Source organism: Cyanobium gracile UHCC 0281, from assembly GCF_034931305.1.
GTDB classification, from domain to species: domain Bacteria; phylum Cyanobacteriota; class Cyanobacteriia; order PCC-6307; family Cyanobiaceae; genus Cyanobium; species Cyanobium gracile_A.
On sequence record NZ_JAYGHY010000022.1, the window covers coordinates 1 to 45,882 of the forward strand.

Genomic DNA, 45,882 nt, shown 5'->3' on the forward strand with positions numbered 1-45,882 from the left:
GCCACAACCCGCGCCCGCCGCCGCTCCACCCCGGCGGCCGCCAACGCCCGGGGCAAGGCCGCCATCAGCACAGTGCTGTCCACCTGGGCGAAGGGGGGGCGCAGCAGGGAGCTGCCCCAACCGCCGCCGTGGAAACGCAGACCGCAGTCCCGCCAGCCGAGGGGTCCATGGCGGCTCTGCAGCTGTCGCCAGCGCTCAGGGGCCTGACGCAGCAACCGGCCAAGGGGACCCGGTGCCCCGGCCCACCAGGCCACCCCGCCATAGCTGAGGGCCGTGGCCGTGGCCTCCCCCGCATCGACCAGGGTCACGTCCAGGCCCCGCTCCACCAGCGCCAGGGCCAGCAGGCTTCCCGCCAGGCCGCCCCCCACGATGGCCAGCTGGCCAGGGCCAGTCATCCCTAGATCTGCAGGGTGAAGGAGCCGATCACGACGGCGAACAGATCCTTGACCTTGTTCCAGCGGGCTTCGTTGGTGCTGGCGGCGAAGGTGTAGAGACGGCCGCGATCCACCACCACGGTGGCCAGCTCGTGGCGGTCGCGGTCGGCAAGATGGACCGTGTACTCCAGGTCGTAGTAGGTGCGGCCACCCTGTTCGCGCTCGTGGGCTTCCACCAGTTCGGCGTCCCGGCCGCTGCCTTCCGGTGAGATGACGCTGCGGCGCAGAGTCTCGCCCACCTCGACGGCACTGCCCAGCTGGCTGAGATCCCGGTCGGGGGTGACCTCGGACACCACCAGGCTGAGGGTTTCGTCGCTGTTGATCAGGTCGTGGAAGACCACCTGGGGGCCATTGCTGACCTGCACCCGGGTCCAGCCGGTGGGGTAGAGGAAGGCATAGCGGCCATCCGGGCTCTGGAAGGAATTCAGGCCCGCGGCGGCGGCGCTGCAGCCCACCACCATCAGGCTCAGCAGCAGGGCCGCGACCAGGGACCCACCCCAGCGTGAGCGCCCGGTGACGGCGGGGGGAACGGGCGGGTGGGTGGCAGGGAAACCCATGGCACAAGGCGGGGCAGGGGAGCTGGCAAGAGCCGCTGCCATCCTCACCCGGCGCCCCGCCCCATGCGAGCGGGCCGCCTAGATTCGCCCCACCTGCAGCTGGTTCGCTGAGCGGTTTCACCCGACCCCTGGCCCGGCTGATCGATCAGTTCGAACGCCTGCCAGGCATCGGGCCCCGCACGGCCCAGCGGCTGGCCCTGCACCTGCTGCGCCAGCCGGAAGAGCAGATCCGCAGCTTCGCTGATGCCCTGCTGGCGGCCCGCAGCCAGGTGGGGCAATGCCGGCGCTGTTTCCATCTTTCGGCCGAGGAGTTCTGCGAGATCTGTCGCAACGAGGAACGGCGCAATGGCCAGATCTGTGTGGTGGCCGACTCCCGCGACCTGCTGGCGATGGAACGCAGCCGCGAATTCCGCGGGCACTACCACGTGCTTGGTGGGCTGATCTCGCCCATGGATGGGGTCGGTCCGGAACTGCTGCAGATCCAGCCGCTGGTGGAGCGCGTCGACCGGGAGGGAGTCATGGAGGTGATCCTGGCCCTCACCCCCAGCGTCGAGGGCGACACCACCAGCCTCTACCTGGCCCGCCTGCTCAAACCCTTCACCAGCGTCACGCGCATCGCCTACGGACTGCCGGTGGGGGGTGAGCTGGAGTATGCCGATGAGGTGACCCTCGCCCGGGCGTTCGAAGGACGACGCCGCATGGAATGACGCGCTCTCAGGACGGCCACCAGAGCCAGGCCTTCGATCTTTTGGCCAGCTTTCTTGAGACCACGACGGGCGCAACGGAGCGCCTGTCATGGCTGCCGACCGCAGGCACCCTGCCGCACTTCAGTCAGCGATGGGGAGGGCACAGCTACTTCACGGCCCTGACCAGCGCCCTGCGCAGCCTGGGCCAGGTCATCTTCATCAACAACCCGATCAGTGGTCTGCTGCTGTTGCTGGCGTTGCTGGGGCAATCACCCGCCATGGGACTGTTCTCGGCCCTGGGCGTCGCCACGGCAAACCTCACCGCCAAGACAATCGGCTGTGATCGGAGCGCACGGTGCAACGGCATCTATGGCTTCAATGGCGCCGTGGTGGGCAGTGCCGCCGCCGCCTTCCGGGCTCCCGGGCCCCTGGGGGCCTGGCTGGTGGTGGTGGCCATCGGGGCCGCCCTCACCACGCTGCTGCTCCACCACCTGGGCCGATGGCTGGTCCAGCGGCTCGGGGTGCCGCCCCTGACCCTGCCGTTCTGCCTGGTCACCTGGCTGATGCTCACCGTGGTGATGGCGCTCCACAATCCCGCCTTGGATGTGCTGCGGGGCGCCATCCCAGCGGCCCAGGGTCCCGGTCTCGCCGTCCTGCTGCTGGGGGTCGTGCGGGGCTTCGGCCAGGTGTTCCTCTGCCCGTCCCTGCTCAGCGGCTTGCTGGTGCTTGGGGCCGTTGCCGCCGGCAGCCCCCTGGCCGCCCTGATCGGCCTGGCCGGAGGGCTGGTCTCCAGCCTCAGCGCACTGGCCCTCGGTATGGCCCCAGGGGCCATCGCCCTTGGCCTGGGCAGCTATAACGGCGTCCTCACCGCCATCGCCATCGGCGGCACCTTCTATGCCAGCACCCGCGGAAGCGTTCTGATCGCCCTGATCGCCGGCGCGGGATCCAGCCTGGTGACCCCGGCCCTGGGCCCGGCGTTCGCCAGCGAAGGGCTTCCCCTGCTCACCCTGCCGTTCATCGTGGCCACCCTGGCCACCATCTTGACGGTGCGCCGGGCCCTTCCTTCCCTCCTGCCGGTCGCCCTGCATTCGGTGCTCACCCCCGAGGAGCACCGCCAACGGTTTGTTGTCGCGACATCGCTGCTCTCGGATTTTCGCCGCCAATTGCATCAGGCCCTGTCCGGGGAGCGCCAGGTGGCGCTGCTCCCCATGGCTGAGGTCTCCCAGCGCCAGCGGCTGCAGACCCTGTTCGCAGAACTCGACCGGGACGGCAGTGGCACTCTCAGCGTGGCGGAGCTGGCCGAAGGTCTCAGGCGGCACCAGCCCGAAACCAGGCGGGACGCCACCCCCAGGCCCCCGGAGAGGCTGCTGGAGGAAGTTTTGAAGGGAATGGATCTCGATGGCGATGGCCAGGTGGATCCCGAGGAATTCGCTGAACTGATGCTGCGGCTGCACCGCCTGCACGGCGGCTGCGAGCGGCTGCTCACCTACCTGCAGCCCGTGGATGCCGACGGCAATGACCGGTTGGAACCCGCCGAGCTCGACCGGCTGCTGAGCAGCGTCGGCCAACCCCGCCTGACGGCCCGGGAACGCCAGCACCTGTCGGCCCCGAAGGCCGTGGCCTGAGCTGGGGAAGCTTCATCGACCGACTGCTGCTGACCTGAGGACGCTCCCTCATCAGGCCGGATCGATGGCCGAGGCGATGACCCTATTGTCTGGATCCCCCGTCCTGGCGTGCCCTCCGGTGCACGGAGGGGTCGGTTGTCTTCTCAGCGATGCCAGCCACCAGCCGCTACAGCGCCATCCCCCCCACGGAGCGGCTGCCGGAGTGGATCCGTCGCCCCCTCGGTGCGGCCTCAGCCACCGAACGGGTCCAGGGTGTGGTCCGGGAGCAGCGACTGCACACCATCTGCGAGGAGGGGCGCTGTCCCAACCGGGGCGAGTGCTACGCCGCCGGCACGGCCACCTTCCTGCTGGGCGGGCCCATCTGCACCCGCAGCTGCGCCTTCTGCCAGGTGGACAAGGGCCGGGCACCGGTGCCCCTTGACGGCGGTGAAGCGGCGCGGGTGGCGGAGGCGGTGCAGGCGCTCAACCTGCGCTACGTGGTGCTCACCGCCGTGGCCCGCGACGACCTTGCCGACCACGGCGCCAGCCTGTTCACCGCCACCATCGCCGCGATCCGCCGCGGCGATCCAACGGTGATGATCGAGGTGCTCACCCCCGATTTCTGGGGGGGCCATGCCGACCCCGAAGCGGGCCGCCGGGCCCAGCGGCAACGGCTCGCCGCGGTGCTGGCCGCTACACCGGTGTGTTTCAACCACAACCTGGAGACGGTGGAGCGCCTCCAGGGCGAGGTGCGACGCGGGGCCACCTACCGCCGTTCCCTGGAGCTGCTGGCCGCAGCCCGGGAACTGGCGCCGCAGATTCCCACCAAATCAGGGCTGATGCTGGGGCTCGGTGAGACGGCCGCGGAAGTGGTGGCCACCCTGGAGCACCTGCGGGCCGCCGGCTGCCAGCGGCTCACCCTGGGTCAGTACCTCCGCCCCTCCCTGGCCCACATCCCCGTGGCCCGCTACTGGCGGCCGGAGGAGTTCGAGGAGCTGGGCGCCATCGCCCGGGGGATGGGATTTGATCAGGTGCGCAGCGGCCCGCTGGTGCGCAGCAGCTACCACGCCGCTGGGTCACCCACCCCGCCCCAGGACCGTCAGCGGCCGTAGGTGGCCGTGAAGGTGGCGGCTCCAAGGCTGTTGGCGTTCACCAGGAAACCTGCCAGAGCGGCGGTGGCACCCGCCGGCAGCGGGAGTTTCTCCACCTTGAGGGCATGCAGGCTGAAGATGTAGCGATGGGGCGGATCTCCCGCCGGCGGGCAGGGGCCTCCCCAGCCAGGAAGACCGTAATCCGTACCCACCTGACGAGCCCCGGGCGGCAGGGCCGAACCATCCGAGAGGCCGGCACCGGCCGGCAGGGAGAGCAGGCTGGCGGGCAGGTCGATCACCACCCAGTGCCACCAGCCACTGCCTCCGGTGGGGGCGTCGGGATCATGCACCAGCAGGGCGAAGCTGCGGGTCCCCGCCGGCGGGTGGCTCCAGCTCAGGGCCGGCGAAACATTGTCGCCGCTGCAACCGAAGCCGTTGAACACGTGGCGCAGGGGGATCGCGGCGCCGGCCGGAAGGTCGGAGCTGCGCAGGGTGAAATCGGCCGCTGAGGCACCCGGCACCGCCAGAAGCAGAGACAGGGCGACAAGGAAGGGGCGCATGGCCGTTCAAAGCCCAAAGCGGATCCAACCTATCGATCAGCGCCTTCGCTGAGGTGCGGTGCGCCTTCCTGACGGTCTCAGAGCCGCAGCAGAAAAGCGTCTCGACGGTGGAAATCGGGCTCCGTACCCGGATGGGTCAGGGCCCAGTAACTGAGCTGGCCGCTTCGATCCTCGATCACGCTGGTGATCCCCACCTGCAGGGGAACCTCCTCAGCGAGCTCCTGCGGCAGCGGCAGATCCAGGTCCAGCGTCAGCTCGCCTGCGTCGCGGATGACGCGATGCGGCGGCAGGTCGTAGCCGGGCTCGGGCCGCAGACCATCGCGGTAGTCCTCCAGCCGGTAGAGGTTCCAGTGGCCGGCCGGGGACAGGTTGAGCTCCCAGTAGGGCCGCTCCCCCTCAACACCCCAGAAGCACTCGAAGCAGGTGGTAGCCCAGAGGCCGTCCCGGCGCGCGGGTGCCGCCACCGCCGCCGGAAGATGGACCGATGCCATCGCCCCTGCCAGCCGAAAGCGAAGCAGGAGGCGCCGGCCCTCGCGGTTGATCTCACCCCCCAGCTGGAGGTCCGGCGACGCACGGCCACCATCAAAAGGGCACAACGTGAAGCGCTGGGGCACGAACGCGGCCATCAGCTGGCGCCGGCAAGGTCGGCCCTGAGCTCAGCGATCAGGTCCCGGATCTGCGTCTCCTGGGCCTCGATGCTTTCGGTGAGCCGGAATTGCACCAGAGCGCGCTGCAGGTTGTGGCCCGGTCGGTCCGTTCTGAAATAGACATTGCCCGCCAGATGATCGGTGAAGAAACGCAGGCCGAGCTCAAAACTGATCAGGCGCATCGCCACATAGAGGTGGTCGTAGTCGGCAGTGGTGAGAAACCCTGAGGCGGCGGCCAGATAGCCGCTGAGAACCTCCCGGCAGAGGTTGACATCAAACACGACGGCCTCCAGCTCCGCCGTTTCCTCCCCCAGGGGATTGCAGCAGGAGCGCAGACAATCACCGATGTCGTAGTGGATCAGTCCAGGCTTCACCGTATCGAGATCCACCAGGGCGCAGGCCCGGCCGGAGCAGACCTCCATCATCACGTTGTTGACCTTGGGGTCCCCGTGGATGGGGCGAAGGCGCAGCTGGCCGCTTGCCCTGGCCGTCTCCAGCACCGAAGCGACGTCCCGGCGCTCCTCCACGAAAGCCAGGCAGTGCAGCACCCCATGCCCCACAACGGACGGCGCCCTGGCCAGCACCGCGTCGTAGTGCTGCAGATAGCGGGGCGTGACGTGAAAACCCTCCAGGGTGTCGGCCAGTCCGGCCGTGGGCAGATCACTGATCAGGTGGTGGAAAACGCCCAGCCCGAAGCCCACCTCCCTGGCCTGCTCGGCACTGGCCACCACATCGAAGCTCCGGGAGGATTCGATGAAGCTGATCAGCCGCCAGAAGCCACCGTCCCGCTCCACCCAGGGGCGCCGCTCGGCGCCGCTCAGCAGCACCCGGGGATGCTCCCAACGGCGCTCACCCAGCAGATCACAGCCCTGGGTCAATCGCGCTTCGACATGCTCGGCGACGGCCATCATGTTGGCCATCACCAGTTCGGGCTGCGCAAACACCGCCCGGTTCAGGCGCTGGAGCACAAAGCGCTGCAACGGGGCCCCGTCGCAGACGACCAGGTAGCTGTCGTTGACATTGCCATTGCCCAGGGGCTCAAGGGCAAGGATCGGGCCCGGAAGTTCAAACGCCGCGGCGATGGCGGCCAGCTCGCCATTGGTGTCCCCCAGTGTCATGGCTGGCTGCGGCGGTGGCGTCGGGATGCTCGCATGCCGTCGTGGTGTCACCAATGCAGGCAGCTCGGTGCTGTCCGGACGGAGCAGAACCACAACGCCTTTCCAAGGAGATGGCAGGCTCACCTGCGAGGTGGCCCGTCTGATTCAGAGTCAGCCTTTGAAAAGGCCTGTGGTCATGGGACCACCTCGAGAGAGACCACCAAGGCCATGATGGGACCGATGGTTCTGATCAGTGAAGCGATCTCATCGGAACGGGCCTGTTCCATGGTTCGGCGGTCCAGACAGCCGTCCTCAGGCTCTCCCGATCATCGCGATTTGATCGACAGGACGTCACAACCACCACCCAGGTTCTCGAGGCGGCGCTGTCTTCAGGCTGGGCCAGCGGAGCAGCATCGTGATAGAAAGTTGAAGCTTGCCGCTGAGGCGGGCCTCATCTCAGGGATTCTGAGGTTCACCATGAATTATGACGTCGCCGTCCTCATCGGACGCTTCCAGCCCTTTCATGCAGGGCATTGTTCGTTGATCGCTTCAGCCCTCGACAGGGCCGACCGCCTGCTGCTGCTTCTGGGCAGCCATCGCTGCGCCCCCGACACCCGCAACCCCTGGAGCAGTGAGGAACGGGAGCGCATGATCCGCGCTGCCCTGCCAGCCGACTGGCAGCGCCGGCTGGAGGTGATCCCGATCCGCGATCACCTCTACTCCGACAATCTCTGGCTGGCGGAAGTGCAGCAGAAGGTGCTCGCCGCCACCGATGAAGAGGATCGGGTGCTGCTGGTCGGTCACCGAAAGGACCGCAGCAGTTACTACCTCGATCTCTTCCCCCAGTGGGACTTTCAGGACGTGCCCCTCAACAGCGACGTCCACTCCACGGCCATTCGCCAGGCCTACTTCTCCGGCGCCGATGACTCCCAGTGGGCCTCCCATGTGCCGGAGGCGGTGCGTGCTTTCCTGACGGACTACCGGGAGACAGGTCGCTATCGCTGGCTGCGCCAGGAAGCCGATTACATCGCCGGCTACCGCCAGCTCTGGTCGGTGGCGCCCTACCCCCCCACCTTCGTCACCACCGATGCCGTGGTGGTTCAGTCGGGCCACGTGCTCGTGGTGCGCCGCCGGGTGCGGCCCGGCCAGGGGCTGATCGCTCTCCCCGGGGGCTACCTCAACCAGCAGGAGATGGTGGTGGAGGGGATGCTGCGGGAGCTGCGCGAGGAGACGGGTCTGAAGGTGCCCAAACCAGTGCTGGAGGGGTCGATCGCCGACCGCCACGTCTTTGATGCTCCGGGTCGCTCCCAGCGCGGCCGGGTGATCACCCATGCCTTCCTGATCCAGCTCAAGGGGGGGGTCCTCCCCAGTGTGCGCGGCGGCGACGACGCCGAGAAAGCCTTCTGGATGCCCCTGGCCGACATCTATGCCCACGAAGACAGTTTCTTCGAGGACCACGTCCAGATCATTCAGCACTTCATCTCCCGGATCTGACCACACCGCCGCTGGCAAGGCGGCAGGCCCATCAACGCTTCAGGCCTGGGGAGACCGGGCCGGAGCCCTCCATCCACCCCGTGCGGAGCGCACACCATGGACGTCAATCTTCTGCTCGACACCGATAGCTACAAAGGCAGCCACTGGCTCCAGTACCCCCCCGATCTCACCGCGATGGGGGCCTACATGGAGAGCCGGGGCGGCGAGAACCCCGACACCCTGTTCTTCGGGTTGCAGATGCTGCTGCAGTCCACCCTGGCGCGGCCCGTCACCCAGGGGGATATCGAAGAGGCCGCCGACCTCTGGGCCGCCCACGGCCTGCCGTTCAACCGTGGGGGCTGGCAGCGTCTGGTCAGCGTTCATGGCGGTCGGCTGCCCCTGCGCATCCGGGCCGTTGCCGAGGGCAGCCGCGTGCCCACCGGCCATGTGCTGATGACGGTGGACTCCACCGATCCGGTCCTCGCCTGGCTGGTCACCTGGGTGGAGACCCTGCTGCTGCGCCTCTGGTACCCCACCACCGTGGCCACCCGCAGCTGGCACTTCCGCGAGCTCCTGCGGGTAGCCCTGGAGCGCTCCGCCGACGACCCGGCTGCCGAACTTCCCTTCCGCCTGCATGACTTCGGTTCCCGTGGCGTCTCCAGCCACGAGAGCGCCGCCATCGGCGGCCTGGCCCACCTGGTGGCCTTCCGCGGCACCGACACCGTCGCGGCTCTGGTGGCGGGCCGGCGGCACTACGACTGCCCGATGGCCGGCTTCTCGATACCCGCCGCCGAGCACTCCACGATCCTGGCCTGGGGGCAGGAGCACGAGCTGGAGGCCTACCGGACCATGCTCGACCGCTTCGCCAGGCCCGGTGCCGTACTGGCGGTGGTCTCCGATTCCTACGACCTCTGGAACGCCGTGGATCATCTCTGGGGCGAGCAGCTGCGGGAGCAGGTGATCGCCTCTGGCGCCACCGTGGTGATCCGGCCCGATTCGGGCGATCCGGTGGCGATCGTGCCGGAACTGCTGCGGCGCCTGGAGGCCCGCTTCGGCAGCCGGCTGAATGGCAAGGGCTACCGGGTGCTGGAGCATGTTCGGGTGATCCAGGGGGATGGCATCACCGCCACCAGCCTGCCCCTGGTGCTCGAAGCGATTCTGGCGGCCGGCTTCAGCGCCGAGAACGTGGCCTTCGGTATGGGTGGTGGCCTCCTGCAGCAGGTCAACCGGGACAGCCAGCGCTTCGCCTACAAGGTGTCCTGGGTGGAGCGGGCCGGCCGGATCCGGCCGGTGCACAAATGCCCGATCACCGATCCCGCCAAAACCAGCAAGGCCGGCGTGCTCGATCTGATCCAGGTCGATGGGCAGTACCGCACGGTGCAGCGGCAAGGCCTGGAGCCCCATCCGGCCAGCTGCCTCCAGACCGTGTTCGAGAACGGAACACTGGGGCGTCGCTGCAGCCTCGAGGAGGTGCGGGCCAGGGCGATGCAAGGCTGAGCGGCAGCCCCCCTGGGATCCCCACGCGTCCATGCCTGGTCTCCGGCTGCCATCCCTGCTGACCGTGCTCGGCCTGGGGCTTGGCCTGGCCGGGCCCTCCTGGGCCGCGCCGGCGTTCCAGGCCACGGTGCTCTCCATCGGCGACGGCGACACCCTGCAGGTGCGCAGCGGCCAGCAGCGGATCACGATCCGGCTGGCCTGCATCGACGCTCCCGAGATGGCACAGAGCCCCCACGGCCAGCAGGCGCGGCAGGCCCTGCAGCTGCGCCTGGCCATGGGGCGTCCGGTGACGATCCAGCCCCAGAGCATCGACCGGTATGGGCGAACGGTGGCTGAAGTGATCAGCGACACCAACATCAACCTGGCCCTGGTGGAGGACGGTCTGGCCTTCGCCTACCGCCGTTACTTGGGCACCTGCGACGCGGCGGCCTACCTGGAGGCCGAGCTGCGGGCCCGTCGCCATCGGCTCGGCGTCTGGCGGGTGCCAGGTGGCCTCACCCGGCCCTGGGACTTCCGGCGAGGTCGCCGTTCCGCCCGGATCCCCGATGGCACCACCTAGGGTCTAGAGGCCACTGGGTGGCTGGCCATGCTCCCTCCCAAGGCCACGGCCTGGCAGGCCCTTCCGGGGTCGGAATGCCTGCGTCAGCTCGGTGTCGGCGAAGCGGGCCTGAGCGAGGCCGCTGCCGCCGATCGCCTGGCCAGCGCGGGACCCAACCGGCTCGCCCTGCCGCCGGGCCCGGGCCGCTGGCGGATCCTGCTGGATCAATTCAGCAACGTGATGCTGGTCCTGCTGCTGGCGGTGGCGGCCGTGTCCGCCGCTCTGGCGCTGCTGGATCACGCCGTCCCCAAGGACGCGATCGCCATCCTGCTGATCGTGGCCCTCACGGCCCTGCTGGGCTACCTGCAGGAAAGTCAGGCGCTGCTGGCCCTGCGCAGCCTGCTGAACCTGGCCCAGCCCCTGGCCCGCGTCCGCCGGGATGGACTTTGGCAGCGCCTCCCCAGTGACCAGCTGGTACCGGGGGACCTGATCCGCCTGGAAAGCGGCGATCGGGTGCCCGCCGATGCCCGGCTGCTGGAGAGCAACGAACTGGGGCTGCAGGAGGCGGCCCTCACCGGCGAGGCCGAACTGGTGAGCAAGCGCCCCGAGCCGCCGCTGGCGGCGGGAACACCCTTGCTGGAGCGGAGCAACTGTCTGTTTTTGGGCAGCGAGGTGGGGCGGGGGCGGGGGCTGGCTGTGGTGACCGCCACAGGGATGGCCACCGTGCTGGGGGGCATCGCCACCCTGATCCAGACCGTCCGCCCCGAGCCGACGCCCCTGCAGAAGCGGTTGGCGGACCTCTCAGGCCAGCTGGTGACCTGGGCCCTGGTGCTGGTGGCAGCGGTGGTGCTGGGGGGCTGGCTGCTGGGTGGATCCCCCCTGGCTCTGCTGGAGCTGGCCCTCTCCACCGCCGTGGCGATCGTGCCGGAGGGACTGCCGGCCGTGATCACGGTGAGCCTGGCGATCGGCACCCGGCGAATGGTGCAGCGGGCCGCCCTGATCCGCCATCTGCCGGCGGTGGAGGCCCTGGGCGCCATCACCGTCATCTGCACCGACAAGACCGGCACCCTCACCCAGAACCGGCAGGTGGTGGTGGAGCTCCGCTGCGGCACCCAGGCCCTGAACCTCACCGCGAGCGGCTTCAGGATCCGGGAGCTGGTGCCTCCAGAGGGGCCCGGGACCGGCATCGCCCAGGGTCCATTGGACCTGCTTCTGCAGGCCGGCGCGCTCTGCAACGATGCCGAACCGGGGCCGCGGGGATGGACAGGAGACCCCACCGAGGTTGCCCTGATGGAGGCCGCCGCCACGGGGGGCCTGGATGGATCCGACCTGCGTGCGAAGCACAGGCGTACGGCGGAGATCCCCTTCCGCGCCGAGCGCCAGAGGATGGCGGTCTGGGTGAGCGACCCCGAGGCCAGCCTGGCGGCGCCCCTGGGTCCGGCGTCCTTCCGCTCCCCCACGGCAGAGGATTCCCAGCTGCTGATCGTCAAGGGAGCTCCGGAGGTGATCCTGCACGACTGCGGTCGCTGGCTGGATGGGGCCGGGGCACGGAGCCTCACACCAGCCCAGCAGGACTGGTGGCTGGCGGAAGCGCGCGGGCTGGCTTCGGCCGGCCTGCGGGTGCTGGCCTTCGCCTACAGCCCAGACCACCCAGGGCCAGACGCCGGACTGGGGGATCTGGTGCTGCTCGGCCTGATGGCGCAGCGCGATCCGCCCCGGCCGGAGGTGCCCGCTGCCGTGGCCCGCTGCCATGGGGCCGGCATCCGGCCGGTGATGGTCACCGGCGACCATCCCCTCACAGCGCACGCCATCAGCGCGGCCATCGGCCTGGCGGAACCGGGCAGCCCGATGGTTCAGGGTCCGGAGCTGGAGGGCCTCGACGACGCGGCACTTGAAGCGGTGGTGCGGCGGACCAGCCTGTTCGCTCGGGTGCTGCCAGAGCAGAAGCTGCGCATCGTGCGGGCGCTGCAGGCCACGGGTGCGGTGGTGGCCATGACCGGCGACGGTGTCAACGATGCCCCGGCCCTGCGCCAGGCCCACATCGGTGTGGCCATGGGCATCAGCGGCTCGGACGTGAGCCGGGAGGCCGCCGACGTGGTGTTGCTCGATGACAACTTCGCCTCGATCGTCAATGCCGTGGAAGAGGGGCGGCAGGTGTACGCCAACATCCGCCGTTTCGTGCGCTTCATCCTGGGCTGCAACCTGGGCGAACTGATCACCATCGGCTCGGCGCCGCTGCTGGGTCTGGCCCTGACGCCCCTCCAGATCCTCTGGATCAACCTGGTGACCGACGGCCTGCCGGCCCTGGCCCTGGCCCTGGGTCCACCCGGGGAGGATCTGATGCAGCAGCCGCCGATCGACCCCGGCGAGTCGATCTTCGCTCGCGGGCTGGGCAGCGCCATCCTGCGCATCGGGCTGGTGTTCGGGGCCCTGGTGGTGGCGCTGATGCTGGTGGCTTCCCGCCTCGGCCGTCCCTGGCAGACCATGGCCTTCACCACCCTCTGCATGGCCCAGCTGGGCCATGCCCTCTCGGCCGGCAGCGACCGGCCCTTGTGGCGCACCCCTCCCCTTTCTAACCCTTGGCTGCTGGGCGCGGTGCTGGCCACCGCCGCCCTGCAGCTGACGCTCCTCTACGTGGCGCCGATGGCCCGGTTCCTCGGGGTCACCGCCCTCTCTGCCATCGATCTGGCGGCCTGCGCAGGGGTGAGCCTGGCCTTCGTGGGCTACCTGGAGCTGGAGAAGTGGCTCGCCCAGGTTCTGCGCCATGCTGGCCATTCACCCCACCCCTCCACCGGCGCATGAGCCTCGATCAGGCGCGCTCCTTCCTGGCCCGGATGCAGGACGACGAGGCCCTGCGCGACCAAGTGCTGGCCGCCGCCACGGCCGACGACGTGGCTCAGATCGCCGCCGGCAAGGGCTTCGACTTTTCGGGTGATGAGCTGCTGCGGCTGTCGGGGAAGAAGGTCGGTCGGGTTACGGTGACCAAGCAGGACATCCCCGGGGAATACAACTGATCGGGGCTGGCTAGGCCACCGCCAGACGCCGCCACTGGCTGCGCAGCTGGGGTGGCACCGGCAGGGGCCGGTAGTCGCGCGGATCACTGGGGCCATGGCGCAGCACGGCGTTGACCACCAGGGCAGGGATCCGGCCCCTGTTGATGGCGCCATGGGGCACCCCGGGGGGAATGCGGACCCAGAGGCCTTCGTCCTCTCGCAGCGTGATGCGGCGTAGCTGGCGGTTCTGCAGCACCACCAGATCGATCGATCCGCGCAGCACGAGCAGCTGGTCGGTCTGGAAGCGGTGGCAGAAGAGTTCAAAGGAGTCGCCGCTGGCGATCTCGGCGATCAGGGTTTCGTCGCTGGCGCGGGGGGCGGAGAAAACCGCCTCGCCGTGCAGCGAACGCTCCATCGGAAGCAGTTCGACGTTGCGGGAGAGAGTCATGGCAATCGCAGCTAGTTGATTAACTTTCGCGACTGCTTTTCGGGGCGAGCGTCGTATCGGCTACCGACAGGTGGCGCTGTCAGGATTCACTGGCGCCGCCTGCATCAAGCCCTTCAGCGAAACGCCGGTTCACCTCGTTCCAGTTCACCAGCGACCACCAGGCGGCGATGTACTCCGGTCGGCGGTTCTGGTAGTTGAGGTAGTAAGCGTGCTCCCACACATCCAGACCCAGCAGGGGCACGCCCCGCTCGATGCCCGGCAGATCCATCAGCGGGTTGTCCTGGTTGGCGGTGCTGGTGATCGCCAGGCTGCCGTCGGGTCGCCGGATCAGCCAGGCCCAGCCCGAACCGAAGCGGTCGGCCGCCGCCTGGGCGAAGCGTTGCTGCAGCGCTTCGGGGGACTCGAAGGCCGTCGTGATCGCCGCCTGCAGCTGCGGCGATGGGGTTCCCCCTTGGCCGGGCGGTGCCATCACCCGCCAGAAGAGGGAGTGGTTGTAATGGCCGCCCCCGTTGTTGCGAACGGCGGCCGGGTACCGGGAGATTCGGCCCTGCAGCTCCTCCAGCGACAACCGCTCGAGCTCGGGATGGTCGGCGATCCGGGCATTGAGGTTGGCCACGTAGGCGCCGTGGTGGCGGTCGTGGTGAATCGTCATCGTGGTGGCATCGATCGACGGGGCCAACGCATCGACCGGGTAGGGCAACGGCGGCAGCACGAAGGCCGCCAGCGCCGGGCGTGCTCCGGCGGCCAACACCGCCAGGCCCACCAGTCCAGCGAGGCAACACGCCCTAAGGAATCGGAGCAACGACAGCGGAGCCATGCGCAGGGCAGAAAGAAACTGGTTCGTTTCTAAACGGCTCGGCCGGGAAAGGCCGAACGCCAGTCGAGCCAGGGCAGGCCGGGCAGGATCGCCGGAGTCGTAGCGCGATAGGCGTCGTACTGGGGATGGAGGTGGCAGAGGCCCAACTCCTCCCGGCGTGCCTTGAACCCCAGCACGACGACCAGCCCCAGCCACAGGGCCAGATGCAGCAGGCTGCCCAGTGCCACGGTGACGCCCAGCGAGCAGAGGATCACCGACTGGTACAGCGGATGGCGGCAGCGGGCGTAGGCGCCGGTGGTCACCAGAGCGGCCTCGGGCATCGGTTCAGGCAGAGGGCTGAGGCTGGCGCCCAGGTTCAGGGCGCCCTGGGCGGCCAGCACCAGACCGATGGCGAGCAACGCCAGACCCCCGAGCCGCAGCGCCAGCGGCCAGTGCAGACCCAGGGAGGCTGGGGAGGGGGTGGCCGGCAGCAGATGGGCCACGATCAGGGCCATCTGGGCGATCAACCACCATTCGCCACGGCGGTTGTCGCGCAGGCCTGCCCAGGAGAAACCCCAGGCAGTGAGCCGTGCGGCCAGGGCGTTCGGCATGGTGACCTCACAGTTCGGCATCCACCTCCATGGTGGGCCGGAATCACCGTCAGGCGCGCAGCAAGTCCTCCACCACAGGATCGAGAGCAGCCGGGTGGCGCAGCAGCTGCTGGTGGCTCCAGACCGGCAGCATCCGCCGCGGCCCGATCGGCAGCACCCCATGCCAGCCCGGTACCACCATCAGATCGAAAGCGGTGCCATAGCTGCAGCAGTCGATGTCCCGCAGGGTGGAGAGGTCGGCGTTGAGCTGGCGCAGCAAGGCGCTGCCCAGCTTGAGATCGGCGATGCCGGCCAGGGGCAGGCGGGGCCAGGGCTGGGCCGTCAGGGTGCCCTGCTGGGGGCTGCCGAGGCTGAGGAAGCGGCGGGTGCGGGCATGGCCGCCCATCTGTTGAATCCAGGTGCGGGCGATGACCCCCCCCATGGAAAAACCCAGGATGTCGATCGGCTCGCTCACGCCGAACGCCGCCTCAATGTGACCGGCGAGCCGCTGGGCCGAGATCTCGATCGGCGCGATCCCGAAGCGCAGCGGCAGCGCGGGCAGCAGCAGCGGGTCGCGCCTGCCGGCCAGGCGGTGCTGGAGCCGCTCGAACACCTGCGGAGTGTCGAACAGTCCGTGAACGAGGACCAGCGGAGGCCCCGCTGACCGCACACGACCTGTGGACATGGGGACAGACAAACTCCTCCAATCCTGCGTTGCGCCGGTGGGTGGCAGAAGCGGCCGAATCGTGGATAAGACTTTGTGGTTCCAGGCTGCCGTCTGGACGCGGCCTGGGAAAGGGTGTCAGGGGGCCGCCCTCAGGGGCTCCAGGCTGACGCAATCAGAAGGGGACTATCGACAGTGCGGCGGGAAAGAATTACTTCGGCTGGAGGGTGAAGGCGTCCTGGGGAGCAATCGTGGTGGTGGTGGCCTGGGAGGGCAGGGTGATGCCGGGGGAGGAGTCCGCTTTTGATTCGGGGAAAGGAATCACCAGCATCGAAACCAGAAAGGCTGTGCCGCTGATCGCGGCCACCGCCAGCTGGGCAACCGGGCTTACAGGATCCATGGCCGTCGTTTCACTGCTCCTTAAGAGTACACCAAGTCATCGCTCATGGCTAAGGCCGCCGATGCAGTGCTGCTGCAGCCACGCCGCGAGCGGCCAGGACGGTCAGGATTCAAACGCTGACAGGGCTTTGGGGGGTTGACGATCCCCGACATCAGCCCCCGGCCCGCCCTCAAGTACCTCCCTGGCCACCGTTCTGACCGCAGATAAGCTGAAAGTGAGAGGAAAACTTGGATGAGCCGCCCCAGATGAACCGCTACGACGCGCTGGCGGAACGGTGGCGGCTCCAGAGCAGCAGGACCGACGAGCTCCAAGACTCCCTCCGCAGCCACTCCTATGTGTTGCTCACCGAGCTGGCGACGGAGTTGGGGGTGGAGGCAAAAACCTGGAAGGAGCAGAAGAACCCCTTCCACCGCCGCTATGTGGAGTACCGGCTCTCGCCCTTCCCCGGCTCCGAAGGTGAGACGCGGATCGACCGGTACACCCCCAGGGGCGAACTGGAATTCGCCATCGTCGTCACCTTCGACCACGGCGAGGACCAGTTCCCGAAAACCCGCTTCCTTCTGCCCCTTGCCACCCGCATGTACCGGCAGCATCCCCAGTTCTGCCTGTGGGACCCCCTTCAGGCCGCACCCCTGGAGGGCTTTCTCTGGGTGGCCACCCGAGCGGCCGTGATCCAGGACATCTTCAGCCTGCTCGATCGGGAACTGGCGATCGATCCCTTTGAGGGGCCGCCGACATCACCCAGGCTCGGTTGTCTCTGATCGGATCAGACAACCCCAGGCCGTTCAGGCCAGAACCGGAAAGCATCCCCGCAGGCCACTGACGAGCATCTGGACGGCAATGGCACTCAGCAGCAGACCCATCAGCCGGCTGATCACCTTCTCCTGCCATTCCCCGAGGGCCTGGCGCAGGGGCATCGAAGCGATCAACAACACGTAGATGACGATGGCCAGCAGGCCGATCACGGCGCTCAGGGCCGCCTTGCCCTGCCAGGCCGACGGGGCATCGGCCACCACCAGGGAAATGGCGCCGGGGCCCGCCAGCAGGGGCAGGCCGATCGGCACCACGCCGGCGCTGTCTTCGGTGCCGTCCAGCGAACCATGGCTCACTTCGCGCCCATCGATCAGGCGCAGGCCGATGGGCAGCAGGATCAGCCCGCCGGCCACCCGGAACGCCTCCAGGGTGATGCCGAACAGGTCGAGCAGGGCCTGACCCCACCAGCAGGCGGCGATCAGGGCACTCAGGAAAGTGAGCACCGCCAGTCGGCTGATCCGGCGGATCCGCACGGGATTGCCGCCGCCGGCCTCCACCACCACCGGCAGCAGACCGATCGGCGAACTGATCGCCAGCAGACCGACCGCCGTATTGATCAGAGACATGACAGCCCCGGGAACGCCGGGAGATCGGTGACCATCATCGGAGCAGTGGGCCCATGGCACACCCTTGCCCCGTGGCCGCTGGCCGCCTCAGGATCACCCCATCGCCGTAGCGCCGATCGCCGCCGACCACCCCAACCCCAGGCTGCCGAAGCTGCTGGGCCGGCTTTCGAGCCGGCCGCGGCTGCTGATCGGTGCTGGCGCCGGCCTGATGCTCATCGGCCTGGCGGCCTGGCTGTCGATGGGCCGCTCCAGCGCCGGAGCCCTGCGGCTGAGCGGCCGGATCGAGGGCTACGAAACGGATGTGGGCGCCAAGGTCGGCGGCCGGGTGGAGGAGGTGACCGTCCGCGAGGGGAACGCTGTTGTTCCGGGCCAGCTGCTGGTGCGGCTCGACGATGAGGAGGTCCAGGCCCAGCTGCGGGCGGCCCAGGCCCGGGTGGCCGTCGCCCGCCAGCGGGAGCTGGACGCCCGCTCCCAGATCCAGGTGGCCCAGAGCCGGATCGACGAATCCCGCCTCAACAGGTCCCAGGCCGAGCAGGACAACCGGGGCCGGCTGCTGCAGGCCCAGGCCAATCTGGCCACGGCCGAGGCGCGACTGGAGGAGGGGCAGGCCCGGCTGCGGCTGGCCCGGGTCACGGCCGGGCGCACCGAGCGGCTCACCCTGGAAGGGGCCACCTCGCGGCAGACCCTCGACCAGGACCGCACGGCCTACGAAAGCGCCGCGGCCACGGTCAAAGCCCTGGGCCGGGAGGTGGAAGCGGCCCGGGGCGCCCTGACCCTGGCCCGGACCAGCACCTTCAACCCCGCGATCCGGAGTGCCCAGCTCGAAGCCCTGCGGCGGCAGCTCGAGCAAGCCCGTGCCCAGCTCAAAGCCAGCGCCGCCGAGGTCCGCGCCGCCCAGGCGGACGCGCAGCAGATCCGCGTGCAGCGGGCCTACCTCACCGTGAAGGCGCCGATCCGCGGCGTGGTGATCAGCCGCAGCGTCGAGCCTGGGGCCGTGGTCAGCAACGGACGCACCCTGCTCACCCTGCTCGATCCGGCCACGGTGTATCTGCGGGGCTTCATCCCCGAGGGGGACATCGGCCGGGTGCGCACCGGGCAGGAGGCCCGGGTCTTCCTCGATTCCGCTCCCGATCGGCCCCTGGTCGCCAAGGTGGCCGAGATCGATGCCCAGGCCTCCTTCACCCCGGAGAACATCTACTTCCAGAAGGACCGGGTGCGGCAGGTGTTCGGCGTGAAGCTGGCCATCACCGCTCCGGGCGGCTACGCCAAACCCGGAATGCCCGCCGATGCCGAGATCATCACCCGCTGAACCCGGCCAAGAGCCGGCGGCCAGGGGCGGTGCCACCGCACTGCAGGACGTCGTGCTGCAGGTGCAGGGGCTGCGCAGGAGCTATGGGGCCCTGGAGGCTGTGCGGGGCCTCGACTTCCAGGTGGAAGCGGGCGAGATCTTCGGCCTGATCGGCGCCGACGGCGCCGGCAAGACCAGCACCTTCCACGTCCTGGCCGGACTGCTGAACCCCACGGCGGGCACGGTGCGGGTGCTTGGGCTGCCGCCCCGACAGGCCCGTTCCAGGGTGGGCTATCTCACCCAGACCTTCTCCCTCTACCCCGATCTGAGCGTGGTGGAAAACCTCTGCTACGTGGCGGGTCTGCGGCAGGTGGCCAGCGGCGACTTCCAGGAACGACGGCAGCGGCTTCTGCCGCTGATGGGGCTCGGCCCCTTCGGCGACCGGCTGGCCGGCCAGCTCTCCGGCGGCATGAAACAGAAGCTGGCCCTCTGCTGCGCCCTGATCGACCGCCCGGAGCTGCTGCTGCTGGACGAACCCACCACCGGGGTGGATCCGGTGTCCCGCCGCGAATTCTGGGACGTGCTGGCCCAGCTGGCCAGCGAGGGCGTCACCATCCTGGTGGCCACCCCCTATCTGGACGAGGCGGAGCGCTGCCATCGCATCGCCCTGATCCACGAGGGCCGGATCCGCCGGCGCGGCACGCCCCTGGAACTGAAACAGAGCCTGGGCCTCACGCGCCTGGAGCTGCGCTGCGGGGAGCGGATCCGGGCCGAGGCCCTGCTCGAGCAAGCCGCCGGCCGGGACACGGTCGTCGACGTGCAGACCTTCGGCGACCGGCTGGATGTGCTGGTGAGCGACGCCGAGCGCGGGGCGCAGGAGGTGCGGGAACTGTTCCAGCGCCAGGACCTGGCCCTGCAGGACCTGCAGGTCACCACCCCGACCCTCGAGAACGTCTTCGTCACCCTGCTGCGGCAGGAGGGGGGCCAACCCCTGCCCCTCTCCTTTCCCGGCGGCGGTGAGCGGCAGCGGCGGGACGGTCCCGCCATCGCCGCCCGGGCGCTCTCCCGCAACTTCGGCAGCTTCCAGGCCGTGCGCCAGGTGGATCTGGAGGTGCGCTACGGCGAGATCTTCGGCCTGCTGGGGGCCAACGGCGCCGGCAAGACCACCACCATCAAGATGCTCTGCGGCCTGCTGGAGCCGAGCACCGGCCAGGTGTCGCTGGCGGGGGAGACCAGCCGGCTGCGCAGCCGCGAGCTGCTGGGGCGGATCGGCTACATGAGCCAGAAGTTCACCCTCTACGACGATCTCTCGATCCGCCAGAACCTGGCCTTCTACGCCGGGGTCTACGAGATTCCCCGCGCCCTGCGCCGCCAGCGGATCGACTGGGTCCTGGCCAGCTGCGGCCTGGAGGGGCAGGGCGACATGGCCACCGGCCAGCTGCCGGGGGGCTGGAAGCAGCGGGTGGCCTTCGGCGCTGCGGTGCTGCACGATCCGGAGGTGCTGTTCCTCGATGAGCCCACCTCCGGCGTCGACCCGATGGCACGGCGGCAGTTCTGGCGCCTGATCAACGACTTCGCCCGTGCCGGCACCGCCATCCTGGTGACCACCCACTACCTGGAGGAGGCGGAGCAGTGCAACCGGCTCTGCTTCCTGGTGGCCGGCCAGAGCGTGATCGAGGGCACCCCCACCGCAGTGAAGGAGGCCCAGCCGGGCCGGTTGTACGAGCTGCTGGTGCCGCCCGGGAGCACCCAGCGGGCGGCTGATCTGCTGCGGGGCCGCTGGCCATCCTGGCGGGTGAGCATCTTCGCCGACCGGCTCCATCTGGTGATGGAGGATGGCGACCGGGAGCTGGGGGAGGTGCGGCAGCGGCTGGCCGCCGCCGGCATCCCGATCCAGGCCCTGCGGGCGACTCCCTTTTCGCTCGAGGATGCCTTCATCGGCACCGTGCAACGGGCCGCTGAGGCCGGGTCGGTGGCGGCGACCAGCCCATGAGGAGCCGTGTCCGGGCCCAGTGCATCAAGGAACTGCTGCAGTTCCGCCGTGACCGGCTCACCCTCGGCCTGGCCTTCCTGCTGCCGCTGCTGAGCCTGCTCATCCTCGGCTTCGCCATCCGCCTGGAAACCAAGCACATCCCGATCGTGGTGCAGGACCTGGACCGCAGCCACCTCAGCTACGCCTTCACGGACCGTCTCTTCGCCACCGACCAGTTCCACCCCAGCCGCTGGCGGGGCACCGATCCGGTGGCCGCGATCGATCGGGGCAGCGCCAGGGCGGCGGTGATCATCCCGCCGGATTTCAGCCGCCGCCTCAAGGCTGGCAAGCCGTCCACCGTCCAGGTGCTGGTGGACGGCACCGACGCCAACAACGCCCGGGTGATCCGCAACAGCCTCCAGGCCACCACGGAGTTCTTCCTGCGCGATCAGGACCTGATCGACGCCAGCCAGCCGGTGCGGGCCCGCACCCGGCTGTGGTTCAACCCCGGCCGCAAGGAATCCCTCTACATCGTCCCTGGCGTCTACGCGGTGGTGCTGTGGATCTTCCCGTCCCTGCTGGCGGCGATCGCCATGGTGCGGGAGAAGGAGAAGCAGACGATCCTGCAGGTCTATGCCTCCGGCATCGGCCCCGGCGAACTGCTGCTGGGCAAGGGGCTGGCCTACCTGCTGGTGGGGGGCGCCATGGCCCTGGTGGTGATGGGCCTGGGCAGCCTCATCTTCGGGGTCGGCTTCGCAGGCGATCCGACTCCCCTGCTGGTCGGCACCACGCTCTACCTGGCCTCGGCGGTCTCCTTCGGCCTGCTGCTGGGGGCGCGCAGCGCCACCCAGAACGCGGCGGTTCAGGGGGTCTCCCTGATCGGCTTCCTCACCGCCCTGCTGCTGTCGGGCTTCATCTACCCGGTCAGCAACATCCCCTTCCCCCTGTCGCTGGTGTCGGCCATCGTGCCGGCCCGCTACTTCATCGTGATCAGCCGCGATGCCTACGTGCGCGGCACCGGCTGGCCGGGCGTGGCCTTCGACGTGCTGGTGGTGCTGGTGAGCGCTGTGGTCCTGTTCGTCGCCGCCCTCCGTTCCCTCGGCGCCATGCAGCTGGATGCAGGAGCCGGCCGATGAAGCCCGTGAGACGGCTGAAGAGCTGGGTCCGCCGGCTGCTGGCCACCCGTTTCCTGGCCCTGTTGCGCAAGGAGATCCAGCAGATCCTGCGGGACCGGCAGCTGATCAAACTGCTGCTCATCCCCCCCACCATCCAACTGCTCGTCTATGGCTTCGCCCTCAATCCCGACGTGCGTTTCCTGCCCCTGGGGGTGGTGGATGAGGTGCATGGTGCGAGCAGCCGGGAGCTGATTTCCGCCCTCACCGAGAACCAGGTGTTCGTCGACGCCGCCCGCCCCCGTTCGGAGCGGGAGCTGGCCCGAAAGGTGGAACGGGGGGAACTGACGGCAGGGCTGGTGATCCCGCCCGACTTCCGACGTCGCATCGTCCAGGGACGAACCGCGGAGGTGCAGGTGTTCATTGACGGGGTGGATGCCAACAGCGCCGGCATCGCCAACGGCTACATCCAGCAGATCCTGCGGCGCTTCCGGCCCGATGGATCCCCCGCCACGCCGCGGTCACCGCCGCCGGTGACCGCGGCGGTGACGTTCCTCTACAACCCCGGCCTGCGCAGCAGCTGGTTCTTCGTGCCGGGGGTGATGGGACTGGTGCTCACCCTGATCGCCTCGCTGGTGTCGGCGGTGGCCCTGGTGCGGGAGAAGGACACCGGCACCCTCGAGCAACTGCTGATGACCCCGGCCAGCGCCTGGGAGATCCTGCTGGCCAAGATCGCGCCCCTGTTCGTGCTGCTGCAGGTGGACGTGGCCCTGGCCCTGGTGCTGGGCCGCACGGTGTTCGGCCTGCCCTTCCGGGGCCAGCTGCCGCTGTTTCTGCTGCTCTCGGGGCTTTACCTGTTCGTGGGCATCGGCATCGGCATCCTGCTGGCCACGGTGTGCCGTTCCCAGCAGCAGGTGCTGCTCACCGCCTTCTTCATCAACCTCCCCCTGGTGCAGACCTCCGGCGCCATCGCGCCGATCGAGAGCATGCCGGCGTTCTTTCGGGGCCTTTCCCTGCTCAATCCGCTGCGTCACTACATCACCATCGTGCGGGGCATGCAGCTGAAAGGCGTCGGTCTGGAGACGCTCTGGCCCCACGCTCTGACCCTGGCCATCATGGCGATGGCGCTGATGGCGTTCAGCATCTCGCGCTTCCGCAGCCAGCTGAGCTGACAGCCCTCGCCGGCACGCCGGACACATCCGGTCATCACCCCGTGGCCCCGGCCCCATTGCGCCGAGAGCGAGCGCCGATTGACTGGCGGGGCCCTCAACGCTCGACCCATGACCGTCACTCGAGCCCGGCTTCGGCGTCGAGCCGGCCAGGCCTCTCCGTTGCTCCTGGCCCTGCTGCTTCCCGCCCCGGCGGCGGCCACCACCTATCAGGCCCTCTGCGGCAACAACCCCTGCAGCATCAACCTCGACGCCAACGGCATCGGCGGCAGGAACAGCTTCATCCCCATCGGTCGGATCGCCCGCTGGTACGCCGGCGGACAGGAGACCTTCGACAGCACCAACGGCACCGTGGGAGCCGTGGGTGGCGGCACCGCGGGGGCCATCGCCGGTGGCCTGCTGCTGGGTCCGATCGGTCTGGTGGGGGGCATGGTGGGCGGCGCCCTGGCCGGATCCAAGGCCGGCAAGACCGCCGATCTGCATTTTTCGGTGGTGGGCTACGACAGCGCCGGCGACAAGACGACGCTCAACTTCCGCTTCGTCAATCCCAGGCCCGCCAACCAGCTGAAGCAGGAACTGGCGGTGCTGACAGGCCTGGCCATGGGTGAAACCCGTTCCCTCGCTGACCTGCAACGGCAGCGGGATGGCCTGCCGCAGCGCCTCGGCAGTGGACCATCACCCCAGGCGATTCCCTCCCAGTCCTACGGGGCACCCTCCCGTTACCGCTGAGCCTCGACCGCCAGCCGATCCAGAGCCTCCTGCATGGTGTGCGTCACCTGCCGGTAGCACTGCTGCACATAGGCCCGATCGCGGCTGGCGGCATGGCCGCTGCGCTCGAAGTGGATCGGCGGGCAGACCCGCGTGCGGATCCGAACCGGCAGGGGCAGGTTGAGCAGCGGTCCCAGGGCAAGGCCCCAGGGGAGGCCCAGGTAGAGAGGCATCACCTCCGGATCGATGCCGAGTAACCAGGGCATCCCCCGCTCGTGCAGGGCCCGGAACTGGGGGTAGAAATCCTCCAGCACCACCAGGGTGTCGTGGGCCCCCCAGGAGATCACCGGAACGATCGGCAGGCCCTGCCAGATCGCCAGGCGCAGGAAGCCGGTGCGGCCGGCGAAATGGATGCGGCCCCGGTCCCGGTGGGGGCGGAAGGTGTCCTGCCCGCCACCGGGGTACACCAGCAGGCTGTGGCCCTCCTCCAGGGCCGCCAGGGCCAGGCGCGGGTGGAAAGGGATGGCGCCGGTGCGGGAGGCCAGATCCGCCAGCGGCGGATAGCCCAGCCAGACCTTGGGATGCGCCAGGCCCAACACCCTGCGTTCCAGGCCAAAACGGCGAAACCAGTCGTACATGACCATGTGCATGTCGGGCGCCGCCAGGCCGCCGTTGTGGGTGCCCACGAACAGCACGGGGTCCGTGGCGGGGATGTGCTCCCAGCCATCAGAAACGACACGGAAGTAGTGGTGGTAAAGCCAGCCCCAGAAGGGCATCAGTCGCTGGATCAACTGCGGATCCCGGCGTTGCCAGCGGTGCAGCGCGGCCTGGCGGGACACGGGCATGGGCGAAAGGAGAGAGGGCTGGAGTCTGGCCACCCGTTGGGCCCGGCCCACGGGTTGTCCTTTCTAGGGTTGTTCGTGGCCTGCCGCACCTCGCTGCACCCGCTTCCTGCCTTCTGCCCCATGGCCGAACTCACCCTGCTGTTCGATGGCGGCTGCCCCCTGTGCCTGCGGGAGGTCAAGACCCTGCGCCGGCGCGATGCAGAGCGGGACCGCCTGGCCTTCGTGGACGTGGACGACCCCGCCTACGACCCGGCCCGCTACGGCGGCGTCACCTACGCCGACGCCATGGGCCGCATGCACGCCCTGCGTGCCGACGGTGAAGTGATCCGGGATGTGGAGGTGTTCCGCCAGGCCTATGGGCTGGTGGGGCTGGGCTGGCTTTACGCCCCCACCCGCTGGCCCCTGCTACGGCCACTGGTGGACGCTCTTTATGGACTCTGGGCCCGCTGGCGGCTGGCGATCACGGGGCGGCCCCCGCTGGAGGTGCTCTGCCACGACCGATGCTCCAGAACCCATGGGGCCACCGCCAAGCCCGTGGGTCCCTGAAGGCTCAGGGGCAGGCCGCCTCCCCCATCTCCCCGAGCACGGCATCGGCCTGCTCGGCCAGGGCCGCCCCATCGGCCGTGTAGAAGGTGAACCCCAGCCGGTTGCGGTAGTGCACCGCACGGGTGCGCTCGATCAGCTGTTCGGCCTGGCGGCGGCAGAGCAGCAGGGCCTCGTAATCGATGGGCACGAACACCTGATCATTGGCATTGGCCCCGTCGGCCTGGCGGCGCAGCAGGGGACAGAGACGCCCGCGCAGCTCCTGCACCAGCGCGATTTCCGCCGTCATCGCTTCGGCCGCCAGGGCATCCCGCCGCTCACGCAGCATGCGGCACTGCTCCAGGTTGGCGGCCAGGGCGTCGGTGGTGAGCAGCAGGCCCCCGAGACAAGCCAGACCCGAACAGACCCAATGGCCCCATCGGGCCGCCAGGGGAGACCTCATGGGAGGAAGCGCACCACCTGCAGGTCGGCCGGGAGCCGGTCGCGGCGCAGGGCAGGTCCCGAAACAGATAGCACCCGCACCGGCTTGAGGGGCAGGCGCAACTCCACGTCCAGATCCGTGGCGGACACCGCCAGCCCGGTGACCGCGAAGCGGTCGATCACGTACGGCAGCCCATTGGAGGCCAGGGGGGAGGGTCCATCCATGACATGGACGTGCACCACCGTGGCCTCGGCCACCGCCAGGGCCTCGCGACCGAACTGGGGATAGCTGAGGTTGCGGGTGGGATCGACCTGGGCCAACCGGTTGCCGGGCTCCAGCTGGATCCAGTCGATCGCAAACCGCTGGACCAGCCGCTGGGGCAGCTGGGCGCGGGAGCCGAAAGCGGTGTTGACCAGCAGCACGGCGCTCTGGCCGGGGCCGGAGAGGGTGAGCAGGGGACTGCCGCTCCGGGCCGGGGCCGTGGGTCCAATCGGGAGGCCCGTGGGGATCAGGGTTGGTTTGACCCACCCCAGTGACGACAGGGGGAACGACGGCATGGATGGGTGGGTGAATCAGACGATTCTCCTCCCCAAGGATCGTGTCACCAAAGGCAAGGAGCGGTAGCCGATGGATCCATGGCCAGGACACTGCGGACGACGAATCTGCGGCTTGCCGGCGACAAAGGTTATGGGTGAATTAAGCAGGATTTAAGACGTTCCATACACCCCGGCTGCCTTTGGGCTTCACCAACAGAAGGTATGGAACGACACGAATCGCCGTGACCTGGGGCACGGGAGAGAAAAGAGTGAAAGTTAAATTAATGGGGTGCCGCTGGACGCTCTGATTTCACCAAGAAAATCTGAACTTGTCTCCTCCAGATTCTGAATTCTATTTCGGCGGGTATCCCTGCAGAAACATATTCGCTGCGAAGCAACTCTCTGTGGACGTGTAGTCCGCCTTGGCAAGGTTATATCTACGATTGAACGAACAATCATTGCTCAGATTTCAATCACAGTGTTGCTTCCTTTTCATGCCAATTGATCTGACCGGCGATTACGTCCAGGATTTCGACAGCCTGCCGAACCTGCCGACAAGCCCTGCCCAGAACTGGCAAGACGACGTGACCCTCGTCGGATGGTTCTCAAGCCGCACAGGAACCGGCACAACCATTGTTCCCGGTACTGGTTCGTTAAACGCCGGTGGCCTTTACAGCTTCGGCGCCAGCGGATCGGCGGATCGCGCCCTGGGTTCGGTGGGCTCGGGCAACGCTGCAGGAGGAGATTTCACCTGGGGCGTCTCCTTCCGAAATGAATCAGGGAGCACGATCGAAACCCTGTACATCCAATACCAGGGTGAACAGTGGCGTTTCAGCGGTTCGGCTACCGCCCAGACCCTGGATTTCCAGTATCAAACCTCGATCCAGCCTGGGCTCTGGTCAGATGCCGACAGCCTGGATTTCACCAGCCCGATCATCAGTGGCAGTGCCGGTGCCCTTGATGGCAATGCCTCGACCAACCGCACCCTGATTTCGGGCACCCTCACCAATCTGGGACTGCATCCGGGTGAAAGCCTTCAGATCCGCTGGTCTGACCCAGACCATCCGGGCAGCGACCACGGACTGGCCATCGATGACTTCCAGGTCTCTGTCAACCCACTCACGGGGTCTCCCCCCGCCGGCCTCACCCTGCTCCAGAGCCATGGCAATACCGTCGTCGCCGAAGGCGGCGGCGGCGACAGCTTCGCTATCCAGCTCGATCGCCAGCCATCCGACGCGGTAACGCTGACGCTGGCCGAGGCGGCCGGAATCCCGCAACTGGTGCTGCAGCCCACCCAGCTGGTCTTCACATCCAGCAACTGGTCGGTTCCCCAGACCGTCACCCTGGCCGCCATCGATGACGACATCGTGGAAGGGAGCCAGGCGACCAGCCTGCAGTTCACGCTGGCCAGTGCGGACCCCTCCTACGACGGCCTGACGGTGCCCCCGCTGCCGGTGGACATCATCGACAACGATGGCGTCGTCACCCGGATCCACGCGATTCAGGGCAGCGGCGCCAGCTTCGATCCCGCCTTCGCAGGGGTTCAGACCATCGAAGGGGTGGTGGTCGCCAGCTTCCCGGGCTCGATCGGATTGAACGGTTTCTTCGTTCAGGAGGAGGACGCCGACGCCGATGCCGATCCGTTCACCTCCGAAGGCATCTTCGTCTTCGATCCGAGTGGCCGGTTCAGCGGTGGCGTGGGCAGCAAGGTGCGCGTCACCGGAGACGTGAGGGAATTCACCAGCAGCGGCAGCGGCATCGCCGGCCCCTACGCCAGCAGCCTCACCCAGATCTACGACCCGAGCACCATTCTCGATCTGGGCACGGTGGCCCTTCCTGCTCCGGTCAGCATCGTCCTGCCGGTGGCCGATGTGACGGTCCTTGAGCGTTACGAAGGCATGCTCGTGACGGTCAGCCCCTTCTCCGGTGACCTGATCGTCACCGACACCTTCAAGCTGGGCCGTTTCGGCCAGGTGGGTCTCTCCGCCGGTGAACGGCTCGATCAGTTCACCCAGGTGAACGCCCCGAGCGTCAGCGGCTACGCGACCTACCTCAATGAGCTGCTGACCAGGAGCATCATTCTCGACGATGGCAGCAGCCGGCAGAACCCCGATCCAGTCATCCACAGCCGCGGGGGTCAGCCGCTCAGCGCCGACAACACCCTGCGCGGCGGAGATGCCATCGGCTCCATCAGCGGGGTGCTTGATGAGCGCTTCGAAGGCTACCGGGTGCAGACCCTCAGTCCGGCCTCCTTCACACCCACCAACCCTCGTTCGTTGGCGCCTCCCCCAGTGGTTGGTGAAGTGAAGGTCGGCACCTTCAACGTGCTCAATTACTTCAGCGACCTGGACACCAATGCTGTGATCAGCATTCCCGGCGGCGTCAGCTTCGAACCCCGGGGTGCCAACACGGCCATCGAACTGTCCAGGCAGCAGGAGAAGCTGGTCAGCGCCATTCTTGGCCTGGATACCGATGTGCTCGGCCTGATTGAGATCGAGAACGACGGACCCGCCACCCTTGCCAATCTCGTCGATGCCCTGAACGCACAGGCCGGGGCAGGCACCTATGCCTTCATCGACGATACGGCCCTCCTTGATGACCCCAACCCTGCTCCGAACGCTGTCGGTACAGACGCCATCAAGGTGGCCATTCTGTACAAGCCAGGTGCCGTGCTGCCCATCGGCTCCGCGCGCAGCTTCGCGGAAGCCGATCCTGCCAATCCAATCTTCGATCGTCCCCCGGTCGCCCAGACCTTTGTCACACCAGCAGGGGGGAGATTCAGCGTGGTGGTGAATCACTTCAAGTCGAAGGGATCGTCTGCAGGGCTGAGCGGAGATGCGGATCAGGGCGACGGTCAGGGCTTCTCAAACGCCACCCGGGTAGCCCAGTCCCAGGCCCTGCTGGCCTTCGTTGAGACGTTGAAAACAAGTTCCGGTGACGACGATGTGCTGGTTCTGGGCGATCTCAATGCCTACGCCCGTGAGGATCCCATCACCACCCTCACGAACGGAGGTCTCGTCAATCTCTTTGACGAGGATTCCTACTCCTACCAGTTCAACGGTCAGTGGGGATCCCTGGATCACGCCCTGGCCACGGCCAGCCTGTCATCCCAGGTGAGCGGAGCGCACAAGTGGTCCATCAATGCCGATGAGCCGGTGGTGCTCGACTACAACACCGAGTTCAAATCCCCCAATCAGGTCAACAGCTATTTCACTACCGGTCCGTTTCGCACTTCGGATCACGATCCTCTCCTCATCGGACTCACCCTCACCAACACCGACACCAATCCCATGATCACCAGCGGCAGCGCCTTCAGCATCGACGAAGCCAACAGCAACGGCATCACCGGCCCCTCCAGTTCCGCGACGCCTTACATCACCTCCTCCAACCCGGAGGTGCAATTCACGTCGCTGTTCACGGTGGGCGATGACGTGAACGGCTACCGCATGGTGGGCATCCCCGACGGCATGGGGGCCTTCGACAACGGCGATGGCACCTTCACCCTGCTGATGAACCACGAACTGGCCAACACCAGGGGCATCGCCCGGGCCCATGGCCAGCCGGGGGCTTTCGTATCGCGCTGGGTGATCGACAAGAGCAGCCTCGAGGTGCTCAGCATCGAGGACTTCCTGCGCAATGGCACCAGCGTCTACCTGAGCGACAACGACCCTGCGGCGGGCCTGGCCCACAGCGCCTACCTGGCGGCCGCTACCACGATCCTTTCCCGTCTCTGCTCGGCGGATCTGGCAGCCGTCAGTGCCTACCAGTGGATCGATCCCGCCACGGGCACGAGCTATGGCACCGCCGCACGCCTGTTCCTGAGCGGGGAGGAATCCAGTGGCTCCGTCATCGGCGTGGGCCCGGAGGCCACCACCCTGTTCGGGCGCCTGTTCGCCTGGGCGGCCACCGACGACACAGGCACCCCCCTCGATGAGGCCGGCACTGCCTGGGAAGTGCCCCATGGCGGCCTGTTCGCCTGGGAGAACGCGGTGGCCAATCCCCTGGCCCAGCGAAAAACCCTGGTGATGGGTCTCGACGACAGCAATGGCGGCCAGATGTACCTCTGGGTCGGCGACAAGCAGACCAGTGGCACCGTGGTGGAGCGGGCTGGCCTCACCCGCCAGGGCCCTGACGACAGCCTCTATGTGGTGAAGGTGTCCGCGCTGTCCAGCCTCGATGGGGCCGGGGTGCCGACCGAAACCCTCGACGCCTCTGTGGAAGGGTCCTTCACCCTGGCGAATCTGGGCGACGTCTCGGCCCTCAGCCTCGACGGGCTGGAGGCCGCCAGCGATGCCGCCGGCGCCACCCAGTTCCTGCGGCCCGAGGACGGCCAGTGGGATCCGGCCAACCCCTCGGATTTCTATTTCGTCACCACCAGCCGCTACGACCAGACCAAGGACGGCATCGGCAGCCAGGTGGGCCGCTCCAGGCTCTATCGCCTGCGCTTCGACGACATCAGCCAACCGCAACTGGGCGGCAGCATCACGGCCCTGCTCGATGGCACCGAAGCGGGGAACATGTTCGACAACATGACCATCGCCGGCGGCAAGGTGATCCTCCAGGAGGACGTCGGCAACCAGCAGCATCTCGGCAAGATCTGGAGTTACGACATCGCCGCCGACAGCCTCACCGAGCTGGGATCCCACGACCGCCAGCGTTTCGGTGATGTCGGCGTTCCCGCGGTCGCGCCCTTCAACCAGGACGAGGAGAGTTCCGGGGTCATCGACATGTCGGAGATCCTCGGCGCCGGCACCTTCCTGCTCAACGTCCAGGCCCACTACGCCATTCCCGGTGAGCTCGCCGAAGGCGGCCAGCTGCTGCTGATGCGCACCAACGCCGCCAGCGGCCAGCCCCTGGTGACCACCGTGACCGCCAACGATCCGGAGAACGACCCCCTCAGCTTCACGATCTCAGGCGGTGAAGACGCCGCCGACTTCACGATTGATCCCAGCACCGGCGAACTCCGCTTCAAGGTTGCCCCAGATGCGGAGAACCCCGCCGACGCCGACGGCAACAACGTCTATCTGGTGGAGGTGAGCGTCAGCGACGGCAACTCAGCCCCGGTGAGCCAGACCATCACGGTCAGCGTGAACCCGGTGAATGAGGGCCCCACGAACACCACAGCGGCTGCGGTGAGCGTGGTCGAGAACACCACCTTCGTGACCACAGCCAGCGGCACGGATCCCGAAGGAGCCGCCCTCAGCTTCGCCATCAGCGGCGGGGCCGATGCAGCCCACTTCAGCATTGATCCCGCCACCGGTGAACTTCGCTTCCTGATCGCCCCGGACTTCGAGGCCCCAAGCGACAACGGCGCCAACAATTCCTATGTCGTGGGGATCACCGTTTCCGACGGGGTCAATGCCCCCGTGGCCCGCTCGGTGGTGGTGAGCGTCACCGACGTGAAGGAGGCTCCCATCCCCAGCAACGCCCTCTCCGTCACCCCCATCGGCAGCTACGCGTCCGGCATCGCCGGCGTGGCCGAAGTCGTCGCCCATGATCCGATCAGCCAGCAGCTGTTCAGCCTCAACGGCGTCGCCAACCGGCTCGATGTGATCAGCATCACCAATCCGGCGGCTCCCGCCTTGGTCGGCAGCATCGACCTGGCGCCCTATGGCGCCGCGCCCAACAGCGTGGCGGTGAAGAACGGCCTGATCGCCGTGGCCATGCAGGCCAGTCCCAAGACCGATGCGGGCAAGGTGGTGTTCTTCAGCACAGCCGGGGTCTTCCAGAACCAGGTGAGCGTGGGGGCCCAGCCCGACATGCTCACCTTCACTCCCGACGGGCTGAAGGTGCTCGTGGCCAACGAGGGGGAACCCAACGTGGGCGACACGATCAACCCGGAAGGCTCGGTGTCGATCATCAGCCTGGCGGCTGGCGTGGCCGCCGCCACGGTGAAGACCGCCGGCTTCAGCGCCTTCAACGGCCAGGAGGACAAGCTGCGCGGCCAGGGCGTGCGCATCAGCGCCGGCAAGAGCGTCGCCGTGGATGTGGAGCCGGAATACATCGCCGTCTCCCCCGATGGCCTCACCGCCCGCATCACCCTGCAGGAGAACAACGCCGTCGCGGTGCTCGACCTCAGCACCGACACCATCACCGCGATCCAGGCCCTGGGACTGAAGGACTACAGCCAGGGTCTGCCCCAGGTGAAGACCTTCGACTTCAACGAGGCCAGCCTGCCGGTCCTGGGCACCACGGCGACGGGCCAGGACCTGAAGCTGGGCGGTTTCTCCGGGCTGCATTTCGAAGGCATCGATGCGGCCAGCGGCAACCTGAAGTTCATCACCAACACCGATCGGGGCCCCAATGGCGAACCGAGCGACGTGCTTCCGGCCGTGCCTGGCAATGAACGTCCTTTCGCCCTGCCGGACTTCGCCCCCGAACTGGTCCGTTTCCAGCTCAACCAGGCCACCGGTGCGATCAGCATCACCGGCCGCATCGCCCTGAAACGCGCGGACGGCACCCCCCTCACCGGCCTGCCCAACCTGCAGGTCGGTGCCGCCGGCGGCGCCTACACCGATGAGGTGGGCGTGGATCTGGCGGGTAACCAGCTGGCCAACGATCCCTTCGGCGCCGACCTGGAAGGCATCGTGGTGGCCCCCGATGGCAGCTTCTGGCTGCCGGACGAGTACCGCCCGGCGATCTACCACTTCGATGCCGGCGGCACCCTGATCGACCGCCTCATCCCGATCGGCACCGCCGCCGCCGCCGGCCAGCCCCCCGGCAGTTTCGGAACCGAAGTCCTGCCGGCGGTTTACGGCCAGTTCCGCCGGGCCAACCGGGGCTTCGAAGCTATCGCCATGGAAGGCGACACGCTCTACGTCTTCATCCAGACCAACCTGGAGAACCCCGGCAGTGGCAGCCTGAACGCTGCGCGCGCCAACGGCGTGATCCGCATCGTGGCGTTCGACACCACCACCAGCACGGTGAGCGGCGAATACGTCTACGTGATGCGGGACACCACCGCCGGCGGCCTCGCCAAGACCGACAAGATCGGCGATGCGGTGGCCCTGGGCGACGGCCGCTTCCTGGTGGCCGAGCGCGACGACCGCATCGGCACCGATTCCAACAAGCTGATCTACGAGATCAACCTGAAGGGCGCCACCAACGTGCTGGGCACCGCCCTGGCCACCGCCACCAGCGGCACCACCCTGGAAAGCCTCAGCCCCGCGGGCCTGGCCGCCAATGGCGTCCGGCCAGTGGACAAGCGCCTGGTGGTGAACGCCGCCGCCATCGGTTACACCGGCGTCAGCAAGCTGGAAGGTCTAGCGGTGGTCGACGGCGACACCATCGCTGTGATCAACGACAACGACTTCCAGATGGCCGGCGCCATCACCGGTGATGGGTCGGCGCCGCTGAACCCGAACCCCGAACCGATCCGTCTTGGCCTGATCGACTTCAACCTCAGCAACGGCCTCGATGCCAGCGACCGGGACGTGGACGGCAGCTCAGGGGCCGGCGGCAAGATCAACATCCAGCCCCGGCCCGTCTTCGGGATGTACATGCCCGATGCCATCGCGGCCTACGCGGTGGGCGGCAAGCGCTATTTCATCACGGCCAACGAGGGCGACGACCGCGACGACTTCATCACGGCCGCTGAAACCATCCGCGCCGGGGCCTCCGGCTACCTGCTCGATCCAGCCGCCTTCCCCGATGCCGCGGCCCTGAAGAACAACGCCGTGCTGGGCCGGCTGACCGTCTCCGCCATCGACGGCGACATCGATGGCGACGGGGACGTCGATCGGATCCAGGCCTACGGCGCCCGCTCCTTCTCCATCTGGGACGAAGCGGGCAACCGGGTCTTCGACAGCGGCGATGCCCTGGAGCTGATCACCGCCGCTCAGGTGCCGGCCCTGTTCAACGGCGAGGGTACCGCCGCCAGCTTCGACACCCGCTCCGACAACAAGGGGCCCGAGCCCGAAGGGGTGGCGATCGGCGAGATCAACGGCCGCCACTACGCCTTCGTGGGCCTGGAGCGGGTGGGGGGCTTCATCACCTACGACGTGACCGATCCGCTCAAGCCGGTGTTCGTCACCTACACCAACCCGGCGGCGAACCCGGTGGGCACCCCCGGCCAGAGCGATCGCGCGCCGGAAGGGATCGCCTTCATCAGCGCCGCCGACAGCCCCACTGGCCAGCCCCTGGTGGTGACGGGCAATGAAGTGAGTGGCAGCACCACCCTCTACAGCGTCACCATCCCCGCCACCTACACCCTTCAGATCCTCAGTTACTACGGCGAAAGCGGCCTGCTGGGCGTCGAAACCGCACCGATCCTGGGCGCCCTGATCGACCGCTTCGACGACCAGTACGCCAACACCCTCAAGCTGGGCGAGGGCGACACCTTCATCCCCGGCCCCTGGCTGATCGGCGGCGCCGACCCTTCCCTCAGCGCAGTACCCGGTATCGGCAGCACGGCCCTGGGCCGGCCCGACATCGCCATCTTCAACGCCTTCGGCACCGACGCCTCGGCCTTGGGCAACCACGAGTTCGACCTCGGCTCCCCGGTCCTGCAGGGCGCCATCAGCCCCTCGGGCGCCTGGGGCGGCGCCCTGTTCCCGTTCATCACCGCCAACCTGAATTTCGCCGCCGACAGTTCCCTGCGCGGCCTGGCCGACGCCTCGATCGGCGGCAGCGCCGCCAATGCCTTTGCCGGAGCGGAGGCCAGCAGCATCAAGGGCAAGATCGCTCCCTATGCCGTCGTCACCGAGGGCGGCGAAAAGATCGGCATCGTCGGCTCCACCACCTTCGAACTGCTCAGCAAGAGCTCGCCCAACGGCACCGTCCCCAAGGACGACGCAGATCCCGCCACCAGCGATCTCCAGGAGGTGGCGATCTACGTGCAGGCCGCCATCGACGCCCTGCGCGCCCAGGGCATCAACAAGATCGTCATGGTCGACCAGCTCGACACCCTGGATCGCAACAAGGCCCTCGCCCCCCTGCTCTCAGGCGTCGACGTGATGGTGGCCGGCGGCGGCCACGAGCGCCTCGGCGATGCCAACGACGTGGCGGTCGCCTTCAACGGCCACGATGCCGATTTCATCCCCGGCGAGAGCTTCCCGATCGTCACCGCCGGCGCTGACGGCAAACCGGTCCTGATCATCACCACCGACACCGAGTTCACCTACCTCGGTCGGCTGGTGATCGACTTCGACGCCAACGGCGAGATCATCGTCTCCAACCTGAATGCGGTCATCAACGGCGCCTACGCCGCCACCGAGGCCACCCTCCAGGCCGCCTACGGCACCACCGACAGCGCCGAAACAATCATCGCCGCCAGCAGCATCGGCTCCCAGGTGAAGGCCATCACCGAGGCCATCAACGACGTGATTGTGAGCAAAGACGGCAACATCTTCGGTTACACCAGCGTCTACCTGGAAGGCGATCGCGTCTTCGGCCGCACCCAGGAGGTGAACCTCGGCTCCATCACCGCCGATGCCAACCTCGCCAAGGCCCGGGCCGCCCTCGGCGGCGGCGCCGTGCTCGCCTCGCTCAAGAACGGCGGCGGCATCCGCGCCTCGATCGGCTCGATCGGCGAGAGCGGCGAGAAGCTTCCCCCCGCCTCCTCCCCGGTGAAACCGGCCGGTGCCATCTCCCAGCTGGACATCGAAAACGCCCTGCGTTTCGACAACAAGCTGATGGTGTTCGACGCCACGCCCCAGCAACTGCTCAACATCCTTGAGTTCGCCGCCGGCCTCTCCTCCGGGCCTGCCCAGCAGAACGGCGGCTATGCCCAGATCGGTGGCGTGCGCTTCTCCTACGACCCCAGCCGACCCGCCGGCTCGAAAGTGCTGGATGTGGCGGTCTACGACGAAGCCGGCCAGCTGGTGGCGAAGATCGCCGACAACGGCGTGCTGCTCAGCGCTGCCCCCGCCACCATCAGCGTGGTGGCCCTCAACTTCACCGCCAACGGGGGCGACAGCTACCCCATCAAGGCCAATGGTGAGAACTTCCGCTACCTCCTGAGCGACGGCTCCCTGTCGGAAGCGGTCGATGAGAGCCTCGATTTCACCGCCACCGCCACCTTCGCCAGCGTCGGGCTGACGAACGCCGATCTGCTGGGCGAGCAGAAGGCCTTCCAGGACTTCCTGCTGGCCAACCACGCCACCCCCGCCACCGCCTACGCCACCGGCGACACCCCCGCCTCCCTCGACCAGCGCATCCAGAACCTCCAGTTCAAGGCCGATACCGTCTTCCCTGGCATCGACCTGTCCACCTACGTGCGCGTCGGCCGCTACGACCTGCCCGAACCCACTCGAACCACGCCCCCCGCCGGCAGCCTGCTGGCCCAGGAGGTGTCGGCCGTCACCTTCAACCAGGACACCGGCACCCTGTTCGTCGTCGGCGATGGCGGCACCTCGGTGGTGCAGGTCAGCAGGACCGGCCAGCTGATCGATTCGATGACCCTGGCCCCCGGCAGCAGCCCCCAGGGCACCGACTTCTACGACCCCGAAGGCCTCACCTACGTGGGGAATGGCCAGTTCGTCCTGGTCGAAGAACGTGACCGGCAGGCCATCCTGTTCACCTATGCAGCGGGCGGGACCCTCACCCGGGCTGACACGAAGACCGTCAAGCTGGGCACCTCCATCGGCAACGTCGGCCTTGAAGGCCTCACCTATGACCCCCAGACGGGAGGCTTCATCTTCGTCAAGGAAATCCAGCCCCAGGGGATCTTCCAGACCTCCATCGACTTCGATGCCGGCACCGCCAGCAACGGCTCCCCGGGCACGGTGAATGCCACCAACCTGTTCGATCCTTCCCTGGCGGGCCTGGCGGATTTCGCTGATGTTTTCGCCCTCTCCAATCTTGATTATCTCCAAGGCCAGAGCGATTCCGCCAACCTGCTGGTGCTCAGCCAGGAGTCGGGAAAGGTGGTGGAGGTGGATCGTGCCGGCAACGTGCTCAGCTTCCTGACGATCCTCTCGGATCCCGGCAATCCGCTTTCTGTCGCCAATCAGCAGCACGAAGGGCTGACCATGGACGACAGCGGTTACCTCTACATCGTCAGTGAGAACGGCGGCGGCGATTTCGACCGTCCCCAGCTCTGGGTCTATGCCCCTTCCAGCGTGGCCAACCAAGCCCCCACGGCGATCGCCCTGACCAACACGGTGACCGAGATCGAGGAGAACACCTCCACCACCACACGCCTCAAGGTGGCGGATGTGGTGATCTCCGACGATGGTCAGGGAGCCAACAACCTGACGGTGACTGGAGCGGATGCGGCGTTCTTCGAAGTGGAGGCCAGTGGGCTGTACATCAAGGCCGGTACGGTGCTCGATTTCGAAACCAAAACCTCCTATGCCATCAGCGTGGCGGTGGATGATCCCGCGGTCGGCGCCAACCCCGACGCCAGCACCAGCTTCAACCTGGCGCTGACGGATGTGGTCAACGAGGGCGGTCCGCCGCCGTCCACCAATGGCCTGGTGATCACAGAGGTGGCTCCCTGGAGCAGTGGCAACTCGCCGGTGGCCGCCGACTGGTTCGAGCTCACCAACACCGGTTCCACCGCCATCGACATCAGCGGCTGGAGGATGGACGACAACTCCGGCTCCTTCGTGGCCTCCGTTCCGCTCAGCGGCATCAGCAGCATCGCCGCCGGCGAATCGGTGATCTTCATCGAGGGAGCCAGCCCCAACGCCACCTTCCTCAGCAACTGGTTCGGCGCCAATGCCCCTGCGGGTCTGCAGATCGGTAGCTATTCCGGCTCCGGGGTGGGTCTGAGCACGGGCGGCGATGCGGTCAACATCTACGACCCCAACGGGGTGCTCAAGGCCAGCGTCGCCTTCGGGGCCTCCCCCGCCCCACCGACGCTGGCCAGCTTCGACAACGCCGCCCTGCTGAACAATTCCCTCACAACGCTCACCACCTTGAGCAGCGTCGGGGTCAACGGGGCCTTTGGGATCACCTCCAACGATGGAAACACCGAAATCGGCTCCCCCGGGCGCATCGCTTCGCTGCCAGAACCTCCTTCGCTGATCATCTCGGAAGTCAGCCCCTGGAGCAGCGGCAACAGTTCCTATGGCGCCGACTGGTTCGAGATCACCAACATCGGCTCCCGTGCGGTGGACATCACCGGCTGGAGGTTCGACGACAACTCCAACAACGCCGCCAATGCCGTCGCCCTGAATGGGATCACGAGCATCGGCGCCGGCCAGTCAGTGGTGTTCATCGAGGGGGACGCCGCCACCGCCGAGGCCTTCAAAACCGCCTGGTTCGGCAGCAACGTCCCCGCCGACTTCGCCATCGGCACCTACAGCGGCTCCGGCGTGGGCCTGAGCACGGGCGGCGATGCCGTGAACCTCTTCGATGCCAGCGGCCATCGCATCACCGGGGTCAGCTTCGGGGCCTCCACCACGGGCTTCAGCTTCGACAACGGAGCCGGTGCCGGCAGCTCCACCCTGCCGCTGCCGATCCTTGACACCCTCAGCAAGGCAGGCCTGAAGGGGGCCTTCCTGGCTGCCGACGGGGCGGGCACCGGTTCACCCGGCAGCGCCAAAGCCAACGCTGCGCTGAGCCTCGGCAATGAACTGATCCAAAACCCCAGTGCCTTCGACTTCAGCTTCGGCAGCACACTGCCGGCGGCCGTCGCCCTCCAGGCCCGCTTCCTCGACGTCCAGGGGCAGCCGGTGGCAGGGGTCCAGACCCTCGCCACCGCCGTCGGCCAGGCCTCCGGCCTCCCGGCCGGTTTCGCGGCGGCGGATCAGCAAGGGGTGCTCGGCGATGGCCAGTTCGATGGCAGCGTCGAATTCTTCCTCACCAACCTCTCCAGCGGCGCCACCACACCCCTGAGCCTTTCGGGCTCGGCGGCGACCGGGTTCGTCCTCGCAGGCGGTGGGCTGAGCATCACCGCCAGCCTCACGCCGGAAGCGCAGAAACCGGAGGTCTTCAACACCAGCTTCTCCATCGGCACCGATGCGCTGATCGGGCTGGATCTCTCCGGCCTCACCAACCAGCTCAACCTGGATGTGGAGATCTACCGCGAGGCGGCCTTCAACAGCACCCTGGGCCTCTATCTCTCCGATCGCAGCACCGGCGATGTGATCGATCCCCTCACCGGGGCCGTGGCCAGCGGCGGCAGCTGGGCCGGCAGCGAATCGGCCTACCGCCAGGCGGCGGTGGCCAACGCGCTCTGGAGCGGAACCACCGCCAACAACACGGTGGCCAGCCTCTCCGCCACGGTGAGCCTCAACGATGCGCTGCGCTTCAGCGACTACGTGCTGCTTCCTTTCATTCAGGTGGCCAACACCAAGCAGATCTACGTGGCCGGGGCCTCAAGGAATGCGGACGATTTCGGCCACATTCAGCTGATCGGCACCAACACCTTCGGCTTCGAGGATCTGCGCGGCGGCGGTGACGCCGACTTCGACGATCTCATCCTCCGGGTCAACGCCCTCTGAGGAACCCGAAGCGAAGCCGGGACGCCAAGAAAAATCCGGTGTGGCGCCCTTAGCGGGTGACCACACCGGAACTGAATTCCAGGAGAACCGCAAACCTAAGTCGTTCCTTCAAATGGGGGACGGGAAGCGAACACCTGCGGCGGTAGCGGCTGCCACAACGGCCGTCCGACCGGCCAGGACATCCCTGAGCTGCGAGAAAGACGTCGGAGCTCGTGCCATGGCGGAGTGGTCGTCATCGATGCGATGCAGGGTTGCGGAGGCTGGGCAGCGGCGTCAATGGGTGTTGTTGATCAGGCCCAAACCTTCTGGGGGAGTGGCCCTCAGGGATTGCAGCGTGTGCAATCACCTGGATCAGCCGCAAGCAAACCATCCCGACGAGGCTTCTCCTCCCGGTGCCCGCAGGCCACGCACCTCCACACTTCGGCCTGGAGTCGCTGGGTGGGCTGACCGCACCACGCGCAGAGCAAACCGACCAAGCCCTCGCAACGGCCCCAGCCGAGGGCCCACAGACCGGACAGGGGCTGGCGATCCGCCGAACAATCCGGAAGGCCGGGGTGCGGATCGACGCCAGGCGGGTCGGATTGCAGTCGGCCCGCATGTCGCTCTCCAGCCGGACCAGCCCGTCGGCAGAGGCCCCGGCACATCGCCCAAGGGCCTGAACCAGCTCTCCGGGAGTGCGGATCCCCTTGATCAGGGGACCCTCTGCCGAGGCGGCGCCCAAACTGCCTTCGCTGGCCAGCCCGAGATCCAGGCCCGTGTGGTCCATGCCTGCCTGTGCCTTGCGCCGGCAGGTCTCGAGGGCATCGGCGGGACGGGGGCGCTCCCCGCTGAAGGTGCCGAGCAGGTCCGTATCGAAGCCGCTGGCCACGACCACGGTGGGGTCGAGACCACGGCGGAAGGCCCTGGCCTGCAACCACTTTTTGCCATGACGATTGGCCAGGCTGCCCGGGCGCCCAGCAACAAGCACCGGGGTGCGACGGGGGAAGGGAGGCAATCCGATCACCGGAACTTATCGGCTGGATTGGTAATCCTGCGTTGAAGTAGCACCCAACAGCCGAATCCGGTCATTAATGTTCCCGGACTCGAACACCAAGTTCTCCTCGGAGGTTCGGTTCAGGCACCACTAACAAACACAACGCCGTCTCCTTTCATCCACAGCCTGCAACGCCGCCCGACAGAACTCCCCGCCATGCCATCCGCCGTGACATGACCATCACCATGCCCGCACGACCGCTGCGCCTGACCCTTCGCGCCGATGATCATCTGCCGGCCGACTTGAGTTGGCGGATCGATGATGGTTACATCCGCGCCAATACCTGGAATGAGGAGGGTGAATCCATCACCCTCGGCATCTGGGGACCTGGCGAACTGATCACCCCCACGGGTTGCGGGGTGACCCCTTACGAACTCATCTCGCTCACCAGGGTGGTGGTGGTGGAGTGTGAGCCCAGCGAGAGCGAGATTCTCGCCTTCATGCGTGATCTGTTCACACAGACCACCCATCTGTTGCAGATCCATCGGGTCAGACCCGCCGACGCGCGGCTGCTGCGGTTGCTGCACTGGATCGGCGCTCGCTTCGGCCGGGTCAGCAGAAGCGGCACCACCCTCTCCCTGGAGGACATGAACCTGACCCACCGCCATCTGGCCGATATCGCCGGCATGACCAGGGTCACCGTGACCAAAGCCCTGACCCGTTTCCGCAGCAAGGGCCAGGTCGTCAGGGTCAGCGAGGCCGATCTGCTGGTGCCTCGCGACACCAGCCTGGACCCCGTCAGCCCCGCCCCCCATCCCATGGCCTCCCTTCCCTTCCCGAGAACCCTTCGCCATGAACCCCCTGCCCACCAGAACGCCGGCTTCCGAACCCCTTGACGCCATTCCCTGGCATCAGCAGTTGCGCCGCACCCAGATCGTCCGGGCCCTGGAGGCTGTCCAGGACCTGATCGCCATCTCCCTGTGTCTGGGACTGTTTGGCGTGATGGTGCTCCAACTGAAGCGCACGTTCACGACCCTGGTTTCCACGTCGAAATTCCACGAGGTCACGGCCGACATCCTCTTCATCCTGATCCTGGTGGAACTTTTTCGCCTGCTGATCATCTACCTGCAGGAACAGCGGGTGTCGATCGGGGTGGCGGTGGAGATCGCCATCGTTTCAGTGCTGCGGGAAGTGATTGTGCGCGGCGTTCTGGAAACCGACTGGCAACAGATTCTGGCGGTGTGCCTGTTTCTGATGACCATGGCCCTGTTGATGGTGGTGAGGGTCTGGCTGCCGCCCACCTTTGCCGGCGTCGACCCGGAAGCGCAGGTTTCGGCTCGCATGCGCCAGCAGCAGGAGTCCTCAGACACCCAGGTCACTCATCAACGGATAGAGTTCTGAGGACCGGACAACAGAGTCGGACAACGGAATTCTCATCAAACAACAAACCTGAGGCTCCTGAAAAACCGTCACTTCAAGCATCAATCCCAGCCTCCAAAAGACAGCATTATCCCCGGGAGTGGCAAGCCTGCTGGAAGTCATCGCCCAGGCTGCCAGACCCCTGATTTAGGAGACATCAACCCACGCTTGACCATCCCAGGCCGCGTTCATTCCGTGCCCCTGAGTTTGGGACGTACCGGGACATTCCACGCCACGGGCTCGCAGGGCTTTTTCTCTACAACCGCTTGGCCCACGACGACGTGGAATGAGTCAAAGGGGTCGCGCCCCTCCGGCTCTGCCAAGATGCGTCCCCGACCCGGGGTTGCCGGCTTGGTGCAGACATCTCCGCCCCTGGCCCTGCTCCTTGCGGTGAGCCTCGCCGCTTCGCCTCCGGCGCGCGCCCTGGAACAGATCGAACTGAAACTGCCGTTGGTGGACACCACCTTCTCGATCCGGCTGGCCGAACTGAGCGATCCCCGGGCCCTGCTCGCGGGCCACAGCGATCTGGCCGAACTCGACCAAGCCACCCGGGGCAGGATCGGGCGCCAGCTGGTGGAACTGTTCAACGCCCCTCTTCCCCTGCAGGCCCTCGAGGTGGCTCACCAGGTGGTCCCTTCTCCCCTGGCCCAGCAGGCCCTGCTGCTGCTGTCCTCCCTCGGGGGCGTTGATGGTCTGCCGGCCGATGTGTCCAGCGAAACCGTGCTGAACGTCCTGGACCTGGCCTACGCCCGTGGTTCCCTGACGATGCTGGGAGTGCTCCAGGCCGTGCCGGGCCAGACGGCCTTCGTCGATCTCGGCAAGGGCCTGTTCCTGCTGCAGCGGATGAACGCTCAGCTGCGGTCGGCCGCAGGCCTGCTGGATGGGACGACCCCGGCGGCGGTGGATCCCGCCCTTGCCGGCCCTGGTCCCCTGCCCGTGCGGCGCGACACCCTGAACCTGTCGGTGACCTACCGGCCCCTGCCCCTGGAGGTGGTGGTGATCCGTCCGTCCCAGCAGGCCTCCGGTCGGCTGGTGGCGATCTCCCACGGACTCTGGGATGGACCGGAGAGCTTCGAGGGCTGGGGGCGACATCTGGCCAGCCACGGCTACACCGTGCTGTTGCCCCGCCATCCCGGCAGCGACCGGACCCAGCAGCAGGCCATGCTCTCCGGCAAGGTGCCCCCGCCCGGTCCGGCGGAGCTGCGCCTGAGGCCCCTCGACATCTCCGCCCTGATCGATGCGGCGGCGGCGGGGCAGCTGGGGTTGCCGGCCGGTGTGAACACCGGTTCGGTGGTGGTGCTGGGCCACTCCTGGGGGGCCACCACCGCCCTCCAGCTGGCGGGCGCCCGTCCCCGTTCGCAGCAACTGCAGAAGCGTTGCAACGATCTACAGGACCCCCAGCGCAACCTCAGCTGGGTGCTGCAGTGCAGCTTTCTGGGCGCCACCGATCAGGCGGCCCTGGCCGACCCGCGGGTGAAGGCCGTGGTGGCGGTGAGTCCGCCGATGGCGCTCCTGTTCGATGCCGAGGCCGCCCCTGTGTTCCAGGGTCGGGTGCTGCTGGTGAGCGGCAGCCGCGACTGGGTGGTGCCACCCGGCCCTGAAGCCGTCGCACCGATGGCCCGCATCGCCCGCCTGGGGAATCGGGGCCATCAGCTGGTGCTGGCAGGGGGAGGGGACCACTTCAATCTGGGCTCCACCTACGACCAGGGCGGAGGGCCCCTGCGGGGTCTGCTGCTGGGTTGGGTGAACGGAGCCTTCGCCGCGGGGTCCGGGGTCGCCCCAGGCCTGGGGGCCCCAGAGCTGTTGCCCCCGAATGGCTGGGGGGATGGCGTTCTGTCCCTCAGCGACGTGAGCGGCCGGCTGCCGAGTTGGAACCCCTGACCCGTCAGGGGCCGCCATCTGACCCACACTTGGCCCCCATGGTTCCGACCCTGATTGATGTCGCCTCGGCCCCCCCATCCGCCATCGTCCCGTGCCTGGGGCGGAGCCGGGCTGGCCGCCCTGTTGACCCTGGCGGCTCCGTCGGCCCGGTCGGCCGAGCAGGTGGTGTTCGTCAGCGGAGCCTTCCGCCGTTCGATCCCCGTCGCCGACCTGGAGCGGCTGGCCCAGACGGGCGAGGCCGTGGGCCTGCTGGGGGATGCTCTCCGCCTGGGCGGCAAGGACCCCGCCGAGGTCGGCAAGCTGCTGAACCACCGGGTGACGCTGCCGCTGGTACTGACCACACGGCTGTTGAGCACAGGCTTCGGGGAGACCGCCCTGGAAAAACTGTCCATGATCATTTACCCCCTCAAGGCTCCTGGGGTGGGGATGGTGGCCCTGCGTTCGGCCACGATCCTGGGTCTCGAGGCTGGCTCGGGCAGCCTGTCGGCGGTGGGGTTCCTGCGGGCCTATCCCAATGAAGACGTGGCGATCAACCTGCCGGCGCTGCAGTCGGCCCTGCAGGGGCTCAGCGGCATGGGCAACGTCGTCAAGGAGTTTCTCGAATCGGACCTCGGCGCCAACCTCGAGCGGGTGAAGCCCCCCGGGGCTCCGGCCAAACCCTGAGGAGGGTCACAGGCCTGTAGGAGCGGACGCGGACCACTGAGGTGCTGCGCTGACGCCGCAGGGTGCTTCCGTCGATTGATCCGCCGTGACCTGTCGCCCCGCCCATTCCGCCGGTGCGGGGTTGCCGCTAAGCGGCCATGGCCATCTGAGCTTCGGGTTGCGGCAGCGCCAGCCGCCTCAGGATCGCCACCAGGGCCCCCAGTTGGGGGCCTTCGAGATGGAACAGACCCTGTTCCACACTGGCCCCACGGGCCGCCAGCACGTCGTGGATGGCCTCACAGATCGCCCCCGCCTGGGAGTCCGACGCGACGCCACACACCTGGACGGTCTCCGCCAGGCCGCCGGGAGCGGCAGGACTGTCCGTGATCTGGAGCCGAAACCAGCGCAGGCCATCCGGCATCGGATGGGCCGTCAGGTGCACGAAATGGTGGCAGTCAGAGAGACGTCGGTCCACCGCCCGTCCCAGCTGCAGCGCCAGGTCGCCGTCGTGATTGTCACCCAGGCCGATCTGGGCATGGAAGGCGGCTTCCAGACGCTGCTGCTCGGCATCCGTGGCTTGCCTCAGCCCGCGGCACACCTCGGAAAGGAGGTGCTCCTGCCAGCCATGGGCCACGAACACGGGCAACAGGGTGGCGTCATCAGCGTCGAAAGCCCGCTGGAGGTTGCCCGGCAGGGTCGCCGGGGTGCCATCGCTGGCGTGGCGAAGCAACCATTCCTGCAGGGCCGTGACCGGTGCCGCCATGTCAATCGTTTATTCAACTCGCTTTAAGCCTAGCTTCATTTTGTCTCTTCGCCAGCCTCGAGCCGCCACAGGGCCAGGCCGCCGCCCCGTCCCCGGGCCGCCAGCCACCCCTGGGACGTCCCCGTCGCTGGATCCGGCTCGCCTGGCCCAGGAAGGTTGGCGGCGATCAGGGCGAAGAACGGCCGGCGCAGCGGATCTGGCGGGGGCAGGGCACGCTCGATCAGTACCCGACCACCCAGCAGTAACCGGAGGCGATCGAAGCTGAAGACCAGCAGGGGACGGCGACCCTGCAGCCGGCCAACCCCGTCAAAACGAAGCTCCAGGGCACCGAGGCGAACACTGTTCACCATCCGCATCGTCTCGCCACCTTCCTCCCCGTGGTCCGGCGCCAGCTGCAGCCGAGCCGCCAGACCCCGCAGCAGGGCGGCACCGAACGCGGCTGGCCGCAGACTGCCCTTGCTCCAGATCCGCTCCAGTCGCCAGGAGCCGATCAGCGCAGCCTCGCTCAGACCGCTGCCCTGGCGGCGGCTGCGTCGCTCTCGCTCCAGTAACCACTGGGCCTCAGGGATCACGGCAGAACGCCTCGGGAAGCAAGAGGCCAACGCTAGGGACGGCCTGCCGCCCAGCGGCCGGCCAGGTCGCAATCGCCAGCTGCTATTGAGAATCGCTTGCAAAAGGGGCCGTGGGGCGTCTAGGTTGCGAGCAGTTCGCAATAAGGGCGCTCCTCTCCGATGCGCTACCGCTTCCTTCCCGATGACCCCGTCA

At 67.8% G+C, this 45,882-nt stretch carries 37 protein-coding genes and 1 pseudogene; 20 read left to right on the plus strand and 18 right to left on the minus strand.

Annotated features, from left to right (window positions below; genetic code table 11):
* On the minus strand, positions 1-395 hold a 395-nt coding region (locus VB739_RS08410), incomplete at its 3' end, for an FAD-dependent oxidoreductase (RefSeq protein ID WP_323356648.1).
* Positions 396-397: 2 nt separating this feature from the next.
* Entirely contained in the window at positions 398-991 is a 594-nt protein-coding gene (psbP, locus tag VB739_RS08415; RefSeq protein WP_323356649.1) for a photosystem II reaction center PsbP, read from the minus strand.
* Positions 992-1,128: 137 nt separating this feature from the next.
* Here psbP and recR point away from each other — a divergent pair, with 137 nt between their 5' ends.
* The 3 genes from recR (at position 1,129) to lipA (ending at position 4,393) form a co-directional block, all read left to right on the plus strand.
* Positions 1,129-1,698, plus strand: coding sequence for a recombination mediator RecR (gene recR / locus VB739_RS08420; RefSeq protein ID WP_416233313.1), 570 nt, complete (start codon positions 1,129-1,131; stop codon positions 1,696-1,698).
* Positions 1,695-3,302 carry an urea transporter gene (locus VB739_RS08425; protein WP_323356650.1) on the plus strand — a complete coding sequence of 536 codons (1,608 nt, stop codon included), beginning with the start codon at positions 1,695-1,697 and terminating at the stop codon, positions 3,300-3,302. Before recR ends, VB739_RS08425 begins: the two co-directional genes overlap by 4 nt.
* A gap of 149 nt (positions 3,303-3,451) precedes the next feature.
* On the plus strand, positions 3,452-4,393 hold the full coding sequence (lipA, locus tag VB739_RS08430; RefSeq protein ID WP_323356651.1) for a lipoyl synthase: 942 nt from the start codon (positions 3,452-3,454) through the stop codon (positions 4,391-4,393).
* Here lipA and VB739_RS08435 read toward each other — a convergent pair.
* The 3 genes from VB739_RS08435 to VB739_RS08445 all read right to left on the minus strand — a co-directional run bounded on the left by VB739_RS08435 (position 4,381) and on the right by VB739_RS08445 (position 6,697).
* Entirely contained in the window at positions 4,381-4,932 is a 552-nt protein-coding gene (locus VB739_RS08435; RefSeq protein WP_323356652.1) for a YbhB/YbcL family Raf kinase inhibitor-like protein, read from the minus strand. The two genes, lipA and VB739_RS08435, sit on opposite strands and share 13 nt — an antisense overlap.
* 77 nt (positions 4,933-5,009) lie before the next feature.
* Positions 5,010-5,558 carry a DOMON-like domain-containing protein gene (locus VB739_RS08440; RefSeq protein ID WP_323356653.1) on the minus strand — a complete coding sequence of 183 codons (549 nt, stop codon included), beginning with the start codon at positions 5,556-5,558 and terminating at the stop codon, positions 5,010-5,012.
* On the minus strand, positions 5,558-6,697 hold the full coding sequence (locus VB739_RS08445; RefSeq protein ID WP_323356654.1) for an aminoglycoside phosphotransferase family protein: 1,140 nt from the start codon (positions 6,695-6,697) through the stop codon (positions 5,558-5,560). Before VB739_RS08445 ends, VB739_RS08440 begins: the two co-directional genes overlap by 1 nt.
* Positions 6,698-7,153: 456 nt before the next feature.
* Between VB739_RS08445 and VB739_RS08450 the strand changes: the two genes are divergently transcribed.
* The 5 genes from VB739_RS08450 to VB739_RS08470 all read left to right on the plus strand — a co-directional run bounded on the left by VB739_RS08450 (position 7,154) and on the right by VB739_RS08470 (position 13,198).
* The gene (locus VB739_RS08450) at positions 7,154-8,170 is read left to right on the plus strand and encodes a bifunctional nicotinamide-nucleotide adenylyltransferase/Nudix hydroxylase (RefSeq protein WP_323356655.1); all 1,017 of its coding nucleotides are present in this window, start codon (positions 7,154-7,156) and stop codon (positions 8,168-8,170) included.
* A gap of 96 nt (positions 8,171-8,266) precedes the next feature.
* Positions 8,267-9,646 (plus strand): nicotinate phosphoribosyltransferase, encoded by a 1,380-nt coding sequence (locus VB739_RS08455; protein WP_323356656.1) that lies wholly within the window; start codon positions 8,267-8,269, stop codon positions 9,644-9,646.
* Positions 9,647-9,677: 31 nt separating this feature from the next.
* Positions 9,678-10,205 (plus strand): thermonuclease family protein, encoded by a 528-nt coding sequence (locus tag VB739_RS08460; protein ID WP_323356657.1) that lies wholly within the window; start codon positions 9,678-9,680, stop codon positions 10,203-10,205.
* Positions 10,206-10,232: 27 nt separating this feature from the next.
* Complete coding sequence (locus tag VB739_RS08465; RefSeq protein ID WP_323356658.1) at positions 10,233-12,986, plus strand: cation-transporting P-type ATPase; 2,754 nt, start codon at positions 10,233-10,235, stop codon at positions 12,984-12,986.
* A complete protein-coding gene (locus VB739_RS08470; protein ID WP_323356659.1) occupies positions 12,983-13,198 on the plus strand; it encodes a Nif11-like leader peptide family natural product precursor in 216 nt (71 codons plus the stop codon). Before VB739_RS08465 ends, VB739_RS08470 begins: the two co-directional genes overlap by 4 nt.
* Before the next feature lie 10 nt (positions 13,199-13,208).
* Here the strand turns inward: VB739_RS08470 and VB739_RS08475 are convergent, their stop codons facing one another.
* From VB739_RS08475 to VB739_RS08495, 5 genes are all read right to left on the minus strand, one after another.
* Positions 13,209-13,625, minus strand: coding sequence for a cupin domain-containing protein (locus tag VB739_RS08475; RefSeq protein WP_323356660.1), 417 nt, complete (start codon positions 13,623-13,625; stop codon positions 13,209-13,211).
* A 79-nt stretch (positions 13,626-13,704) separates the two neighbouring features.
* Complete coding sequence (locus tag VB739_RS08480) at positions 13,705-14,442, minus strand: superoxide dismutase (protein ID WP_323356661.1); 738 nt, start codon at positions 14,440-14,442, stop codon at positions 13,705-13,707.
* Positions 14,443-14,471: 29 nt separating this feature from the next.
* On the minus strand, positions 14,472-15,032 hold the full coding sequence (locus VB739_RS08485) for a methyltransferase family protein (RefSeq protein ID WP_323356662.1): 561 nt from the start codon (positions 15,030-15,032) through the stop codon (positions 14,472-14,474).
* Positions 15,033-15,081: 49 nt separating this feature from the next.
* Positions 15,082-15,696 carry an alpha/beta hydrolase gene (locus VB739_RS08490; protein WP_323356663.1) on the minus strand — a complete coding sequence of 205 codons (615 nt, stop codon included), beginning with the start codon at positions 15,694-15,696 and terminating at the stop codon, positions 15,082-15,084.
* A 190-nt stretch (positions 15,697-15,886) separates the two neighbouring features.
* A complete protein-coding gene (locus tag VB739_RS08495) occupies positions 15,887-16,075 on the minus strand; it encodes a hypothetical protein (RefSeq protein WP_323356664.1) in 189 nt (62 codons plus the stop codon).
* 227 nt (positions 16,076-16,302) lie between these two features.
* On the opposite strand from VB739_RS08495, the gene VB739_RS08500 reads away from it, so the two are divergent.
* Positions 16,303-16,836: a hypothetical protein gene (locus VB739_RS08500; protein WP_323356665.1), complete on the plus strand. Its 534-nt coding sequence runs from the start codon at positions 16,303-16,305 to the stop codon at positions 16,834-16,836.
* A gap of 24 nt (positions 16,837-16,860) precedes the next feature.
* Here VB739_RS08500 and VB739_RS08505 read toward each other — a convergent pair whose 3' ends face one another.
* Positions 16,861-17,454 (minus strand): MarC family protein, encoded by a 594-nt coding sequence (locus VB739_RS08505; RefSeq protein ID WP_323356666.1) that lies wholly within the window; start codon positions 17,452-17,454, stop codon positions 16,861-16,863.
* A 64-nt stretch (positions 17,455-17,518) separates the two neighbouring features.
* On the opposite strand from VB739_RS08505, the gene VB739_RS08510 reads away from it, so the two are divergent.
* The 5 genes from VB739_RS08510 (at position 17,519) to VB739_RS08530 (ending at position 23,724) form a co-directional block, all read left to right on the plus strand.
* Complete coding sequence (locus VB739_RS08510; protein WP_323356667.1) at positions 17,519-18,763, plus strand: HlyD family secretion protein; 1,245 nt, start codon at positions 17,519-17,521, stop codon at positions 18,761-18,763.
* A complete protein-coding gene (locus VB739_RS08515) occupies positions 18,741-20,735 on the plus strand; it encodes an ATP-binding cassette domain-containing protein (RefSeq protein WP_323356668.1) in 1,995 nt (664 codons plus the stop codon). The genes VB739_RS08510 and VB739_RS08515 overlap by 23 nt, the downstream gene beginning before the upstream one ends.
* Entirely contained in the window at positions 20,732-21,850 is a 1,119-nt protein-coding gene (locus VB739_RS08520) for an ABC transporter permease (RefSeq protein ID WP_323356669.1), read from the plus strand. The genes VB739_RS08515 and VB739_RS08520 overlap by 4 nt, the downstream gene beginning before the upstream one ends.
* Positions 21,851-21,855: 5 nt before the next feature.
* Positions 21,856-22,998 (plus strand): ABC transporter permease, encoded by a 1,143-nt coding sequence (locus VB739_RS08525; RefSeq protein ID WP_323356670.1) that lies wholly within the window; start codon positions 21,856-21,858, stop codon positions 22,996-22,998.
* Positions 22,999-23,106: 108 nt separating this feature from the next.
* Complete coding sequence (locus VB739_RS08530) at positions 23,107-23,724, plus strand: hypothetical protein (protein WP_323356671.1); 618 nt, start codon at positions 23,107-23,109, stop codon at positions 23,722-23,724.
* Here the strand turns inward: VB739_RS08530 and VB739_RS08535 are convergent.
* Positions 23,715-24,548, minus strand: a complete 834-nt coding sequence (locus VB739_RS08535; protein ID WP_323356672.1) for a lysophospholipid acyltransferase family protein — start codon at positions 24,546-24,548, stop codon at positions 23,715-23,717. The two genes, VB739_RS08530 and VB739_RS08535, sit on opposite strands and share 10 nt — an antisense overlap.
* Positions 24,549-24,668: 120 nt before the next feature.
* Between VB739_RS08535 and VB739_RS08540 the strand changes: the two genes are divergently transcribed.
* Positions 24,669-25,094: a DUF393 domain-containing protein gene (locus VB739_RS08540; protein WP_323356673.1), complete on the plus strand. Its 426-nt coding sequence runs from the start codon at positions 24,669-24,671 to the stop codon at positions 25,092-25,094.
* A gap of 4 nt (positions 25,095-25,098) precedes the next feature.
* Here the strand turns inward: VB739_RS08540 and VB739_RS08545 are convergent, their stop codons facing one another.
* Together VB739_RS08545 and VB739_RS08550 are read right to left on the minus strand one after the other, a co-directional pair.
* Positions 25,099-25,533, minus strand: coding sequence for a hypothetical protein (locus VB739_RS08545; protein WP_323356674.1), 435 nt, complete (start codon positions 25,531-25,533; stop codon positions 25,099-25,101).
* The gene (locus VB739_RS08550) at positions 25,530-26,069 is read right to left on the minus strand and encodes a hypothetical protein (protein ID WP_323356675.1); all 540 of its coding nucleotides are present in this window, start codon (positions 26,067-26,069) and stop codon (positions 25,530-25,532) included. Before VB739_RS08550 ends, VB739_RS08545 begins: the two co-directional genes overlap by 4 nt.
* Positions 26,070-26,542: 473 nt before the next feature.
* Here VB739_RS08550 and VB739_RS08555 point away from each other — a divergent pair, with 473 nt between their 5' ends.
* The gene (locus VB739_RS08555) at positions 26,543-39,439 is read left to right on the plus strand and encodes an ExeM/NucH family extracellular endonuclease (protein WP_323356676.1); all 12,897 of its coding nucleotides are present in this window, start codon (positions 26,543-26,545) and stop codon (positions 39,437-39,439) included.
* A 320-nt stretch (positions 39,440-39,759) separates the two neighbouring features.
* On the opposite strand, the gene VB739_RS08560 is transcribed toward VB739_RS08555, so the two are convergent.
* Both VB739_RS08560 and VB739_RS08565 read right to left on the minus strand, forming a co-directional pair.
* Positions 39,760-40,083 (minus strand): DUF6671 family protein, encoded by a 324-nt coding sequence (locus VB739_RS08560; protein ID WP_323356684.1) that lies wholly within the window; start codon positions 40,081-40,083, stop codon positions 39,760-39,762.
* Positions 39,981-40,205 (minus strand): annotated as a pseudogene (locus VB739_RS08565) (hypothetical protein); the annotation flags it as partial. The gene VB739_RS08560 and the pseudogene VB739_RS08565, both read right to left, overlap by 103 nt.
* A gap of 452 nt (positions 40,206-40,657) precedes the next feature.
* Here VB739_RS08565 and VB739_RS08570 point away from each other — a divergent pair.
* From VB739_RS08570 to VB739_RS08585, 4 genes are all read left to right on the plus strand, one after another.
* Positions 40,658-41,308: a Crp/Fnr family transcriptional regulator gene (locus VB739_RS08570; RefSeq protein ID WP_323356677.1), complete on the plus strand. Its 651-nt coding sequence runs from the start codon at positions 40,658-40,660 to the stop codon at positions 41,306-41,308.
* Positions 41,265-41,813, plus strand: coding sequence for a phosphate-starvation-inducible PsiE family protein (locus VB739_RS08575; protein ID WP_323356678.1), 549 nt, complete (start codon positions 41,265-41,267; stop codon positions 41,811-41,813). Before VB739_RS08570 ends, VB739_RS08575 begins: the two co-directional genes overlap by 44 nt.
* 372 nt (positions 41,814-42,185) lie before the next feature.
* Entirely contained in the window at positions 42,186-43,712 is a 1,527-nt protein-coding gene (locus tag VB739_RS08580; protein WP_323356679.1) for a dienelactone hydrolase, read from the plus strand.
* 57 nt (positions 43,713-43,769) lie between these two features.
* The gene (locus VB739_RS08585) at positions 43,770-44,375 is read left to right on the plus strand and encodes an alpha/beta hydrolase (protein ID WP_323356680.1); all 606 of its coding nucleotides are present in this window, start codon (positions 43,770-43,772) and stop codon (positions 44,373-44,375) included.
* Between the two features lie 127 nt (positions 44,376-44,502).
* Here the strand turns inward: VB739_RS08585 and VB739_RS08590 are convergent, their stop codons facing one another.
* Together VB739_RS08590 and VB739_RS08595 are read right to left on the minus strand one after the other, a co-directional pair.
* On the minus strand, positions 44,503-45,117 hold the full coding sequence (locus VB739_RS08590) for a hypothetical protein (protein ID WP_323356681.1): 615 nt from the start codon (positions 45,115-45,117) through the stop codon (positions 44,503-44,505).
* Between the two features lie 35 nt (positions 45,118-45,152).
* Positions 45,153-45,689, minus strand: coding sequence for a hypothetical protein (locus VB739_RS08595; protein ID WP_323356682.1), 537 nt, complete (start codon positions 45,687-45,689; stop codon positions 45,153-45,155).
* Between the last annotated feature and the right edge of the window lie 193 nt (positions 45,690-45,882).

Bases quoted from the DNA above. Each gene is read 5' to 3' on its own strand.
- psbP (WP_323356649.1), bottom strand. From the start codon at position 991: ATGGGTTTCCCTGCCACCCACCCGCCCGTTCCCCCCGCCGTCACCGGG.
- VB739_RS08425 (WP_323356650.1), top strand. From the start codon at position 1,695: ATGACGCGCTCTCAGGACGGCCACCAGAGCCAGGCCTTCGATCTTTTG.
- lipA (WP_323356651.1), top strand. From the start codon at position 3,452: ATGCCAGCCACCAGCCGCTACAGCGCCATCCCCCCCACGGAGCGGCTG.
- VB739_RS08435 (WP_323356652.1), bottom strand. From the start codon at position 4,932: ATGCGCCCCTTCCTTGTCGCCCTGTCTCTGCTTCTGGCGGTGCCGGGT.
- VB739_RS08440 (WP_323356653.1), bottom strand. From the start codon at position 5,558: ATGGCCGCGTTCGTGCCCCAGCGCTTCACGTTGTGCCCTTTTGATGGT.
- VB739_RS08445 (WP_323356654.1), bottom strand. From the start codon at position 6,697: ATGACACTGGGGGACACCAATGGCGAGCTGGCCGCCATCGCCGCGGCG.
- VB739_RS08450 (WP_323356655.1), top strand. From the start codon at position 7,154: ATGAATTATGACGTCGCCGTCCTCATCGGACGCTTCCAGCCCTTTCAT.
- VB739_RS08455 (WP_323356656.1), top strand. From the start codon at position 8,267: ATGGACGTCAATCTTCTGCTCGACACCGATAGCTACAAAGGCAGCCAC.
- VB739_RS08460 (WP_323356657.1), top strand. From the start codon at position 9,678: ATGCCTGGTCTCCGGCTGCCATCCCTGCTGACCGTGCTCGGCCTGGGG.
- VB739_RS08465 (WP_323356658.1), top strand. From the start codon at position 10,233: ATGCTCCCTCCCAAGGCCACGGCCTGGCAGGCCCTTCCGGGGTCGGAA.
- VB739_RS08470 (WP_323356659.1), top strand. From the start codon at position 12,983: ATGAGCCTCGATCAGGCGCGCTCCTTCCTGGCCCGGATGCAGGACGAC.
- VB739_RS08475 (WP_323356660.1), bottom strand. From the start codon at position 13,625: ATGACTCTCTCCCGCAACGTCGAACTGCTTCCGATGGAGCGTTCGCTG.
- VB739_RS08480 (WP_323356661.1), bottom strand. From the start codon at position 14,442: ATGGCTCCGCTGTCGTTGCTCCGATTCCTTAGGGCGTGTTGCCTCGCT.
- VB739_RS08485 (WP_323356662.1), bottom strand. From the start codon at position 15,032: ATGCCGAACGCCCTGGCCGCACGGCTCACTGCCTGGGGTTTCTCCTGG.
- VB739_RS08490 (WP_323356663.1), bottom strand. From the start codon at position 15,696: ATGTCCACAGGTCGTGTGCGGTCAGCGGGGCCTCCGCTGGTCCTCGTT.
- VB739_RS08495 (WP_323356664.1), bottom strand. From the start codon at position 16,075: ATGGATCCTGTAAGCCCGGTTGCCCAGCTGGCGGTGGCCGCGATCAGC.
- VB739_RS08505 (WP_323356666.1), bottom strand. From the start codon at position 17,454: ATGTCTCTGATCAATACGGCGGTCGGTCTGCTGGCGATCAGTTCGCCG.
- VB739_RS08515 (WP_323356668.1), top strand. From the start codon at position 18,741: ATGCCGAGATCATCACCCGCTGAACCCGGCCAAGAGCCGGCGGCCAGG.
- VB739_RS08520 (WP_323356669.1), top strand. From the start codon at position 20,732: ATGAGGAGCCGTGTCCGGGCCCAGTGCATCAAGGAACTGCTGCAGTTC.
- VB739_RS08530 (WP_323356671.1), top strand. From the start codon at position 23,107: ATGACCGTCACTCGAGCCCGGCTTCGGCGTCGAGCCGGCCAGGCCTCT.
- VB739_RS08535 (WP_323356672.1), bottom strand. From the start codon at position 24,548: ATGCCCGTGTCCCGCCAGGCCGCGCTGCACCGCTGGCAACGCCGGGAT.
- VB739_RS08540 (WP_323356673.1), top strand. From the start codon at position 24,669: ATGGCCGAACTCACCCTGCTGTTCGATGGCGGCTGCCCCCTGTGCCTG.
- VB739_RS08545 (WP_323356674.1), bottom strand. From the start codon at position 25,533: ATGAGGTCTCCCCTGGCGGCCCGATGGGGCCATTGGGTCTGTTCGGGT.
- VB739_RS08550 (WP_323356675.1), bottom strand. From the start codon at position 26,069: ATGCCGTCGTTCCCCCTGTCGTCACTGGGGTGGGTCAAACCAACCCTG.
- VB739_RS08555 (WP_323356676.1), top strand. From the start codon at position 26,543: ATGCCAATTGATCTGACCGGCGATTACGTCCAGGATTTCGACAGCCTG.
- VB739_RS08560 (WP_323356684.1), bottom strand. From the start codon at position 40,083: ATGTGCCGGGGCCTCTGCCGACGGGCTGGTCCGGCTGGAGAGCGACAT.
- VB739_RS08570 (WP_323356677.1), top strand. From the start codon at position 40,658: ATGCCCGCACGACCGCTGCGCCTGACCCTTCGCGCCGATGATCATCTG.
- VB739_RS08575 (WP_323356678.1), top strand. From the start codon at position 41,265: ATGAACCCCCTGCCCACCAGAACGCCGGCTTCCGAACCCCTTGACGCC.
- VB739_RS08585 (WP_323356680.1), top strand. From the start codon at position 43,770: ATGTCGCCTCGGCCCCCCCATCCGCCATCGTCCCGTGCCTGGGGCGGA.
- VB739_RS08590 (WP_323356681.1), bottom strand. From the start codon at position 45,117: ATGGCGGCACCGGTCACGGCCCTGCAGGAATGGTTGCTTCGCCACGCC.